This is a genomic window from uncultured Dokdonia sp. (assembly GCF_937910895.1).
In the GTDB taxonomy this organism is placed as follows: domain Bacteria; phylum Bacteroidota; class Bacteroidia; order Flavobacteriales; family Flavobacteriaceae; genus Dokdonia.
In genome coordinates this window covers 1-57,671 of the sequence record NZ_CALEMI010000031.1, presented here as the reverse complement: position 1 = coordinate 57,671, position 57,671 = coordinate 1, and the positions used below count along the sequence as shown (strand labels likewise).

Sequence of the window (57,671 nt, the reverse complement as noted above, 5' to 3'; positions counted from 1 at the left end):
CTTCTTGTGCCGAAGTAGTGAGTGCAAACAAGCTTATCACGAGTATTACTGCACATCGCATATTTTTAAGAATCATAATTTTATGAATTTAAACCTTAGACTATAAATTTAAATCAAAGTTCAGGCGACTTATTTTTTTTAAGAATACTTTATGATTTGAAGCAATTTCGTTTATCCTCCTATTTTAATGGAGAACGTACTTCCATCTCCTTTTTTTCTTCCTCCGCCATTATAACGCTCCATCATTTCTTTTGCTTTCTCTTCAGAGATTTTATCATATTCTTCCTGATTGACCTTCTTCCCTTTTGTCGGAATCTCTAAAGAAACTCCATCCTTAGGGTTGATCACAACTTGGGTACACATCATAGACACCTTTCCATCATTCACTTCTAATATAAGTCCTGGTAATCCCCAAAATTCATCTGGACCGTGTTGTATAGGAATATCTAGCGTATACCAAGCTGTTGTCACTTTTGTTATTTTTTCTACCTCTTCTCCTTCTTCTCCATTTACGCTTTGAAAAGATCGTTCTTCTGTCTCTTCTGTAAGTGTCGCTTTAAAGCAGGTATATTGCCCTATATTTTTAGTTTCCTTCTCTAACTTCCATTCGGGTTTTTTAAGCGTATCTTCTACAAGAAACTGTTTACCCATGAGGTCACTTTGTTGTGTATATGACTGTTTTTTGATGTTTTGATATAAAACATCGCTGCTACCACTCACAATAATGCTAATCCCACTGCTTGATGGTGCTTGTGGCTTATCGAGTGATGCTTCTTCTTTCCAAATAGCTTCGGCTTCATTAAAAGACAACGTATATTCTTTTTGGAATTGCTTTCGTAATTGCTCTTGAATGCTTTTTTGCATTTCGTCGTTCATACCAGAGGTGCTATCCATTTTTATGTCTACATGACGTTGAGTTTGGTATGTAGCTACCCCTTGGATGCTTTGTGAGTTCGCTTTCGCGAAAGCGAATACTAAAATAAATAAAATGATATTTTTCATAATCTGGTAAAGTTATATAATTTTTTAATGCTTTGTTTTTTCTTCTTTTTCTTCTGTCTCCTTCACCATAATCATTTCTTTTTCCTTGAGTTTTTTGACAAGCAATTGTATGGCGTCACTCTCACTTATAGAAATAGAGAGTTTGTTCAGTTTTTCTTTTAATTCACTCAAATCAAGATCTTTTATTCCTTCAATTGTTTCTTTTTCGTCATCGCTATCTATAGAAAACGCATACGAGATAGACATATTTTTTGAAGGATCATCGGTTTTTATCACGATTTCTTTGTGTAATTTTTGACCTTCATACTTCTCATCTATAGCCTCGAGTAATTTCTTTAAGGTATCAATATCATTTTTACTTAGTGCTTCTTTTTCTTGTAATGATGTACTCAAATTCTCAGAAAGGTCCAAAATCAATTCTTTTACTTCTTGAATTTGTTTGCGCTCTTTAGGGCTTATGTTAATAATGGTTTCTTTTTCTGTAACGGTTTGTGCAAAGGTTGTTGCAGTAATACATAAAGTTACGATCATGGTTATTAGAGTTTTCATACTGTTTTGTTTTTAGGTTTTATTATTAAATGTGATTTTTGTTCTATAATGTAAAATGTGCTTCTATATCCTGAATAAGGTTTTCATCATATCCTGTCCATTTTTTTATCATTTTGCCTTCTTGATTAAAGAGCACATAGGTGGGTGTCCCAGCCACTCTATATTTTGTAAATGCATCACTATTTCTTCCTTTTTCATTCCAAAGGCTTGTCCAGTTCACCTTGTTTTCTTTGCTGGTTTTGATCCAATCGTCTTTATCATTTTCTACATTAAGAGTTACAATCGTTAATGTTGTTGACTTCTGGTTAGCAAGCTTTTTTATTTCTGGCAATGCTTTTTTACACCACCCACAATGTGGTGATGAAAATTCTAACAGCACGTATTTTTTACTGTCAAAATGATCTGAAAATTGAACTATCTGTCCTTCTTGATTTTCAGCTTCAAAATCATATAAGAAATCATTTTTTGCGAGCGGTTCATTATTTAGAAAAGTTTCAATGACGTGTACATATTCTGTCTCTTTATATGTTGGTTGTAATTGTTGTAACTGAGAAGTGATAAATGCTTTTGATAGATTATTCTTAGTGCTGGCAAGCACTTTTAGTCCATAATAGGTGTTGATGTTTTCTTCTATGAATTCTTTTTTAATTGCTAGAATCTCATTGTCAATAGTTTCAAAAACACCATTCTTCCCCCAATACACGGTTTGCAAACTATCATTCCACATATTTGCTTGACGCTTTGCTATCATCTTCTGAATCTCCTCATCATAGCTGTCATTTAAAGCCGTTGTTTTTTGTGCTAATTCCGTTTTAAGCGCTTGATGTGGTGATCCTAAAATTTGTAAGTTGTCTGGAAAATCTTTTTTATCGCCCTGTATGTTTATCTTTTCATTAGCGATAAATAAAGAGGTGATACTCGTATTATGGTCGTCTTCTTTAATTAAGATGTTTAAGGAAGTAGGTGTATTAGATAGGTATCCAGAAAACACAAATGCTCTATTTTTAATTTGTGTGGTTGCAATTTCTTTTGAGCTTACACCGTCTATTAAGGTTACAACTGCGTTTTCTGTGAATCCATCTAATTGTGCTGTAATCTCAAACACCTGCTTTTCTTCTTCACAAGAAACATTTAATAAGAGTAGACTAAAAAGGAATAGGATGGAATACATGGATTTCATAAGAGTATGTTTGTGCTGTAGAAAGGCTTTTTGAATAATTAACCTTCTCATGGTTTGTTTTGTGGTTATACATTTTCAACACTACAAATTTGCATATCTTGAATCTGTATTTACGTTAACCAACGTTAACGTGTGTTAACCGATTTTTTTACAAGGGTTGAACCACCTACTTTTGAAGTATGCAAGAAAGAAATTACAAAACCATCCTATACTTTATAAGCGCTGTGATACTCATTACGCTTGCCATACAAGTATATTGGAATTACAAAAACTATCAAGTTGGCAAACAACAGCTTGTGAACGATGTACAAACTAGTTTGGACAATGCAGTAAGTATTTATTATGAAAATAAAGCAGCTCAAAATACATTAGGTTTTTTTGGTAATGGGACAGATCCTGAAGACTTTTTTAAATCTAATCGCTTTAAAAGTTTCACAGAACGTACTTCAAAAGGTACTCAAGGGAATCTAGCATCTATCATTATTACAGACTCTATAGTATCTGGAGATTATCTCACCATAGAAGGCGCTACTTCTCAAGAAATAGATTCTATCATACAACATTCTTCGAAGTCTTTAACTTCATACCAAAGAGAGCGGTACAGAAAAGATTCTCTTCAACCTGAGAGTTCACTTACCATAAAAAATACCAATGGAAAAAATATTGACACCCTCATAAAAAGACTACATAATAAACAACAAAATGATACTGTATATAGATTTGGAATTCCTATTGTAGGAGATTCTTTACGCACAAATGCACTTCAGGATTTAACCACTAGAATTGTACTCTCTTTTAGTGATGACACTGTAGATATTCCCGCTATAGATTCTTTATTTTCTAATGAACTCTCTAGAAAAAATATCCGTAGCGAGTATAATATCTCTTATCAAGACACTATACATAACAATAAAGTTGAGTTGTTGACAAATGAGGTTGTTGTAACCTCTAGTTCTCTCTTGCTCCCTAAAGAAAGTATTTTAAAAGCGGGTGTTCAAAATATTGCAGGTGTTGTTTTAAAACGAAATCTTCTAGGCATCATCCTCTCCATTTTTTTACTAGGTGCGGTGATTGGTAGTTTGCTCTACTTACTCCACATCATACAACAACAAAAACAGCTTGCCGAAATTAAGAATGATTTTATCAGTAATATGACACATGAGTTTAAAACGCCTATTGCCACTATAGGTGTTGCCATGGAAAGCATCCAACATTTTAATGATACAAATGATATGGAGAAAACAAAAAAATATGTAGAAATGTCATCGCAACAAGTGACTAAGCTCAACGAGATGGTAGAGAAACTTCTAGAAACGGCCACTATAAATAGTGAAGCATTAGCACTCAACAAACAAGAAACAAACATGGTTGCACTTCTGGAAACCATCCATCAAAAATATGTAGCTACACATACAGAAAAGAACCTTCTTTTTAAACCAAAAGAAGAAAATATTTGGATTTCTATAGATGCGTTTCATATAGAAAACGCATTGGATAATGTAGTAGATAATGCTATAAAATATGGTGGAGATACTATAAAAATAGCTATCCAGAAGTTAAAATCTGGCGTGGAAATTATGATTTCAGATTCAGGAAATACCCTTACAAAAATGCAAGTAGCTCAGATTTTTGAGAAATTTTATCGTGTTCCCAAAGGAAATACGCATGATGTAAAAGGTTTTGGCATAGGACTTTATTATACCAAAGTCATTATAGAAAAACATGAAGGTAGTATTGTTGTAGAGACGAATCCAACCCAATTTAAAATTCTTTTGCCTTATGTCTAAAATAAAATTAGTGCTTGCCGAAGATGAACCTGCGTTAGGTCAAATCGTAAAAGAAAGTCTAGAAACGCGTGATTTTGATGTTACTTTATGTATTGATGGGCAACAAGCACTTCAAACGTATATAGATGATCAGCCAGCCATTATCGTGCTAGATGTGATGATGCCCAAAATGGACGGCTTTACAGTTGCCAAAGAAATACGCAAATTGGATGATACAGTTCCTATTATATTTCTCACTGCAAAATCTCAAACGGCAGATGTAGTCGAAGGATTTAGTATTGGTGGGAATGATTATTTAAAGAAACCATTTAGCATTGAAGAATTAATTGTTCGTATCAATAATTTACTCAATAGAAGTCTGGAACAGAAAAATGCAGACACTTTAAAAATAGGAGAATATATTTTTGAATTTCCAAAACAGGTATTACGCTTTCGCGAAAGCGAACAAAACCTTACGCATCGTGAAGCACATCTGTTGTTCCATCTGTATAAAAACAAAAACCAAGTCCTCGACCGCTCCCTCATCCTCAAAAAATTATGGGGTGATGATGATTTTTTTAATGGTCGTTCTATGGATGTCTTTATCACGAAACTACGTAAAAAACTCAAAGAAGATCCCGCAATCTCTATCGTTAATGTAAGAGGATATGGATACAAACTGATCTGCTAATCCCATAAAAGAGGTGGTTGTTCTCACAAAAAATAAAACTTTTTCTGTTTATTAGTGAAATGCTGTTTTGTAAAGTCTGAAAGACACATACAAAATAGGTGGTTGAACTAATCCCGCTGAAAGCGGGATCTATGGTTCAATACTTCAACCCTTGGGTCAATTTTTAGTATCCAGAGCTTGCTCTGGGCTTAATACCTTTTATTTTTTTTAGAACTTTCCGTTTATCAACCTTTCTTTAACAGAAGATCCATGGATGTTTTTATTACGAAATCTGGCTTAGAAATATGAATCCTAAGATCCCGCTGAAAAAAGCGGGATTAGTTCAACTAGCCGTTTTGAACGCGTTACTTCGCAACTTTTAAAACGGCGTTTCATTAAAAAAACTAAAAGAAGATCCTACTATCTCTATCGTTAATGTAAGAGGATATGGATATAAATTGATCCGCTAATACGAAGGATAATACCCGTTATACGCTTTCACGAAAGTGATATATTATTGATTTTTTCGAAGTATGGACACCCGTACTTTAAAACGGCTAGATTTTTGTACTTTGCCTTTCCTATGAAAGTTTTAATCTTTTTCCTTTTTGTATGTTATCAGAGTACAACACTGGCACAATCGTATAGTGTTACAAAACTAAAAGAGAGTCCCTTAAAAGCAGACACTTTTATAGGGGCTGATAATTTTCAGAATCTCTATTATACGTCTAGAAATACCCTTTATAAAAAAGGTAGCAAAGAAGTTATTGAATTTGCGGCACTTAACCTTGGAGAAATCACAAGTGTTGATCTCATTAACCCTCTCAAACTCATTGTTTTTTATCGAGAATCAAATACTGTTGTTGTTCTTGACAATACCTTAGCGGAGATTAGACGCATTAATTTTAGTACTATAGAAAATTTTAGAAATGTGAGTCAAGCAACTAATGCGGGTGATAGACGTTTATGGATTTTTAATACAGATATACAACGGCTAGAATTGTTTGATTATAATCAAAATAAGGTAATTACTGAGTTTCCGCCTACATTATTGCCTGCGCTAGAACTCACCAGTAATTTTAATGTGTCTTGGGTAAAAACAAAAAATACTATAGATTCTTACACGGTATATGGAAGTTTAATAAATTCGTATCCTACTGAAGAACAAATACATAATATTACAGAATACAAAGATCACATCTTTGTCATCTCAGATGAAAAACTACATTATAAAGAAAAGAACACAAAAGAATTTACACCTATTGAAATTCCAGAAATTAAGGTAAAACAGTTTTCGATCAAGGCTGAAATCCTTTATATTTACGACAGTCAATTTTTGACCTCATACAGACTCAATCTATCAAAAGAATAATCTAATGCACATCGCAATCGCCGGTAATATAGGAGCAGGAAAAACAACGCTTACAAGACTTCTTGCCAAACATTATAAATGGACTCCGCAATTTGAGGATGTTGTAGACAATCCATATCTGGATGATTTTTACAATGAGATGGAACGTTGGTCGTTTAATTTACAGGTGTATTTTTTGAATAGTCGGTTCCGTCAGCTATTAGAAATTCGCAATAGCAAGAAGAGTATTATACAAGATCGCACGATTTACGAAGATGCTTTTATTTTTGCTCCTAACTTACATGCGATGGGTCTTTTGACAAATCGTGATTACCATAACTATCGTTCACTTTTTGATCTTATGGAAAGTGTGGTAGATGCGCCAGATTTAATGATCTATTTACGTAGTTCTATTCCTAATCTTGTATCACAAATCCATAAGCGAGGACGTGATTATGAAAACTCTATAAGTATAGATTACTTAAGTAGACTTAACGAGCGTTATGAAGCTTGGATTCACGATTACAACAAAGGAAATCTCCTTATTATAGATGTAGACAATATTAATTTTGTAGATAATCCAGAAGACTTAGGAGAAATTATCAATAAGATTGATGCCCAACTACACGGATTGTTTTAGGATATAATTTCTATTTAGGTGTGCGTTTCTTACTGTAACTTAAACGTATCTACTATTTAATAAGTCCTAGTTTTCTAGCATGATCTTCTGCAAATACACTTTTTTCGACTAGTACAGCGGGTGTTGTTTCATACTTCTGTAAAACCGCTTTAACCCTAAGCACCTTCTTTTCATATTTTACACTTCGGAGATACACCGCAAGTATTTGATCTGGATATTCTTTTGCTACCTCCAAGTAAATATCAACATCATGCTCTCCACTGTCTCCAATAAGAATGAATTTGAGATCAGGATATGCATTCAAAATAGCGCGAACTTCTTTCTGTTTGTGTGGTTTTTCAGGTACGGGTGTTTTTTCAAAAGGCGTTCTAAAATCACGTAATAAAATAGGTCCTTTAGGAAAGTTTTGATCTTGAATAAAAAATTTCAAATATCGATACAAATTCCACGGACTATTACTCACATAAAATATAGGATTTGCTGCTTTTCCAGAGGCACCAAGATGTAATTTTTGGTATAATTCTGGCGCTCCTTTAAGGGGAACTCTACTACTTACATTCTTGAAAATTGTATTGATGATAAGGCGCCACTTTAATAGAGAAGCGACTCCAGTATGCAATATGGTATCGTCAATATCACTGATCACACCGTATTCCGCAGTATTAGACGGAATAAGCATTTGACAATAAAAAACATTACTCCCAACAACTTCAACGTCTTTTTGAACATCATCAAAACTAATGGTAATTTGTAACCAACCTTCTTCATTAATATGCTGATCTAGACCTGAGACTTCTTGGTCTACTATAAAATACCCTTCGGCATCTGTGGTTGTATAAAAAACTTGATTATTGGGAAGTGTCACACGAAGTTTTGTATGCCTTAACTCATCACTTTTAAATTGTTTATATGCATTTTTAAAAGCAGCTAAAAATCCTGTCTTTTCCAAGTTTACACCTTCATCCTCTATTGCTCGACCTATGACATATAAATGTGTCGCTGTTCCGTAAGATTGATAGCCATCTATTTGTATAGGATCTATTGATTTTGAAAAAAACATACCTTCTTTATTTTTTTAAATATACGCTTTCGCGAAAGCGTATACTTCTCTTTTTACATTTTTAAGTAACCTAAAGGGTTCCAATCTTATGAATTTATTCATGTACATCAGAAAAAAGGGAAGCTGAAACTGATTAATTTAAAAACACTAAAAATTAATTTATTAGCGATACACTCTGCTTTGCTTGTGTTTTTTGACGATACAAAATAACTCTTTGTCGATGTTTTTAAAAGAAATGTTAATATAATGTAGGTTGATTTCTAAGAATTAAGTAGTTTTGCAGGCTCATAAAAACCCCAAATTATTATGAAATTTTTTAAGTTATCCCTATTTATTTATCTGTTATGCACAATTCTTTCTTGTTCTACAGATGCAATTGTCACAAACGAAGAAGATCCTATAGTAGCTACTGTCGATACGGAAGATGCTGATCTCCTAGGTACTTGGACTGGAATTGATGTATCTTATTCTGGATCTATGACTAGTATTACCAATGGAATCGCTACCGTTCAAAATATTGAAGGAGCTAATTTTGATGGAGAGTATACAATTACTTTTGAAGCAAATCCAAATGTAATTACCAGAGAAGGTTTATATTCAATAAATGAAGAAATAACTGAATCCAACGGAGACGTCGTTTCTACATCTATTATTGATAATTTAAATTTAATAAACTCTTTAACAAATTGGAACCTTGTAGAGGATGAATTAACAATGGATTCAGGTGGTAAAATAAAGACTGCTACCATTGTAGAACTTACAAGCACTAGTCTTGTCCTTAGCATTGATGAAAGTACGAGTACGACAATTAATGGAGTATCTGAGACATTACTTAAGAACTCAACGTTTACTTTTGTTAGATAAAAAATAATAAAAGAGTAAACCCTAGAGCGCGAACTCTGGACACTAAAAATCGATATAAGGGTTGAGGTATTAAACCATGGATCCCGATTTTCAGCGGGATTAGTTTAACTAGCTATTTTGTATGCGTCTTTCAGACTTTACAAAACAGCGTTTCATTAATAAAATAAAGCTAACTGTTGGTCATGGTCGGAAGAAATTTCGACCATTTTTCATGTTTTAAATATACGCTTTCGCGAAAGCGCATACGTCTCTTTTACATTTTTAATCGATATAAAGAATGCTAGTTTTGTGGTAATTGCTTTCTATACCAACAAATAACGCCTGACTATTAATAATCAGGCGTTATTTGGATATATGAAATACATGCTATCTAAAAGCAAAATTCAATTTATGCTTCTATATCTTTAATTTCTTTGACTTCTCCTCTTGATGGATAGTCATTTTTCATAATATAGTCTATCCCATCTAACAGGTCACTACATTGAGGTCTAGCGAAAGGCATAGATTGTATGGAAGAGAAGAAGAGTGTTCCATCTGGTTTTATAAGGAAAAGTCCTGGTTCTGTAAAGTAATTAGGTTCTTTATCAGAAATCCCTTCTGATATAAATAAACCATATTGTTGAGCTTTCTTTAATGAAAGGTTATATCCTAACGGTAGTGATGTAATATCCCATTTTTCTCCCGTTTTTATAGCTCGCTCTTTACTGTCTGTACTAACTGCGATTACATGGATACCGCGGTCTATAAACTTATCTAAATTATTTGTTAGTTCTTCTAATTGTTGTTTACACACAGGACAGTGTAAACCTCTGTAGAAAACAACAAGTACAAAGTTTTCTGGTGTTTGTTCGCTTAATACCCAATTAGCGCCATTAATCAATGGAATTTCTAACGATGGTACTTTTGTTTTTGGTAAAATCATAGTTTTATTTTTGTTTTCTTAAAACTACTACCTATCCTCCACTTATTGTGTCAAAAGATTTATAAGCTTTGTTAAAAAATGTAAAAACGATCATATTTAAACTGAAAGAGCTCGCATATAGCGAGCTCTTTTATAATTATAATACAATTAATTAATTGAATCTTTAATTTTTCATGGTGTTTTTATAAGCCTCTACTTGTGCTCTTACCTCAGCTTCGGTTCCTTTAAATGTTTTAACTTCTTCTGTACGTTCTCCATTATCATCTACAGTAGTAATAACTTCACCTACAAACTGACCATTCTCTTCACGTATTTCAACACGTACTTCTTTTTGCACTTCACGAGTTTCCTTGATTTTCCCATCTTGCATAATAGCTACGGTTGTACCATCCTCTGTAGTAATAGCAAGACCTTCTTCTGTATGACCTCCAAGGATTGGAGCGATGACAAGACCAATTAAACACGTAAGCTTAATAAGAATGTTCATAGATGGCCCTGATGTATCTTTAAATGGATCTCCTACCGTATCTCCAGTTACTGCTGCTTTATGTGCATCAGAACCCTTATACGTCATCTCACCATTAATCTCTACACCTGCTTCAAAAGATTTTTTTGCATTATCCCAAGCACCTCCAGCATTATTCTGGAAGATGGCCCAAAGCACACCACTTACAGTAACTCCAGCCATATAACCTCCTAACATTTCAGCAATGGCTAAACTATCCATACCAAAAAGTAATGGTACAAAAGCAATAATTAATGGGAAACCAATAGTTAATAATCCAGGTAATACCATTTCTTTTAAAGAAGCTTCTGTTGAAATCGCCACACATTTATCATATTCTGGCTTTCCAGTACCTTCCATGATGCCAGGAATATCTCTGAACTGGCGACGCACTTCTTGTACCATTTCCATGGCTGCTTTTCCAACAGCATTCATCGCTAATGCAGAAAACACGACAGGTACCATTCCTCCTACAAAAAGCATTGCAAGAACTGGCGCTTTAAATATATTAATTCCGTCTATTCCTGTAAAGGTGACATACGCGGCAAATAAGGCTAAAGACGTTAATGCTGCCGAAGCAATCGCAAATCCTTTTCCTGTTGCTGCTGTTGTATTTCCTACAGAATCTAAGATGTCTGTACGCTCACGTACGATAGGCTCTTGCTCACTCATTTCAGCAATTCCACCCGCATTATCAGATATAGGTCCAAAAGCATCAATAGCTAACTGCATAGCAGTTGTTGCCATCATTGCAGAAGCAGCCAGTGCTACTCCATAAAAACCTGCAAATGCATACGATGCCCAAATAGCACCTGCAAATAACAATACAGAAGGGAATGTAGAGATCATCCCTGTGGCAAGACCTGCAATAATATTGGTTCCTGCTCCTGTACTTGATTGTTGTACAATTTTCAAAATTGGTTTTTTACCTAACCCTGTATAATATTCTGTCACCGAAGAAATCACCGCTCCTACCACCAATCCTACTAGTGTTGCATAAAACACACGCATAGAAGAAATCTCTTGTAATCCTTCTCCGAAGAATTCCATTTGCATCGTTTCTGGAAGCATCCAAGTACACAATCCAAAACAAGCCACAGCGACTAAGATAATAGACGTCCAGTTTCCTTTATTAAGAGCCCCCATGACTTGAGACTCTTTTGCATCATTACTGCTTATTTTTACAAGCATAGTTCCTATAATAGAAATAATAATTCCTACACCTGCAATTGCCATAGGTAATAAGATCGGTCCGATACCTCCAAAGGCATCTGCAACATCTCCACCCATATCTTTAATCACATAATTACCGAGTACCATCGCCGCAAGTACGGTAGCTACATACGATCCAAATAAATCGGCTCCCATTCCTGCTACATCTCCTACGTTATCTCCTACGTTATCTGCAATCGTTGCTGGATTACGAGGATCATCCTCTGGAATCCCTGCTTCTACTTTCCCTACAAGATCTGCTCCTACATCGGCGGCTTTTGTATAAATACCACCTCCTACACGTGCAAAAAGTGCAATAGATTCCGCTCCCAAAGAGAAACCTGCAAGGGTCTCAAGAACGATCGTCATATCCATCGTATTAGTCCATACTCCACCCATAAAGAAGTGAAAGAAAAAGATAAAGAACAATGTAAGTCCTAAAACAGCAAGACCTGCAACACCAAGTCCCATTACAGTACCTCCACCAAAGGAGATTTTAAGTGCGTTTGGTAAACTTGTACGAGCTGCTTGTGTGGTTCTTACATTGGTTTTTGTGGCTATTTTCATTCCTACATTTCCAGCAAAAGCAGAAAATATAGCTCCAAAAATAAATGCAATTACGATAAGCCAATGTGTAGTAGGTACTACAAACGAAACAATCGCCAATAAAACACTAACAATTACCACAAATATCGTAAGCAACTTATATTCTGCACTTAAGAAAGCTAAAGCCCCTTCGTAAATGTGATCTGAAATTTCTTTCATCTTACCATCTCCCGCATCTTGTTTTAGTACCCAAGAGCGCTTTACTCCCATATAAATTAGCCCTAATATCGCCATTGCAATAGGCATATAAATCATCATTGATTCCATATAATATTCTTTTTGGTTTAATTATTTTTTAAGCGTGGCTAATGTAGGAAATCAGAGCGAACAAAAAAAGCCTCAATCCAAAGGATTGTGGCTTATGGCTAATTCTTTTAAAAAGTGTCGTTTAGTAGATACTTACTTCGCTGCGTGGCACGTCACTATCTTGGTAACGTTCTATACATTTTACAACAATTTCTTTTGCTTCCTGTACATCTCCCCATCCACCTACATCAACTTTTTTCTCTTCAAGATCTTTATATACTTGGAAGAAATGTTCTATTTCTTTTATTAAATGCGGATTTAACTCAGAAAGATCATTTACGTTATTTGCTATAGGATCGCTAATTGGAACACATATCACTTTCTCATCTGGACCTTTCTCATCTGCCATGTGAAAAACGCCTATTGGCTTTACTTCAATAACACATCCTGGAAACGTAGGCTCTGTCACCAACACCAGTACATCTAGAGGATCTCCATCTAGTGCTAATGTTTCTGGTATAAAACCATAATCTGCAGGATACATCATCGATGAAAAAATCATACGATCATAACGTATCTTCTTCAATTCAAAATCATACTCGTACTTGTTACGACTTCCTTTTGGGATTTCGATAAGTACATCAAACGTCTTTATTTTATCTGTTGTCATATTCATTTACCGCAAAAGCGGGTATTTTAAAAGGCACTATTCTTGTCTTATTTTTTAGTGATCCTAGAGATCTAAAACCAGATTTGCCTAATTAATTCTACACTTTCGTACTTCAACGAGTTCAATCTAAACTTCGCTTTCGCGAAAGCGTACCCAGAAATTTAAAAAAAGTATCTAAATTATTGAAAACCAATTAGATAAATATCCTTTAACTATAAATTATTCGTTTTCGGGGTGCAAAAGTACGCTGAAATAGCGGTTTAGACAAAGAATCCTATGTTAAGTTTGAGTTAGGAATGAATGTGAGATCAAATATTTTAAAAGCACATAAATTTCGCGCGCTATAAGTATTGGAAAAGCTCGATTTTTTAAGAAGCTTAATTAGCTATAAATCTAATTAAATCCCAAGTTTACGATGATGTGCTTCCATCCACACTTGCGCCTCTTCTAAGGTGTCAAAAATGAGCAACGGCATCTTTGAAAACTTCTCTTCAAAAAGAACGGTTTTCTTTACATCAGGATTGGGCGCTACAATTGCAAATGCAGTCACATCTGGATAGTAAGGACATTGCATGTAGGAGATAGGATTTATGGTAAAGCTTGACGTGCGGTCAAAGATATACCCGTATTGCTTATCCCCATAATGCTTCCGATAGGTCTTATGTAACAGCACCACTCGATCAATATCCAAAGATTCTCCTTGGTGGACACTACATACCACATAGGTATCATACAAATCTATCGTAGCAAAATCAAGTTTAATCTGTTGAACCAAAGTACTCATCGTAAACATCTATCTAGTACAAATTAATAAAAAATATGGGATTCCTCCAATTAACATTTATAAGGTTACTACGTATTAGATTTCATTAGAAATAGAACCCAAATGATCCTGTAACTCCAAAAGTACGCGCATCAGGAAGATCGTTATAATTACCCCTAAAGTTAACATCAATACGAAATACCTTAAATATATTACCCACTCCAAAGCTATACTCAAAGTAAGGCTCTAATGTTGGTGCAATATCGGCAGGGGTTAATGTTGAAATAGGCACATCGTTTTGAATAAATTTAAGATTCTCAAAGGCTGGTCTGTTCAGATCAATATTTTCTTGAGAAATATTACCAACAATGCCTCGAATACCAACAATTTCTCTAAGATTTAATTTCTTTAAAAACGGAATACGAGAGAATAAACGACCTCCAAAATTATGTTCTAATTGCACAGAAGCATACTCATCTGTCACAAATTCGTAGAAATTAAGCTGACTATAGGTATTAAAGATAGAAAATAGCGATTGATTTCCAGGTACAGGACTTAATAATGCTAATGGAACTTCGCCAAAGGTTTTCCCTACTTCTGTAGAAACGCTAAGCTGCCCAAAGCCTCCTACACGTATCGCTTTTCTAAAAGAAAATTGTAACCTATCATACTCAAAATCACTATTTAATGTGCCTTCAAGACCTCTTGTATAACTTAAAAAGAAACTTGGAAACCATTCATTAACCACGCGTCGTTCTACACCAAAACCAGAGGTTTTTTTACCTGGTTCCCAAATGGTTGTAAAGACAACTTCTGTTTGCGTAAGATCTCCTTTGGTTGTTGTTTCTGAATCGTCTGTAAAATATTCAAGATTAAATGTATCTGATGCCGATTCAAGACTTCGCAAAGAAAAATCTGTACGGAATTGTAGATTTCGAATCGGTTCTATCTCTACCGCAAAATTCACCAATTGGATGGATGTTAACTTATCGTTGGCTGCAGTATTCACTAGCGAAGAGGAAGCTAAATTCCTTCCCAGCACATCTCTAGATGTGGTAAGACTCGCTCCTATTTGCTCCACATCCTGCCGATATCCTCCAGAAAAAATCAACCTACTTTTCTTATCGATCAGCCATTTTGCTGAGGCGCCAAATTTGAATTTCTGATCTTTAAACCCGTAAGCTAAAAATCCTTCTGCTCTCCATAAATCATTTTGTCCAAAATAGGTTCTTGCTCCTGTACGGACACGTAATCCTTCTACTTCATTAAATCCAAATGTAGAGAAGATAGGACCATAGTCAAGATTAAGACTCGGGAACTCCCAATATCCTGAAGCTAGCACAGAACCTAAGTTATAAAGATTTCTAAACTTTTTTACGGTCTTAAGCGTATCTAGCATTTTATACACTCCCTTTTCATCAGCACTTAATTCTTCTTTCCTGTTTTCTTTCCAGAAGTCATCATCTCTATTGTAGACGTCTTTGTCATAATAGTACACTTCTTTTTCATAAAACTCTTTGTCTTTTTCCTGATTAAAGACATAGTTATCATACAGGGTGGTTCGCTTCCCGTAAAGTCCTCTAGATTCTTCTTTTTTTCTAAAAGCAAAATCTGATAAGAAGTAATCTCTTTTTAGCAAGAAGGTGGTGTCGTTTACAATATCAAATTCTTGCTCTAGATAAATTTCCTTTACCCAATTAATGTTTGCACTCTTAGAGAGTTGCATATTAATTTCTTTAATCGCCCAAGTAGAATCGTTTACCCAAAAATCTCCTTTAAAGGTAAGTTCATTTGTACGGCGAGGGTAGTAAATAATATTATAACACCATTTATTATCTATGTACGTACTGTCTGCAAGTACATAGTTGTAGGTTTGAATTCCAGTACGGCTTATAGGACTTGTAAATGTTTTGTCAAAAAACTTTAGGTAATTTTGATATACATCATAATCGTTGTATAAGTCTTTTACAAAACCGATGATGGTTTGATTTTCATTAAAACCACTATTCTTATTCCCTAGTAAATCTTCTTTTTCTTTATTGGTTTCATTATTCCCATAGACTTTAGAGACAGCTTCATTCACAAAAATAGGCAGATACGTTTTTCCTGTTACTCTAGAAGTATCTGTCTGTTCAAAAATAAACTCCATGCCTTTGAAGAGTTTACTATTGATTAAAGCACTATCTATCGTATTGAGATCAAATTCAATTTTCTCGTACTTGTCATACTCATATTGCCTAAATTGACTAAGTCCATTTTGTTTTTTACGAGCCCATATTTTACGTAGGATATCAATGGCTGGATTATTCTTCTTAGACGTTTTTCCAGAGTAAATAAATACTTCGTCCATAGTAGCTGCTTCTTCTGCAAGTACTATTTTCATATCATAGTTGACACGAGACGTAAGTGTGATTTCTTTTTCTGCAAAACCTAGAAAAGAAATACGAATCTTCTCCCAGGTTTCTTTTGATTCTAAATAAAAACGTCCATTTTCATTGGTAATAGTACCTTCATTAGATCCTACATAGACAACATTTGCAAACGGAACAGGATTATCTTGTTCATCAAATACAACACCACTTACTTTGGTCTGAGAGACCATAACAAATGGAAAAAATAATACGAGTATTAGTATTCTATAAATATTCATATATAAAATGAAAGAGCTTCATTAATCATTACTAATGAAGCTCTATTATGGTTACGTTAACGTACGTTTTATCTGTATAGTACTTTTTTAACAGCTTTTATGACATCTTCGCTATTAGGCAACCATTCTGCAAATAAAACGGGCGAATACGGTGCTGGTGTATCTGCTGTATTTATTTTTATGATGGGCGCATCTAAATAATCAAAAATTTGTGATTGTACTTGGTACGTAATTTCTGTTGATACATTTCCAAAAGGCCATGCTTCTTCAAGAATTACCAGACGATTTGTTTTCTTTACAGAATCCATAATCGCTTTATGATCCATAGGGCGTACTGTGCGTAAATCTATAATCTCACAAGAAATTCCATCTTTTGCAAGCTCGTCTGCTGCTTTATAAGCTTCTTTTATAATTTTTCCAAAAGAAACGATGGTTACATCTGTACCTTCTCTTTTAATCTCTGCAACACCAATAGGCAATATATATTCTCCATCTGGCACTTCTCCCTTATCGCCATACATTTGCTCTGACTCCATAAAGATCACAGGATCATTATCTCTAATCGCTGCTTTTAAAAGTCCTTTTGCATCATACGGATTAGAAGGCACAATGACTTTAAGTCCAGGCGTGTTTGCAAACCAGTTTTCAAAAGCTTGTGAGTGCGTTGCTCCTAACTGTCCTGCAGAAGCTGTCGGACCTCTAAAAACAATAGGACAAGGAAATTGCCCTCCAGACATCTGTCTGATCTTTGCCGCATTATTAATAATCTGATCAATACCCACCAAAGAGAAGTTAAATGTCATATACTCTATAATAGGTCGGCATCCCGTCATCGTGCTTCCTACACCTATACCTCCAAAGCCAAGCTCTGCAATAGGAGTATCTATAACACGGTCAGGACCAAACTCGTCCAGCATTCCTTTTGATGCTTTATAAGCTCCGTTATATTCGGCGACTTCTTCGCCCATTAAATATACAGCCTCATCCCGACGCATCTCCTCGCTCATCGCCTCGCATATCGCTTCTCTAAATTGGATTGTTCTCATGAAATAATCACCTTTATTTTTAGGGTAACAAAAGTAAGCATTTATGATTGCTCTTTAAATTGCTTTTTTATAAAATTTTACTATGCGCGCATAGTAAAATTAAGTTTTTTAACGTACTTTTGTTACGAAAACGAAATAGTAGTCCTATCACACTAAAACTATTTTCAAAAACAATGTGATACTCTTTTATTTCCTTTAACAGCTATTATAAAACGCAAAAATACCTAAATAATAAATACTAAATTGTTATGAAAATATTAGTGTGTATAAGTCACGTACCTGATACTACTTCTAAAATTAATTTTACCGACAACGATACGCAGTTTGACACCAATGGTGTTCAATTTGTCATTAACCCAAATGATGAGTTTGGGCTTACGCGTGCGATGTGGTTTAAAGAAAAACAAGGAGCTACGGTAGATGTAGTAAATGTAGGAGGTCCTGAAACAGAGCCTACCTTACGTAAAGCACTTGCAATAGGTGCAGACACCGCCATTCGTGTGAATACGCAGGCAAAAGATGGTCTACAAGTCGCTAAAGAACTTGCTGCCGTTGTTGAAAATGGAGGATATGATCTCGTTATTGCGGGACGTGAGTCTATAGATTACAATGGAGGGATGGTACCAGGAATGCTAGCGGGTCTTACAGGAGCAAATTTTGTAAATACCTGTATTAGTCTAGAAGTAGATGGTACAAATGCAACGGCAATACGGGAGATTGATGGTGGTAAAGAAACGGTGGCTACTAGTCTTCCTCTTATTATTGGAGGTCAGAAAGGTCTTGTAGAAGAGAGTGATCTTCGTATTCCTAATATGAGAGGAATTATGATGGCTCGTAAAAAACCACTTACGGTGGTGGAACCTATTGGAGTTTCAGCAGATACGACTACAGTGTCTTTTGAAAAACCAGCTCCTAAAGGTGCAGTAAAGCTTGTCGATACTGTAGACGAATTAATTGATTTACTTCACAACGAAGCAAAAGCAATATAACTAATTTTTCAGGAGATATACGCTTTCGCGAAAGCGTACTCAATATTAATAAAATCTAAGATTGCTATTGAAAGTCCGAGCTTATCATAAAGAGCAATCTACTTAAATCTTACAAAATATGTCAGTTTTAGTATATACAGAATCAGAAAACGGAACGTTTAAAAAAACGGCTTTTGAGGTTGCCAGTTATGCAAAAGGAATTGCAGATATGATGGGTACTACCGTGACTGCTATTGCCATACATGGAGGTGATGCAGTTACTTTAGGAGCTTACGGAGTAGACAAAGTATTAAACGTAAGTGACACGCAACTTGAAGCTTTTAATGCTGCGGCCTATGCAAAAGCCATTGTACAAGCTGCTAAAGCAGAGTCTTCACAAGTAATCGTGGTAAGTCAATCAGCAGATGCAAAATATATTGCACCACTTCTTGCCACACAACTGGAAGCTGGATATGCGTCAAATGTAGTGGCACTTCCAGAAAGTACAGCTCCTTTTAAAGTAAAGCGTACCGCATTTACAAACAAAGCATTTAATTTTTCAGAAATCGCTACTGAGGTGAAAATCGTAGGACTTGGAAAAAACGCGTATGGTCTTAAAGAAGCCAATGGCGCTGCAGTTGCAGAAGATTTTGCTCCCACCTTTGATGATGCCGATTTTGGTGTAAAAGTACAGTCTGTCGATAAAGCTACAGACAAAGTTTCTATTGCCGATGCAGAAATTGTTGTTTCAGCGGGTCGTGGTATGAAAGGACCAGAAAACTGGGGAATGATAGAAGAAATGGCAGAAATTCTTGGGGCGGCTACAGCTTGTTCTAAACCAGTATCTGACTTAGGATGGAGACCCCACGGAGAACACGTAGGACAAACAGGAAAACCTGTAGCATCCAATCTCTACATCGCTATCGGAATCTCTGGAGCGATACAGCATCTTGCAGGGATTAACTCTTCAAAAATAAAAGTAGTAATCAACAATGATCCTGAAGCACCGTTCTTTAAAGCAGCCGATTATGGGATTGTAGGTGATGCTTTTGATATCGTACCAGAGCTTAATGAAAAATTAAGAGCGTTTAAAGCAGCTAATAGTTAATTAATTTTAATAATAAACATATAAAATAGGTGAGAATCGTACAATTCTCACCTATTTTTTTTTTAAATATGTATGGGTGTATATGTCCATTATATAGAAATTAATGTATCTATGGTAAAAAACACAAACTCACTCCTATATAAACTTCAAAACTCGATTTACTTTTATTACTTTTACCAACTATGAGTTTAGTACGTTTAAACATAAAAGGGATTTCCTATAGCCAAACGCAAAATGGAGCCTATGCCCTTATCTTGAGCGAAGTAGATGGAGATCGCAAATTACCTATTGTCATAGGTGCTTTTGAAGCACAATCTATTGCCATTGCTTTAGAAAAAGAGATCCGACCACCGCGTCCACTTACCCATGATCTTTTTAAGAATTTTGCAGACCGTTTTGATATCGTTATAAAGCAAGTTATTATTCATAAGCTTGTTGATGGTGTTTTTTATTCTAGTATTATATGTGAGCGTGATAAAATAGAAGAGATTATTGATGCTCGCACTAGTGATGCTATTTCCTTAGCATTACGCTTTCAAGCGCCTATATTTACGTATAAAAACATCTTAGATAAAGCGGGTATTTATTTGAAAGGAAATACAGATCCAGAAGAGTTTACCGATGAAGATGAGATCTTGATGGATGAAATTGTTGTTGAAGAAGAAGAGTTACTTTCTAGTGAAAACGATTATCAAAGAATGTCTTTAAAGGAATTAAACACTCAACTTGAACAAGCCGTAAACAATGAGGACTATGAGCTTGCTGCAAAAATAAGAGACGAAATTTCCAAACGTAATTAAAATTTACCTATGCGTACTTTTATTCTAGCAGTAGCTTTTGTGTTTTCTACATGTTCCCTTTGGAGTCAAACTGAAGAAAAAACATGGTCTTTTCAACAAATCACAGATGCTACAGGTATAGATCTTTTTACAATTGATACTACCAAAGATTCGCTATCTCTTAATGCAGGAAGATTTTCATATAGCCTTTCGGCGAAAGATAACGTATATGCTTCTGGAGATTACATAAAACAAAACGACCTTCTTGTCTTTTTTTATAATACGCCCAAAGACACCATAAGACGTTATAGAATAGAAACCCTTACCGACTCGACTCTTGCCTTTTCTGAACAAGGAATTACCTATCGTTTTAACCGTAAAACAGCACCTCAAGTTTTAGCCGCAGCAACTACCGGAGTGATTCCTTCTCAAGGATTCTCAGTAAATAGTTTACTTAGAGGAATTTTAGGAATGTTCTCATTATTACTCATTGCATTTCTTTTTAGTAATAACAGAAAAGCTATTAAATGGAAAACCGTAGGAATAGGACTTGCTATTCAACTTATTATAGCCATAGGTGTTCTTAAAGTTCCGTTTATTGAAAAAATCTTTGATTTTATAGCTAGCATATTTGTGAGCATTTTAGAGTTTACCCTCGCTGGGAGCGATTTTTTATTTAAAGGACTTGTAAGTGATATGAATACCTTTGGGTATATTTTTGCTTTTCAAGTGCTCCCTACCATTATCTTTTTCTCGGCACTTACCTCTGTGTTATATTATTTTGGGATTATCCAGAAAGTAGTAAAAGCGTTCGGGTGGTTACTTTCAAAAGCTCTAGGAATTTCAGGTGCTGAGAGTTTAAGCGTTGCTGGAAATATATTTTTAGGACAAACGGAAGCTCCTCTTTTGATAAAGGCGTATTTAGAAAAAATGAATAAGTCTGAAATTCTTCTCGTTATGATTGGAGGGATGGCAACGGTCGCTGGTGCCGTTCTGGCTGCTTATATAGGCTTTCTAGGCGGAGATGACCCCTTATTACGATTAATATTTGCAAAGCATCTACTAGCAGCTTCTGTCATGGCTGCTCCTGGTGCGATTGTAATTTCAAAAATCTTATACCCACAAACAGAACCCATTAATACTGACGTAAAAGTCTCTTCAGACAAAATAGGATCTAATATTTTAGATGCGATTGCAAACGGAACAACAGAGGGTCTAAAACTAGCTGTAAACGTAGGTGCCATGCTCCTCGTTTTTGTGGCATTTATTGCTATGTTGAATGGAGGATTAGGGCTAGTCGCAAGTTTTGATGGAATAAGGATAGATTCTATTAACCTGAATTGGCATTTCACATCTCTTAACGAGATAATAGCAAACAGCACTTCTTACGATGGATTATCATTAGAATTCTTACTTGGATATCTTTTTGCACCTCTTATGTGGCTTATTGGGGTTGCCGAAGAAGACGTTATGATGATGGGGCAATTGTTAGGTATTAAACTTGCCGCGAGTGAGTTTGTAGGATACATCCAATTAGCCGATTTAAAAAATACATCAAACGCTGTTCATTTAAATTATGAGAAGTCAATTATCATGGCAACCTATATGTTATGTGGATTTGCAAATTTTGCCTCTATAGGGATTCAAATTGGAGGTATCGGTTCTCTGGCACCTGGACAACGTAAAAATCTTTCTAAATTTGGAATCAAAGCTTTGATTGGAGGATCTATAGCCTCTCTAATTTCGGCTACGATTGCTGGGATGATTATTGGATAAAAAAGTCGTATGTAATTTGTTATTGGGTTCTCTGTTACTTGATTCCGTGTAATTTGCTATTTTTAAAATTTTCAGAAACTGTTCTACTTTGTTTTTTTTTCATTAGGTATAGGACTTTTCATACTAATACTATTCGTTAGCAATCTTCAGAAACTTTTATTTTGAGAACTATACACTTTCACGAAAGTGAAATTTATGCAGAACTTAAGCTTTCGCGAAAGCGTAAAAAGCAGACTACCTCTTAAATATATTACGTAGTTGATAGAAGAAACGTTCTATCAAGCGTAAATCTTCGGTTATAATTTCTGCGACACCTCTCATTTCTTGCTGGAATTCGATTTCCTTATCAAAGGTGGTGACTAAGGTGTCAGGCAACGATACGTCTATAGAATACATTCCATCTTCGTCAGTAATGACAGACATTTTGGTGATTTTACCTTCAAGAGTTCCAAACTCAGTATCTGGATAATTCTCTAAGCGGATAATTACTGATTGTCCTACTTTTATTTTTCCTGAGTTTTGAGCAGGTGTTTTCAGTTTTGCAATATAGTTTGATCCATTTTCGGGAATTACAGTAAAAACAATATCTCCAGCAGTAACGGTTTGATTTTCGCTCCAGAAATTTAAAAAAGAAACTTTTCCATCTAGCGTTGATGTTAATGCGTAGGTTAGCTCCCAATCTTTAATACTTTTTTTAAGCTGATTCAGGGATTGTATGACTCCTATAAGTAAAGTTTTCTCTTCTCTTATACCACTTATTTCTGTGCCTCTAGAAGTACTCTGTGCGCCACTTATCCCTTCTCTTAATTGAGATATAGTAGCATCTATGTTTTTGAAATTACGTTCTATTTGAGAAAATTCTATTCGTCTTCTTTCTATTTCTGAAGTAGAAATTACGCCATTAGCATACAGTTCTTCATAACGTTGTTTTTCTTTCTTAGCTAGCTCTAGTTCGGCTTCGTTGAGCTTACGTTGTGATTCTGTAAATTTTAATCGTCTGTTTTGTTCTGAAATAGAAATACGATCTGCAACCGCTTGATTGGAGAATGGTTGATATTCTTTATTGAGTTGATATAGTATATAGTTATTTACAAAAAGTGCATAATCAGATTCTATATTCCCTAAAGACATCAAGGGCATCTTTTCATAAGGAAAGTAAAAGGTATCATCTTGCAACGACAGTGTATCTAGTGTAGCTTTAAGTTGATAAATGTGTTCGTAGTTTGCTGTATTTTCTATAACCGCGAGTGTTTGGTCTTTGGTTACCTTTTGATTATCGTCTACTAGTATAGCAGAAAACCGACCTGTGCTTCTGGCTCTTTCCTTTTGAGGTGGTATTTCTGTTGTCACAATGGCTTCAGAAGCTATCACATCTGGGTACTTTAAAAACCAAGAGATGGCAAGTAACATCACTATTAACGCTAAAAAAAGTGCGCTTCCCCATCGTATCATCCAATTGGGAGCTTCTGTTAAGATTTCTTGAACCTCTTCACTACGTAATTCTATGTCATCTATCTGATCTGGCATATCCCCTCTTCTTTTTTATGATCCTAATTCTAATTGATTTTTTACTAAATTATAATAGAACCCTTTTTTACGGGTTAAAGTTTGATGAGTCCCTACCTCTACAATCTTTCCTTGATCTAGTACAACAATTTGATCTGCATTTTTAACCGTACTTAATCTATGCGCAATCACAACGGCTGTTCTATTTTTGAAAAACTCATCGAGTTTTTCCATAATTACTTTTTCATTATTGGCATCTAAGGCACTCGTTGCTTCATCAAAGAATAAAAAATGTGGATCTTTATATACCGCTCTGGCTATAAATAATCGTTGTTTTTGTCCTGTACTCAATCCTACACCCTCCATTCCTATTTTGGTATTATAAGATAAAGGTAAGGATTCAATATATTCTTTAATATTTGCGACTTCTACTGCATGTGCTAGCTTTTTCTTATCTACATAATCATCGCCTACAGCAATATTATTTGCAATGGTATCATTAAAAACATATCCTTCCTGCATCACTACCCCGCAAGACGCTCTCCAAGAGTATTGTGAGATATTCTTCAAATCGGCACTTCCAATTTTTATGATTCCTTCATTAGGTTCATAAAACTTGAGAAGAATTTTCATCAAGGTCGTTTTACCACTACCACTCACCCCTACAATGGCAGTCACCTTATTTGCAGGTATGTGTAAACTTAGGTCGTGAAGTACCTTCACATCAGAACCAATGTATCTAAATGAGATATCCTTAATATCAAAATCTGAGTCTTTTGGAATGTCAGTTATTTTTGTATCATCGCCTCCTTCTTCATCTTCTTTATTATGAATCTCTCCAAGACGATCTAAGGAAATACGAGCATCTTGTAATTCTCTTATAAAACTTATTAATTGTGAGATAGGAGAGTTAAGCTGTCCTACGATATACGTTACCGCAAACATTTCTCCAAGCAGAAGGTCTCCATTAATGACCAGCGTAGCGGATAAGATGGTAATTAAAATGTTTTTTAGTTCATTGATAAAGCCAGATCCTACACTTTGGTATTGCTCTAACGCTAGACTTTCGATAGAGATTTTAAAAAGACGTGCTTGCATAAACTCCCAAGACCATCTTTTTTGTTTTTCAGCATTGTGAAGCTTGATTTCCTGCATTCCGTTAATAAGTTCAATCACCTTACTTTGTTCCTGACTTACTTGAGAAAAACGCTTATAATCAAGATCTGCTCTCTTTTTAAGGAAGATCACAATCCAGAAGAAATAGAGGACACTTCCTAATAAAAATATTCCGAAAATCTGAAAACTATAATATGCCAGTACAAAACCAAAAACAACAAGATTTACCATCGAGAACAACACATTAAGTGATGATGTTGTCAAAATACGCTCTATACGTCTGTGATCATTGATACGTTGCAAAATATCTCCCGTCATACGTACATCAAAAAATGATATAGGAAGATTCATCAGTTTGATAAAGAAATCTGAAATCAAAGAGATATTAATACGGGTACTCAAGTGTAGTAAAATCCAACTTCTAATGACTTCTACACCTGTTCTTCCCATAAACAAAGCGATTTGCGCAATTAATATCAGGTAGATAAAATTGATATCACCTGTCTTAATCCCTACATCAACAACACTTTGTGTTAAGAATGGAAAAACGACTTGTAGTAAACTACCCGCCAGTAACCCAATAATTAATTGGACAATAAATTTCTTATATCTATATACATATTTGAAGATGAAGGCAAAACCAAAATTCTTTTTCTCATCATCAAAATTCTCCTCATAAAACTTAGGCGTTGTTTCTAGTAAAAGTGCAATTCCTTCTTCGGTGGTTTCGGTGGCGTTATTACCAATCCAAAATTTAAGAAGTTCTTCTTTTGAGTATTTTAAAATCCCGTGCGCAGGATCTGAAATATAAAAAACACCTCTTGAGATTTTATAAAGTACTACATAATGATTTTTATTCCAATGAAGTATACAAGGTAAGGGTACTTCCTCTTGTAGCTGATCTAACGTGATCTTTACACCTAAGCTTCTAAAACCTAGCTTTTCGGCAGCGTTACTAATTCCTAGTAGACTACTACCAGACCTTGTGGTTTCACTGAGACTTCTTAATAGCTGAATAGGGATAGGCTTCTTATAATGTTTAGCAATTATTTTGAGACACGTAGGTCCGCAATCTTTACTATCTGCTTGTTTATAAAAAGGAAACTTCTTCAAAATATATATGGCTATTTTTAACTACTATTACTTCTTTTTATTCTTAAATGTTCTGATTCCCCAAGCTACTTTATAATGTCTATACAAAAGATCATAGACCACCATTTCATGAAGCCTATTTTTTGATCTAAACATTCTATTCATAAGCATGTGAGCATAACTTCCTAAATAATTGTCTATCTGTTCACTACTAGCTGATTTCTTAATTAAATCAATCGTAGGTTTACATTGCTCACTTTTATACGCCAACAATTCCAAAAGAGGTTGATACTCTGGTTTATCCTCTACTTTAAAGTCTATAAAGAAAGTTATTTTTTCTCGTTTTGCACGAAATTTTTCATCTAATTGTTTCTTTAAAAACTTGTTCATGCCAAATTCAAGTCCAAAACCCGTTTTTAAGCGTTCCATAAAGGCCAATTTCTCATCTTCGGAGTACCCAAAATCTGCTAACAAGGCATCCAATGCTCTTATTGCAAAGAGCCATCTCAGTTCTTCTCCTTCTTCTCCATCTACCATATCTAAAAAGTTCACAATCATATCACTCTCATGATAAAATAACTGTTCTGCAATTTCTATATGCTCTTCCCCATATCGTTCGATCTCTCGATTATAGGTGTCAATCTGTATTTTCCATATTAAGTCCGCTTTCGCGAAAGCATGTAATCTCGCATACACCGTTTTCATAATCGTTCCAATAGCATCTGGCTCTTTGTAATGAAAACGCACTCTAATATGATGCTTAGGGTCTGCATATCGTATAAAAAACCACTGATCTATACTTCCGTTTCCAGAAAGCTCTTCTGCGATAGGCTTGATGGCTTCTGCAAGAACAATATCAGATGTTTTTGTTCCCGTGTATATCTTATAATACACCCACGAATCTCCTGGTATAAATGTGCGTTGTGTATTAGACATCTGATTGTTCTTTTAAAAGATTTTCATTATAAAAAGATAGAATTACTTGGTTTGTGTACGTAGCATTTCCATCAGAAACAACAGATTGATCCCCATGTAAAAACTCTTTAAGTATAAATCGTGTTCGTTTTTTTACTGTTGAGAGCAACATTTGCACACTTGTCATATTCTTTAAGTTGATTAACAACTCATTATCACTGTCTTTCAGAAGTACCAACGGAGGTAACTGCTTTTCTTTTATGAATAGTTCCAAATTCTTCTGAAAATTACCCATATTTTTCTGGGAATTTTGAAGTGCCTCTATATCAGCCTTTAAAATATTCCAAGTTTTGGATGCCAAAATAACACCTTTGTACACGACTCTAGGGAGGAACGGGAAGTCTTCTTCATAAGGACCCCAATTAAAACCAATACCACCTCGTTTATTTTGGCTTTGCATATTTGCTAAGAACTGATAAATAGGCAATGCTCCACTAGAATAATTATGAGCATTACTCAAGTGAGGGATTACTTCTTTATTGTGTTTTTTTGAGCGTAAAATGACCCTATCTCTTTTTGCAGAAACCATTAAATCATCTATAGGCAGCTGTGCTTCTGTGCTTAAAACTGACTTAGCTAAATATGGAATCTCATACCCTCTTAAAGCGGGTCTCATTAAGATATTCCCTACTCTTGACTCAGGAAGGTGGACAATTTCTGCTAGTATTTTATTTGGATTGCAACGTTCTTCTATTGCAACGATTTCTTTTACATAGGTATGAATTTCTGGGTCACTATGACAAAATCTTCCTAATAAATTTGCCGCACTTGATCCTCCTGCATTAGACATGATAATCTGCTCTTCCCTATCAATAGTGATGACTTCAACCATGGTTGATAGGGTATCTGGAAGATCGTTCCAATTTTCTTCAAATTTTTCAAAATCTTCATCCTCAAGCGTCATTATTTGCTCATTTTCACGTATACAATGCAACAGCTTTTTATGTAAAATAGCATGTATGCTATTCATTTTTAAATCTCTGGTCGTGATTTTTGAAGATCTCCCAGGCAGCATAATATCATCTACCAACTCGCTTACATCTCCTGAGTCTTTATTTTGAAGAAACCCAACGCCAAGTTCTACATCTAGCGCTTGTGACAAAGGCACTTCTCTGTCTTCATATCGTTCTTGAAGTGCACTTTTAAATTGAGACAATAAAGTTTCACTAGGAGCTTGTGAAATCTTATTGAGTAGTCGCATAGCACGACGTACTTTATATATTAATTGTTTATCTAATACATTTTTTTGAGGATGCAACGACATATCTGTTTGAAATAAATACTTCAATTCAAAACCTGTATCCAGTGTTTCTAATAAGGTACTTATAGCAATGTAATCTGTAGAGGGATTACCAATTTTTGTATCTAGCTTTTTTATTTTTTCTTGAGCTTCTTCTAATATTTCTACGAGCTCACCTGTTCCTTTTAATTTTTTTAATACAGGAATAATCTGATCAGTAAACTCAGGACCAGACACAGAAGGCTCTAATTCACTCACTAACAACTGACTGCCAACTAACTCTTCAATAAAACCTGAAGCTACTTCTAAGGTAATCTCATCATCTACTAAACATGCTGATAAGGTAGCTAGTGTAGCTCCTGTAGCTGCGGTGTCTAAAACTTTTTGTAGATAATCAGAATGCTGTACGCCTACAATATGATGCATCCTTCTACTATTCTCATAGTGATACTCTACATATCGTAATTGCTCACCCGCTTTATAAATACTGGTGTTTGGATAAAAACGAAGCTGTTCTCTAATTTTTTCATCCTTTACAATATCTTGAGATAATGCTACAAGATAATTCATATCCAATCGGGTATGCCTTTTGTTTTTTGTAGTTTCTTTAAGAACAATAGCTGTATGATCTTCAAAAGTACCTACATCTGTTCCTGCAAATAAACCAAAAGGGGTACACCGAGATGACATTCTACTCAAGTATTTAAGTATAGAATAGGTCATACGCTCACTATCGTCAGGAGTTGTATTGCCTTCTAACCACTTTTCAAAAGCAGTATATAGGGATGGTGATGCCAGAAAAAGTGCTTCTTTAATATGCGGTTCTTCACACGCTCTTTTAAGTGTTTCCTGCGTCAAAACAGAATCTTGAGTAAGCTCCAAAAAAAAAGTAAGAGGAAGTAAAGGTGTTCTTAAAACGTATTTGGGGAAATGGGTGTATTGCATTCTGTAATGCGCTATTATTTATGTTAATTTCGTTTTTCAAAAAGTTAACAACCAATATACTAGAATATATCGATCTATTCTAATTGTTTTTCTAATTAAACGTTCATAATTTACAATTTGACATCATCTATTTCATTTTTGTATGTGTGTGTTTTGCTTTCGCGAAAGCAAAAAAACAAATTACCCAATCATTAAACATTGATTCCATTTTGTTTGTTCTGGATGGAGGTACGATAAAATAGCGAGTCCTATACCAGCAACTCCTTCCAGAAGGCTGTTTTCTTTCTCGTACGTAGGCGTGTCTCCACCCCTCCACTTCTTATATCCCGCAGGTCCATCCTTATGATGATCTATGGTCAGCCCGTAATCTATCCAATAATCTGCCGCTTCTTTAAATATTGTTTTAGAAGTCTCTTTATACATATAATCAAAGATATGCATGACTCCAAAAGCGCCATGGCATAACCCTGCATCTACAATTCGAGTTTCTTCTATGTCTCTACGAGTTGCCGCATATTCTAGAAGTTGTATTGCCGTTTTTTTTACCTCTTCGTTTTGCACCACTTTACTTGCATGCCATAAGGATACTGCAACACCCAAATCTCCATAACACCAAGCAAGCCTATTGCTCTGGCTTTCTTGATTGTCTTTGGTAATCCAGTCTGGAAAAAAAGAAGCATCTGCTTGTTCTTTTTTATGACTAAGCAAATGATTTATAGATTGGTTTAAGAGAGGTAATGTCTTTTCAGAAAAAGCAGCGTGAGCTGACAGTCTAGATAGAAAGTTGATGATGCTTGACAACCCATGAGAAAGACTTAAGTTACATCCTTTGAGTCCTTCTTCTCTTATAAGGTTAGATTCCCAATAGACTCCATGGTCACTCTTTTTTGATGTTTTTTTCAAAAGTGAAACTATTTCTACAAGGATACTATCGTACTTACTCTTGAGTTCTGGTGAGTTTGTGTTTTCATATCTTTTTAAGAAATAATAGCCTATTCCAATGACACCGTGTAAAAAGTCATAAAAATTTTCATTTTGATTGAGTGTTGTAACATGGCGTAAATACTCGTCTAGTATTCCCAAAAGGGCATCGGTATCTACCTCTATAAATTCTAATTCATTAAGAAGTTCTATAGTCCATGCGGCTCCAGCAATCCCACCACAAAACGTGTGAAAATTGTATCCTTCATTAATACTACCAACAATAGATGCTATGATTTCGCTTCCAACATCTTCACTTGTTTCATTAGGATTATACGCATTGTAATAAAAGTGATAAAGAGCAAGACCAGCACTTCCAGAGAGCACTCCTATATCTGTACTATCCAAATCTCCGTTATTTATGAGTTCTTGATTAATTTCTTCTAGCTTATTTTTTAATTTTTGCTCACGCATAGGATCTACAAATTTTTAAAAGGAAATATACATATAAAAAAGCTATCTGATAGTACAAGATAGCTTTAAATATATTAAACAGAAGTGTTTACTAGAAGCACTGCATTCCTGGAGGTGGGCATGTCCCTAGGGCACCATCAGTAATTCCACCGCCTCCGCCTCCACCACAGAAACAGCTACCTCCACCTTCAACTTTGTTTAAGTCAAAATTGCTAATTACTTCTTTGTCTAATGTTAATTCTTTCAATACTTTTTTCATGATAATTTGTATTAGTTAATATAGACCTACTCTATTTAAGGTTTTCGGTTTTCCCTTCAATTTATTTAGTTACGTTATTTTGATTTTAACTAAAAGTAACCTATAAATCAGATAATTACAATATAAAGCACCTCATATCAGATAAAATAAGGTGCTAAAAACATTCATTAATAGTGACGCTTTAGTTCTATATAGATAATAGATATATAATGAAAAAGGTCATCTACATAAATAGATGACCTTCATCATTACAAATTATATCTTTAAATACAATTTTATAGTATTAATAGCATTGAACTCCTGGAGGAGGACAGCTATTTAAAGCTCCTACTGTTGGACAACAATGTGTCCCAGCTCCTTCAACTTTACTTAAATCTAGATTACTAATTACTTCTTTGTTTAACGTTAATTCTTTCAATGACTTTTTCATGATCGTATTTGGTTTAATAAAGACCTACTCTATTTAAAGGTTTTCGGTTTTCCCTTATGTTTAGAATTAAACACATTATTGTTTTAATTCTGGATTGAAAATACTTAACTAACAACCATTTAAAAAATAGTACTACCCTATTTTCTTTAAAATAGGGCATAAAAAAACCGTCTAATTAACAGTAGACGGTTTTCTATAAGTACAGTATACCTTGTTAAAGGGTATATGTATATTTTAGTAGCAATAAACTCCTGGAGGAGGACAGCTATTTAAAGCTCCATCTGTTGGGCAACAAACTGAGTGTCCCCCTTCAATTTTGCTTAATTCTAGGTTACTAATTACTTCTTTCTTTAACGTTAATTCTTTCAATGACTTTTTCATAATCGTATTTGGTTTAATAAAGACCTACTCTATTTAAAGGTTTTCGGTTTTCCCTTATATTAGAATTAAACACATTATTATTTTAATTCTAACTTGAAAATACCTAACTAACAGTTATTTACAAAATAGTATTACCCTATATTCTTTAAAATAGGGTATAAAAAAACGCTATCAAAAATTGATAACGTTAGGTATTTAGCGCACTACATTCTATGGAATATCCATTGTAGGACCACAAGACATATCTGAAAATCCATCTTCACCTCCGTGACAATGACTCGTAGGAATACAATCTCCTCCATGAATATGGTTCATCTTGTTTACTTGTATTCTAGCAATCGTAAGTTTATTAAGGCTTATTGCTTTCTTCAGTTGTTTTTTCATGTAAACACTTTTTAAAAAAAATTAATACTATTTATAGGCCAAAAACTATATAAATATTGATTTTTGGCAATCCCTAAATGTAATTGCATTCCTTGTAGAAACATAATACACAACCCCTAAATTGTTTAAAATAGGGTTCTATAATTTTAGATAAATAACTGATAATCTACACACTTAAATTTCTTCTATACGCTTTATATAATACGATGGATTAATCCCTGTTTTGGACTTAAAGTGCTTTGCAAACGAGTAATCACTTTTATAACCTAGCTCTGTAGCAATAGACTTTATAGAAAAAGATCGGAACTTCTTATCACTTTTGATACGGTTGACCGCATAATCTATACGGAGGTTATTAATATAATCGTTATAGGTAACTCCTTTGTGTGTGTTTATGATTTTAGATAAATAAGTCGCATTTGTTTTTACTTTTTTTGCCATAGATCGCAAGCTACAATCTGTATTTAAAAAGAACTCTTGCCGTTCCAGGCGTTTAAGACCTTTAAGAATCTCTGTTACTTTTTGATCATCAATAATAACTTCACGAGTTGGTTCTTTATGTTTTGATTGTTCTTCTGAAGATTTTTCAAGTTGGTTTATTTTTTTTAGAAGTTTGTCAAAGGATTCCTTATTGCTTTGCTGCTTTTTTTTATATCTATATAATATAAAAACACAAACTCCTGAGACTGCTACAAAAAGGATAAAAAAGTAAATAGCAGTTCTCTTTTCCTTTGCTTTTTGGTCTTCAAGCGTTTCTATTTGTTTCCCTAAAATACTGGTATCTTTTTCATAAATAGTATTGACAACTTCATCTTTGCGTTCTTGGTATTTCTTATACAACTCTCCGTATTTACGATACCAGTCTGAAGAGTTCTTATCATCACCCAACTCTCCATACGAAAAAGCCATTAACTCATAAGCATCTACCAAACGTGTATAATTTTTACGTTCATCAGTATCCGTAATATCTGTGATTTGTTGTAATTGATTGATTGCCTTTTCATATTCTTTTTGAGCAGCATAACAACTTGCTAGATAATAATTGATATTAATACTAAAAGTTTTACTTTTTATAGTACTCTCTTTAAAAATTCGATCTGCGGTTTTTAAATATTGTATTGACTGCTCATAATCTTGTTTATAAAAATAAACAGCGCCTTTTTTTGTATACAAATCTATCAGCCCATCCTTATATCCTAACGTATTACTTATAGAAAGTCCTTGATCTACGTATTTTAAAACAGTATCATAGTGTTGTAAATCTAAATGCACTTCTGAGACTATCGTCAACAAATTAACATGATCACGTTGATTATTATATTCTGTGTAAGGTATAATAGCAAGTGCCTTATTACACGCTTCTAGCGCTTGATCAAATTGCTTCATTCTACGTCTAATGATGGCAATATTTGGATGTATAATAACAGCTCTATGATCAACATCTCCTTGCTTTTGAGTAATCTCTAATACTTTATAATAAGCATCCAAAGCTTCTTGGTTATGCCAAGCGATCAATTCTGAATTACCTAATAAGGTGTATATTCTAATAAGCTTTTGAGTATCCTTGGCTGATTCAGCATAAGCAATCCCTTTTTTTAAGTAATAAGTGCATAGCTCATAATTGTCTTGTGCTAAGAATACACGACCTAGTTCTATATAAAATGCTGCTTTTTCTATATCAGTACCTGACCTTCTAAGCAACTCTTGTTCGTAGACTTTATGATCTTTGACAGCAGTCTCTACAATTTCATGAATAAGCTCTGTATTGGTTTTCTTTTTTAAATTAGATATGCCTGACCCTTGTGCAAACGCAGTATATCCTGAGCTCAATACTAAAACAATAAGTGTACATAAGCTACCTAGATAGCTTTTATGTATCAGGGGGAAGTTGATCATAAAACTTTTAAGTCGGTTGAGAGACCTAAAAATAAGGATTCCTTTTAAGATATTCCTCTGAAACAAAGGGAATAACTAATTTTATTTGAGGAATATATGCTTTCGCGAAAGCGTATATTACATATCATCAAGTAAAGCACCTAAAAAATAAATAATATCCGAATGCTCATACATGTTTGGATACTCATATCCATTTACGAATAGTGTTGGCGTATAATTAATATTATTTTTTTGGCAATACGCATGTTGGTTTTTATACACGCTTTCAATACTTGTTGGATCGTAATGAGATGTGTGTTTTTCATTCCAGATAGTCTCATCTTTTACAGAAAACCATGAAGACATTGCGTTTAAAAAAGGAGCTTCGCCTTTGTTGAAATATATAGCTAATAAATTTTTAAAAAAAGTATTTGTTTCTTCACTGCTCAATGAAGCTTCTGATCTTTTTATGATAAGATCTATCCTTATGTCTTTATCATACGTATCTAAGATATTCTCAATTGCTTTAAACATCGTTTCACAAGGGCCACAATAAGGGCTTATAATTGCTGTCAAAACGAGACGTGCATTTTTGTCGCCTAGCTGTATTTCGCTAGTATACTCATCAATAGGTGGATTTGCGAACAATGTATTTTTAAATAATTTATAATTACGAACCAACCTGTTAGTTATCACCTGTGATTCTGTTAACTTTTTTTTAGTAGTTAGTAAATTCTTTAAGAAATACCATCCTATACAAGAGACTAAAGCACTTATGAATAGAAAAGGAATAAGTGATAGAGAAATTTGAAAAATAGATATTGAAAAATGGATATATAACAGCTCTATTATTAAAATACTACTAATTGTCAAACATAAGGGACACCAGTTTTTACTAATAAATTTTTGATGGTAAATCGAGTATAAAATAACTGGAATAGTAGAAAACCCTATTATATAAAAGAAAGAAAAGAGCTCTTGAGTATTGCCTGTTAAAATTATTAATAGAGAACTTATTAATTGAAATGAGAAAAAAACAAAACATACATCACTTAGCTTTATTCCTTTAAAAGATGTCTTATTTACAACTTTTTGGCAACTCCTTGTACTACCTGTTTCACAAAACTTATTTAATATTTGATTATCAATTGAAAATAGGTCTTTCAAAATAAGCATGGAAGCTAGTAAGCCTAAAATAGGTAATATAAAAAAAGGAAGAAATTTAAGGTCCGTAATTGTAGTGGATAGTACAATGTAAAATGAACATAATAGAAGTATCGATAAAGGAATTTTAAGATCAAATCCCTTATTAGAATTACGTTCTTTTAAAATAGGCTGATCTAATAAAAGAATAAACCCTGTCCATCTAACTTTTAAATTATTTAATGTTAATGTTTCCTTTTGAGTTTCATCAATAATAACAAACGAGTTTTCTTTTTTTTTAATTAAAAAGGGATGCTCTTCTCCATTAGCTTTTTTAAGAACAGATACAAAACAATCTGGAAGCAACATTATTTGTTCAAAAGATAATTTGAATATTTTATTAGGAACTTTAAAAAAAGTAAGTGTTTCTACAACAGACAAAAGCGATGGGAAATGAGGATTAGATTGGACTTGAAATGAAAACTCCTTTTCATCATAGTGGATATCTTCATTTTTAAGATAATCGTATATATATTTTAATGCTAAGCTCATAGGTATCTTTTTAAAAAAGCTGAAAACCAAATTCTATAGTACAAAACTAGAGCAAGCATGTACCTCGCTCTAGTTGAATAGCCTATTAACAATGCTCTAATTTAGCCCCTTCCTCACAATAATGTTCATGATCTGGCACACAAACACTACAACTAGAAGGATGGGCAATCCAGCAACACCTTGCAGTTCCGTGCATCGTAGCTCTTCCTCCAGAGAGTGATTTTAACTCTTCTCTGCTTAGTTCGTTTTGAACATTTTTAAAACTTATTTTCATAATAAAATAATTAATTAAATAGTACCTACTCTATGAAATGCTTTTCGGTTTCCGCATAAAATTTCGTTGAATGAACCGTCTATTATATCCGTAGTTTTGATAATGACGATCAATCCAAAGTTTATTCTTTTTTTATGCTCACACAAAAATATAAGATCGAAATTCAGTGAATTTGAAGTCGAAATTCAGTGAATTTGAAGAAGGATAAACCGTTCATTTTAAAAAAATTAAACTCTTAATGAATATGGAGTTTTACATGTAGAAGAAAAACGAACTTTGATAAAAGGAATGAATTTGCTTAAATTTAAATTGATTACTTTCAGTAAAATTCTATTTATAATGAACTCCTCCTTAAAAGTTATAAAAAGACAACTTACTATCCTGTGTTTTTTTTGTTTAACGACCATTACTGTAGCCCAAGAGAAAAATAGTTTTGTAATTCCAGACTCATTAGCAGATAAAACGTATGAATATCTATTTGGCCGTTTACGTAAAAATTATAAAGACACCCTCTCCTCTCTCATATACCTGAATAGTGCACTTACAAAAGCAACCATTGAAAATAATAAACAAATAAAGGCAATATCATATAATACCCTTTCTGCTTTTGAGAAAGATAAAGGGAAAAAACTTAAACTTATAGAGAGTGCAATTTTAGAAGGAGAAGGTATTGAAGATGTTGAACTTATTCCTGTTTATCTTAATATAGGATATGTATACAGTAATTATTATGAGTATGAAAAAGCGTTAACCTACTATATAAAAGCACTACAATTTTCTGAAAAATTTGATATTGAGGTGTATACATATATTTTGTATACTAATATTGCCAAAGTAAAAGAGAGTATAGGTAAACACGATGAAGCATTAGCTCTTTATAAAAAATCTTTAAATTATGGTAATAAAAAACACCCTAATGACACTATCAAAAAAATTATAAATATTATAAACGTTTCCGAATCACTTCGTAATAACAAAAAATATGATTCTGCCTCTTATTATTACAATTCGATAATAAAAATAGCGTATCAAAAATTTCCTAATTACGGTAAAATTCTAACTATTAACGAAGGAATTAATACCTTCTTTAAAAAAGAATATGTCGAATCTGAAAGACTTTTAATAAACGGGTCATCTACATTAGAAATATATCCAGAAAATCAATCCTACTATATCTTGTCACAAATATATCTTGGAAAGATACAACAGCTCCAATATGACGATATTGAAAAAGCAAAATCCTACTATTTAAAAGTAGATTCTATCCTTGACAAAACACAGCTTATCATACCAGAAGCTAGTATTGGTTACGATTTCCTTAAAACATATTATAAAAACAAAGAAGATTTTAAAAACCAACTTGACATTACTAATAAGTATTTAAAATTAAAAACAATCATTTCCTCAAGAAATTTAAAAACAACAGATTTGTTATTTGCAGATTTTGATAAACCACAATTATTAAAAAACAAACAAGAGTTAATAGATAAACTAGAAAATAAAACCAGCCTAACCACTGCGTATGCTAGTCTATTTATTTTTGTGCTAATACTCATATTTATTATTCAATACATCAGATATAAAAAACAAATAAAAATATACAATTCAATCATAAAAAACCTTAACAATGAAGCAGCTATAGATACAGCTCGCTCAAAAAAAACAATTCCATCTACACCTATTCAAAAACTAAATATTGATGAGGAAGTTATTGACTATGTATTAAAAAAATTAAAGAATTTTGAATCAAAGAATGAGTTTTTAAAAACAGAGATTAACGTGCATTTATTAGCAAAAAAATGTAACACAAACACAAAATACCTCTCTAAAATCATTAACACCCACAAGGGTAAGTCATTCATTAACTATATAAATGACCTTAGAATTATTTATATTTTAAAAGAATTAAAAGAAAACCCAAAACTAGAACGATATACGATAAAAAGTATTAGTGAAGAAGCTGGTTTTAACACCGCCGAATCCTTCGCCACTGCTTTTAAAAAGAAAACAGGTATAAGACCTTCTTTTTATTTGAAGAAACTAAAAAATGACCCTACTATTGATCAACAGTCTTAAAATTTAAAAAAATTGGATACAAATAACTACTATAGTAGTATATAATTCGCATTAACCATAAATAAACTAAAAGTGAAATCATTATGAAAAAATCAAAAAGAAAACTAAGTCTAAACAAACTTGTCATATCAAAATTAAATAGCTCAACTCTTATCAATGGAGGGGCTCATAAAATTGATATACCAGCTAACACTAATTCTGACCGTAATGACTGCCCAACAGGGACACTTACTTGCGAAACCTATTACTTTAGCTGTAAGTCTTGTCTTTCTTGTGATACCAATTTCCACACTGAAAATAATTGCTAATAGTAATTAATTACTCTACAATAACAAAAACATATTTGTATGCAGAAAGAGTTCGCTTTCGCGAAAGCGTATCAAGCATATATTAAAAAGGCGGGCTAATCCTAGCCCGCCAAACAAATTAAAAACTTTAATTTTTTTTAAAGCTTTATAATAGAAAGATATTATTTGGATTTAAATATCCTCTATATAAGGTACATCTGTGTAACAAGAGGTACCATTCCAAGCACATCTTGGGTCAGCAAGACACTGATACCTTTGGGTATGAAAACTACAAGAATTAGGTCTTACTCCAGAAAACCCTCCATTAATTTCTTTTTGCTCTGCGCTACTTAAAGCTTTTCCAAGGTTTAACATTTTGTTTTTCATAAATTAAATTTTATAGATTATTATTTGTGAACATTTTAAGACACTCACAGCTATGTCTCATTAAAAAATTTAATCAAATAAATCTGGTTAACCACCAAACGATAGCATCAAACTTAAATGTTAGATTTAAACACCGTTTATTCTTATAATATGTAAGTGTTGAACAAGTCAAATATGAAAGATTTTTTCAACAAGGAAAAGGAAAGGTATTCGAGATTCTAAGAATTCAAAGTCGTAATTCTAAGAATTGAAAAAAGAAGATAAAAATATAACTGACTTACTGTTAGTGCATTATAACGCCTTTGTAACATCTTCTAGAAATAGTGTACATATATACTTTACTTATTGTGAAAACACTAACAGACTCTATTAAATAAATTACTTATTTTTCAAAAAACACTAATTAATGATTTATTTATTGACGCAGAGGTCACTTTACTTGTACATATTTTTTATAGTGTTTATCTCGCAAAATATCTTTGCTCAAGAAAAAAAATTTGTAATTCCAGATTCTTTAAAAGATAAAAGCTATCAATTTTTATTTGATAAAGCTCAACAAAATCTAAAGGATACGATCACTGCAAGAGTCTATCTACATACATTTTTAGCTAAAGCTATCCATGAAAATAATAGCCTAAGAAAAATAAATGGACATACTTTTCTTTCATATCTAAGCGATGATAAAGACAAGAAACTATATCACGTTAAAAAAGCACTCCTAGAAGAAAAAAATGTAGAAGAAAAAGAAATGTATTCTACATATACCTATGCAGGTACCGTTTATGATGGCTTTTTTGATTATGAGTTGGCACTCAAAAATTATATCAAAGCATTAAAAATAGCCGAAAAGTATAACGATAAGAACGAGGAATATATTCTATTTAACAATATTGCTAAAATAAAAGAGAGTATAGGAAAACATGAAGAGGCATTAACTTTATACAAAAAATGTTTTGCTTATGAAGTCCTGAAAAATGATACCATTGGACAAATAAGCACTACACTGAGCCTTGCAAGGTCTATGCGCTATAATAAGAAACACGATTCTGCAACGTATTATTACAATACTATTATAGACAGAGCAAATAGAGACCGCCCTCTTTATGGAGATATTATAACTATAAATGAAGGGATTAACCTTTTCTATAAAAACAATTATCCCGACTCAGAAAAACTAATAAAAAAAGGATCTTCACAAATAGATATTACTATTGAGAGTCAAGGATATTATATCCTAGCCCAATTATATCTAGGAAAAATACAGATAGCAGCATACAGCAATAATGAAACAGCAAAAAAATACTTCATAAAGGTTGATTCATTAGTATCTGAACAAAATGCTATTATACCTAGTACAATAGATGCCTATGAATTTCTTATTAATTATTATGAAGAAAAAGGAGATTTAAAAAAACAACTCGATATTATTAATAAGTTATATCAAATCAGAACAACCATTTCTAGTCGAAAAATAAACACTATTGATATGCTTTACTCTGATTTTGATACTCCTCAACTGCTAAAAAGTAAAGAAAATATTATCAAAAAACTGGAACTTGAAACAACAACGCTTACTACAAGATCTATTTATTTGATCATCTTTATATTATTCCTAATCATATTATTCTTACTACAATTTAGTAACTATAAAAAACAAAAAAATCGATTCAATAAAATTGTTTTAGAACTGGATAACCAGAGCGCAAAAATAATTTCAAAGCCTAATTCGTCAATTAAAGAAAAGACATTACTAGATGGTGTGGATGAAGCTACTATTACTGGAGTAATAAATAAATTAAATCAATTTGAAGGAAAAAAAGGATTTCTGCAAAAAGATATTACACTAACAATTTTGGCAAAAAAGTGTGCTACTAACACAAAATATCTTCCCAAAATTATTAGTGCTTATAAAGGTAAGTCCTTTGTAAATTATATAAATCATCTTAGAATTGATTACATTTTGAAAGAGTTAAAAGAGAATGCTCAGTTAAAAAAATACACCATCAAAACCATAAGTGAAGAAGCAGGTTTTAATACGCCAGAATCATTTGCAAGGGCATTTAAAAATAAAACGGGAATTAGACCCTCTTACTATATTAGAAGTCTTGAGAAAGTAGAAAAAATTAAGTCGTAATTCTAAGAATTTCGACTATTACATAACATACATTTACTATTCCAAGGCTTATAATACTTAGATTTATCAAAATTAATTTAATACAAGATATTATGAAAAAATCAAAAAAAGCCCTTGAACTCAATAAGCTAGTAATTTCAAAATTAGTAACAAATCCCGCCTATATCATGGGAGGTACAGATAATAGCTGCAATACTTGTGAAACGCTTAAATCTAAAAATCCATTTGATGGACAGCAATGTCCAGGACTATCCTCTAATTGTTTTACACATGATAAAAACTGCCCTAGTGCTGGTAATCAGGAAGGATGTTAATATATCTTTTTAAACTACAAGAGCAGATATCAATTTAATATCAAAATCCTAGTTAACAACTCTATAATAACTACAGACACCTTCCGTTGTAAAACTCGGAAGGTGTTTTTACTTTAGAGCACTTTTTGAAAGAGTTATTTTTTGCTTTCACGCCAGTGAAATTTATAGTAAACTACTCAAGTATGAAAGCAAAAACATAGAGAGCTCATTAAAGTAAAAGAGCTTATATTAGAATTATAATTGAGATTTCCACATAACGTGGGAATGAAAAATAGTTGCATACGCAGAAAATTATCATGAAGCAATACCACGACCTTATAAAACACGTACTCGAAAACGGAAATGAAAAAGGAGACCGTACAGGCACAGGAACCAAGAGTGTTTTTGGGTATCAAATGCGCTTTGACCTCGCTGAAGGCTTCCCAATGGTCACCACAAAAAAACTTCACTTAAAATCAATCATTCACGAACTCCTCTGGTTCCTTAATGGAGATACCAATATAAAATACCTGCAAGAAAATGGCGTACGTATCTGGAATGATTGGGCAGATGAAAATGGTGATTTAGGACCCGTATATGGTCACCAATGGCGCAGTTGGAATGGTGAAGAAATCGATCAAATCGCAGAGATTATTGAGACCCTCAAAACCAATCCAAACAGCAGACGTATGCTTGTAAGTGCCTGGAATCCGGGAGTACTTCCTGATACCTCAAAATCATTTTCTGAAAATGTAGCCAATGGGAAAGCAGCACTACCACCATGCCACGCCTTTTTTCAGTTTTATGTAGCCGATGGAAAACTGAGTTGCCAACTCTATCAACGCTCTGCCGATATCTTTTTAGGCGTTCCTTTTAATATCGCTAGTTATGCCCTACTTACGATGATGATGGCACAAGTGTGTGGGTATGAAGCAGGAGATTTTATACACACCTTTGGTGATGCTCATATTTACAGTAATCACTTTGAGCAAGTGGAGCTACAATTGTCTAGAGAATTGCGTACTTTGCCCACTTTAAAAATAAATCCTGAGGTAAAAGACATTTTTGGCTTCAAATTTGATGACTTCACTCTGGAAAACTACAATCCGCATCCACATATTAAGGGAGCGGTCGCAGTATAAGAAAATAATAAACTAAAAAGCAACCCAAAAAATGAAGAAAGTAACCCTAATTCTTTTTCTATTAGCAAGTGCTGTTTCCTTTGCACAAGAAGGTGTATCTATGAAACGTACCACCACACTTACTATTAATGAAGTACCACCTACATGGCCAGGATGCGATGGCTCTATCAATCAAAAGAATAATTGCTTCAGACAAAAATTAGCAAATCACGTGATACGCGGTTTTAAATTTCCAGCAGGACATAAAAGCGGAACTCGTGTAGTGGTAGATATGGTTATAAACACAGAAGGACGCCCAGAAATTAAAAGTATGGAAGGTGGCTCTAAAGATTTACAAGCAGAGATCAAACGTAAAATTATGTCTATGCCCGATGTAAAACCTGGACACTCTGGAGGAACGCCAGAAGTACGTAAATACAAACTTCCGTTTACATTTTAAAAATACTATGTATTTGTTGCCTCTTTCTTTTTTTCAACAAATACCCTCTTTAAAAAATATCAGTCAATATGAGTTCGCTTTCGCGAAAGCGTATAACTTATAAAAGTGACCCATAGTAAGGTCACTTTTATTTTTTGACTTAAATGATCATATTCATACTCCAAAAGACTTTTAACGATGTCTTAACGTGTGTCCGCTTTCGCGAAAGCGTATAAAATTAGTAACTTTGAGAGTGACCCATATACGGTCACTCTTTTGCTATGATCACAACTCAAACACTACTCGATTTCTTTAAAGAAACGCGAGCCCATACAGAAACCATTTGTGCTCCACTACAAACGGAAGATTATGTCGTACAACCCATTGTAGACGTATCACCTCCTAAATGGCACTTAGGACATACCACTTGGTTTTTTGAAGAATTTATACTAAAACATCACAAATCTGGATACACTCTTTTTAGTGATGACTTTGCTTTTGTATTTAATAGTTATTATGAAAGTATCGGAAAACGTGTCGTTCGCACAGACCGAGGAAATCTCTCAAGACCTACCGTTGCACAAGTATATGCCTACCGTAACTATGTAACAGAAGCCTTAGTAGAACTTCTCGAAGTAGGGATCAATGAAGAAATTACAAAACTGCTCACTATTGGAATCCATCACGAAAAACAACATCAAGAACTCCTACTTACCGATATTAAATACATATTAGGAAATAATCCTTTAATGCCTACGTATGATAACGCATTCTCAGAAGGCACTATAGAATCTCAGTCTCAAGAATGGATCACGATTACAGAAGGTGTTTATGAGATAGGATATCAAGGCACTGATTTTTGTTACGATAATGAACTAGGAAGACACAAAGTCTATCTCCACGATTTTCAAATCTCCAATAAATTAGTCACCAATGAAGAGTTTATTGCTTTTATAGAAGCTGGCGGCTATCAAGAAACTTTAATGTGGCATGCTGAAGGTTGGGATTGGGTACAAACACAAAAAATTACAGCACCTTTATATTGGCATCGCATCAATAATGAATGGCATCACTATACCTTTAAAGGATTGCAAAAAATAGACCCTAAAGCACCTTTATCTCATATCTCCTATTATGAAGCTTTTGCTTTTGCACAATGGAAAGAAATGAGACTCCCCACGGAGTTTGAATGGGAAGCAGCACAAGCGCATTTTAATTGGGGACAACGTTGGGAATGGACAGAAAGTGCCTATCTCCCGTATCCTGGATATACAAAAGCGCCTGGTGCACTAGGAGAATACAATGGCAAATTTATGGTCAATCAGAAAGTACTACGAGGAGGATCTGTAACCACATCAAACAATCACACACGCGCTACGTATCGCAATTTCTTTCAGACAGGAGTGCGCTGGCAATTTACAGGACTACGTCTTGTCAAATAACTGAAAGATTCAATTACTAATTACGACCACTATTACATGACTACAAAAACAACACAATATATCTCTACATTTGAAAAAGATGTTACAAAAGGACTCTCTTCATTTCCTAAATCATTGTCATCAAAATACTTTTATGACAAAAAAGGAGATAAGCTTTTTCAGGATATTATGGCAATGCCTACCTACTATCTCACCGATAGCGAATACGAGATTATCGCTTCTCAAAAAGAAGATATCAGCGTTGCGTTTCAAGCAAAAAGCGGATTTGATCTTATCGAATTAGGCGCCGGAGACGGAAAAAAAACCAAAGTATTATTAAAATACCTCTCTGAAAAAGGAATTGACTATTCATACCTCCCTATTGATATCAGTCAAAATGTATTAGACGGCTTAAAAGAAAGTGTCCAACAAGAGATTCCTAACATAGATATTAAACCTCAACAGGGTACTTATTTTGAAGTTTTAGATGATCTCGCCTCTTACAAGGCTCGCAAAAAAGTAATCCTATTTTTAGGTTCCAACATAGGGAATTTATTACATCCTCAAGCTATTGACTTTTTAGCACATATTCAAGAAGGGATGAATACGGACGACTTACTTTTTATGGGATTTGATCAAAAGAAAAATCCACAAACTATTCTGGACGCCTATAACGATAAAGAAGGAATTACCGCTGCTTTTAACAAAAATGTATTACACAGAATTAATAATGAGTTGAATGCCAATTTTGATGTAGATCAATTTTTACATTGGGAAGTATATGATCCAGAAACGGGGACTGCAAAAAGCTATTTAGTAAGCAAAAAAGAACAACTCGTAAAGATTGACAAATTACAACTAGAGGTTCCTTTTAATGCATGGGAAACTATTCATACAGAAATTAGCCAAAAATACGATGACAACATTGTGAGCTGGCTAGCAAGTGAATCAGGATTACAGATAGTAAATCAATTTACTGATAGTAAAGGATATTATAAAAACTATATTTTTAAAAAGAAATAGTACGCTTTCGCGAAATGGTTCTCTGAGCCTTTCGAAATAGCAGAAAAAAAGTACACGCTTTACAATAAATCTAAAAATACTAATCGCGATAGGCAGCTAAAATCCCTACCTCCGCAGAAATAAATAAATACTATGAAAGCTATTTGGAATGATACTGTAATTGCAGAAAGTACGGACACTGTAGTGATAGAAGGAAATCATTATTTCCCACACGAAAGCATCAAAAAAGAATTTTATAAACCAAGTGAGACGCATTCTGTTTGCCCTTGGAAAGGAAAAGCACATTACTATACATTAGACGTAAACGGAAAGCAAAATGCAGATGCTGCTTGGTTTTATCCTGAAGTGAGCGAGCTCGCCAAAGGGATTAAAAATCGTGTTGCCTTTTGGAAAGGGGTTGATGTAGTAGCGTCATAAAGCACTGTCCGTTAGAGCGCAGTCGAGAACTATTTCGGTTTGTATAACCTTTAACTACAGCTTAATAAAGGTATAACGTTTTGTATAAAATATGTTTTAACGCATTTTTACACCTTGTTTTGTGACTTTTCTCTAATTATATTTTCTGAGGTAATTTTGTTTTAATTTCTATATTACGTTTGTCTAACAAACTCCAATTCAAGACACTATCTTTTTGAAGTGAGTCTAGCCTTTTGAATTTGTTCATAGGCGATTCATCCGTAATTCTCATTATTTGATGTCCATATTTTTCAATACGGTCATTATAAGAAACTAAATGACCATAAATATAACGCTTCGATACCTTTTTGAAAATGGATTTCAGACCCGTATTTTTTGTATGTAAATTAACTGATAAATCATACATGAAATTTTCAATCCAGTCAATTTCTAAGGTAAGGGTTCCTTCTTTGATATCTCTTTCCGCTTTTAGATAATATGATGTGTCAGCGTACTCCCTTTTACGTTCTTTAATTATTTTCCATTTCATAATGGATTTTTAATTTATAGTATGAATTAATTGGATTCAATCTCTATATCATATCTGCGCATTATTCTTTAGTTATTGCACATAACGTGTTTGTGTATAATTAGTTGCTTGTTTTATGCACTAAAATTAGCAAATAATTCACAGATAGAAAGTCCGCGAGGGCTTTCGTAAATTGGCTAAAACCAAGCAATTAATTATACACGGTGTGTGTGCCCAGCATGGGCATCTTTTATTTATCGAAAGATAAATAATTCATTTAGAGGGTACAAGTCCCTTATGGGCAGGGGTACTCCTTCGGCTATCGCTCAGGACAGGCTCTTTGAACCATTAGTAAGCTGCAAGGTTGCTATTCGTGAGGATAGGACTGAAGAGGGCAGAGCGTTAAAAAAATGTCTTGTAGACATTTTTAGCGTATGAGCCAGCAGGCGGGAGGGCAAATACAAAACTCGGTACTTGACTCTTCGACTTCGCTATTAGTTTAGCTTTCTATATTTACAAGAAGTTTAATCATATTAAATTTCTGAATAACCAGAAGGAAAAGGTGAACTATTTCGACTCTTAGACATTATGGTCTATGCTGAGCATCAGTCCTTTCCCTTCTTAGGTTTTGGTACCATTTAGAATGTTAAGCTTGTAGGCTTATTAATAGCGTTAGTACACAGACCTATTGGTTATTCAGGTTTTTAATAGCTAATCCAAAGTTATGAAAAATTTAGTTTTAGGTATTGACATTTCAAAAGACACACTAGATTATTGTATTTTGAATAGTCAAAGTATTCAGGTAGAATCAAGAGGGATCATTGATAATACCAAGAAAAGCATTGATCAATGGCTTAAGAAATTTGATGAACATGCCATATTTGCCTTAGAACACACAGGGCATTATGGTGCAATTTTGATAGATTGTCTAAGTAGAAATAATTTTCAGTTCTATGTTATTAATCCTTTAGAACTCAAAAAATCTCTTGGAATTCAACGTGGCAAAACTGACACTAAGGATGCTTACCGCATTGCAGAGTATAGCATTACTAACAAGCATAAGCTGGCTCCTTACCAGTTGCCATCAAAAAAATTGAGTACGCTTAAAGCGCTCGTTACAGCTAGAGAACGTTATGTGAAAATATCTGTTCAAATTCAAAACAGTTTGAAAGCTAATGAAATACTTAACAAGTCGGTTGATGTAAAAATGCTGATCAGGGAAGAAAGCAAACAATATAAATCCATTGAGAAAAGTATCAAAAACATTGAAGCCCAGATGCAGGAATTGATCAATCAAGACGAGAACCTAAAGGACAGCTACAAGAAGATCACAAAGGTAATTGGTGTGGGCCCAGTAATTGCTATAAAATGCATCGTTGAGACAGAGAACTTCATTAAGTTTAGCAACGCTAGAAAATTCAGCTGTCACTGCGGCCTTGCTCCTTTTCCTTACCAATCGGGAAGTAGTGTAAAGGGAAGAACCAAAACTCATTATTTAAGGGATAAATCATTGAAGGCAATGCTGACAAAAGGAGCTATCAGTGCCATACAACACGACCCCCAGATCAAGGCCTATTACAAAAGAAAAATTGAAGAGGGAAAACATCACATGAATGTAAAGAATGCTGTTGCCAACAAAATTGTGCTAAGGATTTTTGCCGTTGCAAAAAGAGAAGAACCTTTTGTGAAATTAGCTGCTTAAAAATTTGTTTTTATCTTAGAATGCTCAGGGTAAACCAAGCAGGAACTGTATACGAGGCTGTAAGATTGGATAAGTAAGCACATCATTGCAACGTCCGAAACACTTTTTTAAGTGAATACCGAAACAGTAGATTTGGCAGGGATCGAGAGAAAGAAGATGTTCTTACCTGGGGAGGTCTCCAAAGTTACGCGTAACTATATGGAGAAGTCAGCAGAAGTCATAGTACTCACAGGAAATGAGTTGCAGTAAAACTGCATAGGTCTCACAAGTGAGGAAGGACTGAAAGTAATCCTTTCTGAAATGCCGAATGGAGCATTTGTTTTCGTTATTGGGTGATCGATTCCCTAGAAAATGTGTAGCCATTTGATAAATTAGGAAATAGTTTCGATTGGTGTAAAGAGCGATTGAAAAGATGGATTGCTAACCGCCGTATACGAGACCCGTATGTACGGTGGTGTGAGACCTGCCTGCCGGCAGGCAGGGGCGCACTCCGTTCCTAATTAGGGGCGGAGCCGTCTACTCGATTGTACACTGGCTTTTTTTCATTCAGTTTGTCAATCAGCGTTGGCGTGAAAGCTCTTTTAAATTTGCGAGGCACGAGCAAACTTTAAATGTGCTTGAACTTGCGTTGGTTTTATTCTAAATATTTTTTCAATATGGTTTCTTTCTGTATTGGAATTTCAGCTATTTGTTTTTCAAATTCCGTAATTTCTTTCTCTAACTTTTCTATTTCAATATCCACTTTTTCCTGTTCTGTCATTGTAGGAAGTGGGATTTTAATTCCTTCGATTCTATCTATTGAAGCTCTTTTTGTTCTTGAAAACCCAATTTGTTGTCCTTCTTTGTCTAAACAATATGCAATATATCTAGCTTTCGCAATTGGTTGTTTAATTCTTAAATAACCACAATGGTCGGTTGGGTAAAATGGTTTATTCGCAGGAATTACATTTACCATCCAATCACCATCTATTCCCCAAACTACCGAAGAAGTTGAAAAATCGGTTAAAAATTCTTTATCTATAAATCCAAAAGGTTGAAAAACATTAGCACTATAAACGGGATATTTACCTTGATTACTTATTTCACTTTTTAAAACTCTTTTTCCAATTTTAGTTTCAAAAATATCTGTGTCACTTAATCGTACAGACTTAGTCGATTTATTAAGCAAAGTTTCTAAAGAATTATTAATGTGTTCTTTATGCCTTAGTATTTTATTTTGCAAATCTTGCTCTTGCTTTTCTAAAACCTCAATTTCATCAACTATTTTTTGTTGAATATTTAACGGTGGAAGTGGTATTTTAAAATTAAGTAAATCTGTTTTAGATAAATTAAATTGAACACTTCCAAAACCTAAGTTTCTAAGTTGAGTTCTGCTAATTTCAGATTTTAAAATACTATTTAGATAGCTAGGGATAATTTTATCAAGTTTGAAATTAATAAACTTACCAACCCTTTGGTTCAAAAGAAAAGTAGTTTTGCTTGTGTTTTTAAAAATAGTGGGAATTGCAAGTAGATTTAAATCACTATTCATATCAGTCATTGCAATAACAATATCTCCGTCTTTTAAAATGAAATCTTTGTACTTTTCTGAAAAGTTATCAGGTAAAAAAGTTTTTTTATAATCTAAATCTAATACTCCTTTTAGTCTAATATTTGCTTGTCTAAAATTCAAAACGTTTGAACTTTCAACATAATCAGCACTTTTGAAAGCAAAACCATTTTGAAGATTAACAAATTCTTTGAGTGGGAACACATTCCACTTAGTCTGAAGTTTTACTTTTTTTTTTACCGTAAGCGAAATATTTTGTTCAAAATCTGCTCGGTCAAATGTTAGCATATCAATTAAGTTTTGATAGCTCACACTTTTTTGAAGCGTTTCGGGAATTTCTAAATCGAACTTACTTTCTGTAAATGCTCTATAAATATAGGTGCTAGCTTTATTTTCGTTAGTGAAACTTTTCATATCATAAAGCCGTGTGCATTCATCAATGGTTTTGCTACGCTTTATTGGGTGCATACCTTCATTTCCTCTGCGATTACTAAAATCATAACCTAGAAACTGTTTTTCTTTTGCTTTTTGTCCTGTTTTAACTAAAACAACTTTTTGATTATATGTTAGAATAAAATAAAGTAATTTGTCTTTTTCTATTTCTAGTATTTTACTCCATCTATTTTCTTCGCTCTTGGCTTTTATCTTTTTGTTGTACTCATTATATATTTCGTGTTGCTTTATAGCTTCATTCGGTTTTTTGTTCAATAAAGTTTTATAGTCTTGAAAAGAAATGTTTTCCCAAACGTGAGATACATATTTATCTATTGGTTTTTCAATACCGTTTATGGTAATGTCTTTAAGATTAGTAAAGAATGTAGCTAAAGATTTTTCTACTTGTTCAGCAATTGTATCTTCTCTACGTTTTAAAAATAAAGTAACTGTATTTGTGCCAGTTGCCATAAAAGTACCAGAGCCTAGTTCTGTAATGGCTATAATATCAAAAGCTTTTAAAATAATCTCTCTTGCTTGTGAATACAAACCCGAATTACTTAAAATAGAACTTGGTAATATTATAGCTGCAATTCCGTCTGTTTTTAGTAATTGTTTAGTTCGTTCAATAAACAAACATTCTATTTCAGAACTTCTATCGCTTAGGCTGTCAAACAATTTAAAATCTTGATTAGCAGAAGCGTTTTTCAAATCACCTTTAAAAGAACTTACAGAATATGGCGGATTAGAAACAATAAACGAAAATTGAGGTTTTTCTGCATTTTTCTTTAAAAGCCCTCTGTAACTTTTGGAATGTTTAAAACTATCCAAACCATCTCCGTGAATAACTTGTGCTAAACCATCTCCGTAAAAATAACAACCAACTTTTGCAACTTTTACTAAACGATAATCTTTTTCTATACCATACACATATTTACTTGCCCAGTCGTATTTGTTAATTCTCCAAGCATTTACGTTTGTTTCGGCATCATCAGTTTCTAACTTTGAGGTATCAATGTCATTTTCAATAACACGTTGGTATTCTTCCATTACTTCGGTTAAGAAGTGACCACTACCAACACTATAATCAATTACAGCAGGAAGTTCTGGAATTGATTGGTTTAACTGTTTCTTTATGTATTGAGAAATAGGTAATGAGCGAACTATGAAACGTGTAATTGGTGGTGGCGTAAAAAACTGACCAGCTTCTTGTTTTAAACCAGTTGTTAAAAGACGTTCAAAGAAATCACTTAAATGTTGTTGTTTTCTAGGATAACGAATTTGAAACTTTTGAAGTAATTGAACTACTTCTTTTAATACTTTTTGATTATCCTCAAAAGTTTCTTCATCAAAAACATCTTTTATATCGTAAACCTTATTGAATAATAAAATATGTTTCTTTTTTTCTTCTAATTCTTTTTGAGTTTTATAACTAAACATATCATCCGAAATTCCTCTAACTTCTTTTTTCAAAAAGTCATACATCCCAGATTTGTATAGGTTTATAAGTCTGATTTGAAAATCAACTGCATTGTCTTTATGTTCTTTCCATTGAAAATCAAGTTCCTTGTCATCCCTCTTTTTTTCATCAAATATTTTAGCGAGAAAAAGATTAAAAATCTTATTAAATGCGTTTGGTTTGTCTGAAACAGAATGCTTTCTAAGAATAGATAAAAATTCGTGAAATATTTTTTTGCTATCTTCTTCGTTTAACGGTTTTAAATCCTTTTTGGTTAGTTTCTTACTTTCAAACAAATAAGGTTTTACCCAATCGTCAAATATTCCGTTGGTATTCGTTACTTTATTCCATCTATCATAAACATCTTCTACATTTCCAGCTTGTCTGTAATGTTCCTCAATTTTTATGATTTCATTTTTAAATTGAATTTTATTTTTGTCCAGTTTAGAAGCATATAGCATCAAAATATCAGCAGACTTGTCTTGTTGAAAATAGGTCATTAACTGACCGCCATTTGTTTCGGTTTTTTTAAACTCTTTTTCAAATTCTTTTCCCCAAGTCTTACATTCTATCATTAAATAGGCAGAGCCATCTTTACGAGTAACAAGAATATCTAGCCAACCACCGCTTGCTCCGTGTCCGACTGTGTATTTTTTTTCTAAGATTATATTTTCTGGTTTATAACCTTTTTCTAGTAATCTGTCTATACATTCTAAAACAACCCAATTTTCAGTTTGTGAAAAATTTTGAGTTGTTGTTCTTCCTCCAATTATTTTACTTCCGAAATCAAATTGTTGTTTTTCAAAATCAATTTCAATAGAATATCCGTTATAGTTTTTATGAAAAATTCCAGAAGTATTTTCTTTAGGTATAAATCCTAATACTTGTATGAGTTTTTTTGTATCCATCTCGATTAGAATTTTAATTTTCCTTGTTTTGCGTTTATTGCTTTGATATAAGTTGATTGGTCTTCTGCAACTTTAAAAATTTTATCAGAACATTTATATTCAAAAGCTTCTTTTGCAAATTTGTCTGCAAAATACAAGTCTTTAACTTGGTTGTAATCTAGTTCAAATAATTGGGCGAGTAATTTTAATTTGCCAACTGGAAACTTTTTATGGTCATTCTCAATTTTACTAACAGCAGGTGTATTAATTTTGACTTTCGCTCCGAATTCAGTCTGACTCCAGCCTTTTTCTTCTCGGTGAGTTTTTATGTAGTTTCCGAAACTTGCCATTAGTTTATTATACTTTTTATTGTTTTACCCAATTTTGGCAAAGTTATATATTCCTCAGTCTGTAAACAATTTTTTTGACATATAAAAATCATCTTTATAAAACTTATTATCAGCGTTGGGGTAAGGCAAGCTCTTTTTATTTTTTGAGGCACGAAAAAAATGAAATGTGCTTGACTGTGCGGCTGGATTCAGCTTGTGTACAACGTGTTTGGCTATGATTTCGGCGTGGATAAATCCGCAGGATTTGTCCGCATAGAAATCAGGTTTGTTAAAGTAATAAATTTTTCAAGATAGTTCATAAGCCACGCTGAATTATAGCCGTTGTTGAACTAAACCTCCCAAGGTCGGTAGCTTTTACAAAGTTATCCAAATAAACCTTACTTTAAGTATTCATTATTAAAATCACTATTATGAAAAAAGTAGTACCCTCATTGAACGTGCCTGTATTGAAGTATCTGGATTTAATAGCTCCTATTACAAACTTAAACGTCATTATGAACTAGCAGGCAAAAGCGATAGTACAGTTATAAACTACGGTCGTTGTTTGGCTCATATGGCATTACACTTTAAGTGTTGTCCTAGCGAATTAGATACTGAACAAGTACTTGACTATCCCCACGATGTTAAAAACAAACATAAAACCCCATCAGAGAGTTTCTTTAAACATACTGTTTATGGTCTTAGGTCGCTTTATAAGCTTTTGGGTATTGTAGACAAGCATATTAGTCTTCCTCAAATAGAACGTTCTAAAAAATTACCTGTTGTACTTTCTCAAGAGGCGATAAAACGTTTTCTCTCTACCCCTAAACTTCTCAAACACCGTTTGATTATTGGCTTGCTCTATGGTTGTGGATTACGACGGTTTGAACTCTTGAATATTGATATTCAGGATATTGATTTGTACAGAAAGATGCTTCACATCCGTCAAGGTAAAGATCGTAAAGATCGGTATGTTCCATTAGGTGTATTATTATGCAAGGGGCTTAAGATATACTTAGGAGTGGAGCAACCTAAGCGCTGGCTTTTTTATCGTAAAGATGGACAGGGAAATTTACTTCCTTATTCAGAGAGTGGCGTTCAATGGGTTATAAAGACGACAAGAAAACTTAGTAGTATCAATAAGGCAATCACTACCCATAGCCTTCGTCATAGTTATGCTACCCATTTATTGGAACAAGGCTTGGATATTGTTTCCCTTAAAGAGTTATTAGGTCACGCAGCTATCGAGACGACTATGATTTATCTTCATGTGAGTCAGTTGGGCAAAGAGAAGGCTTTTTCTCCATTAGATAGGATTTATGGTATAGATACACTCTCTTGAAGGCTAGGTATGATCTGGGTTTGCTATTAAGAGATCATTACCCTTACATAAACAAAGGATTCAATGCTTGGCAGTCTCGCACCCTTTTTGCGTTGAGTAGATGCAGGACAGCTGCGATGGGAGGACACATTGATCGATGTAATGACCTTACTTGTGGCAAATTACATTTGAGTTATAACTCTTGTCGTAACAGGCATTGTCCTAAATGTCAGGGGCATAAACGAGAGCAATGGATACAAGCTAGAGAATCAGATCTATTGCCTGTGGGGTATTATCATTTGGTCTTTACCTTACCTAGTGAGCTTCATCCTTTGGCTTTAAAGAAACCCAAGTTGGTGTACACTACTTTATTTAAGACTGCTTGGTCTGTGATTAAGAGTTTTGGAGCTAACCCAAGTTTTTTGGGAGCTACTCCTGGCATGATTGCTATACTGCATACTTGGGGTCAAAATCTAAGTTTACATCCCCATTTGCATTGTATTATAGCTTGTGGAGGAGTAGATACAGAAGGGAAGTGGAAAAATGCTAGAGGTAAGAACAATTTTTGTTTCCTGTCAAAGAACTTAGCAAGGTGTTTAGAGCCAGGTATGTGGCTACTCTGAGAAAGCAGGATATTAAAGATACATCTCTTTTTGACTCTTTGTTTTCTAAAGATTGGGTGGTGTATGCAAAGAAACCTTTTGGTAGTGCAAGTTCGGTGGTAGAATACTTGGGTAGATATACTCATAAAGTAGCTATTTCTAACCATCGCATTGTAAGAGTAGCAGAATCTCAAGTGTCTTTTAAGACTAAGAATTACAAAAAGGATGGTAAGCAAGAAATACTCACCCTAGAGGCCAATGAGTTTATTCGTCGTTTTGCCATGCATATCTTACCCAAAGGATTTGTACGCATACGACATTATGGATTTTTGAGTAGTACAGGCAAAGCAAAATATCTATGCTCCTTGAAAGATCAACTAGGTAAAGTGATGCTAAAAAAGAAAAAAGAATCCCTTCATTTAGTTTGCCCATCTTGTAAGAAAGGAAGGCTAGTTACGCTTTGTACTTTTGATAATAGAGGCCCTCCCAAACGATGGATAGAACAACTAGCCAAACAAAACAATGTACAAAAAACAAAACAAGCGTAAAAGACGTAAAGGGTAATCTATGTCCAAATTTCAGCAAACTAAAAACAAGTATATTAAAATGCTCTAAAGACCATCTAACAAACAGAACAGAGGAGCTAAAAGCACCTCATCGTATCGCATATCTTCCTAAAATAGGTGTCTACTCACCTATAAAATCACACCATATATCTCACGCAAAACCCATAGTAGCTGCATACGGTTTAGTCAACACTATCTTCAGACTTTGTGCTACGCACAGTCCGAAGACTTAGTTATTAGCAATAGTTATTTTCTCGGTATTTGATAATTCAGTAAGTCGTAGTAATATGCCCTCATTTCACTAGAACACTGGATTAATGAATACCTTGCGATGTTAGACGAATATTTTTCTATATTATTTTCAACAATTAGGTCGGAATTCAAATGTGAACTAAAAGCCAAAACGAATGTAATTCTCTTTTCAAAAAGGGATTTGAATTCATCTAATGTTAAATTGTCAATATTATGTTTTTTCTCAATTAAGCTATTGTATATTTTTTCGAGCAGAGGCTTTTTCTTTGTTCCTAAAGTTTCTCTTAAACGTCTTGCTGAAATTGTAATTTGATTTGTCAATTCACGTATTTTAGATTGAAATCCATATTTTACGTGAATTAAATAAATGTTATTGTTATCGTAATATAATATATCACATAATTCCAGTCCGTCTGCAATTATGGTGTCAATTACTATATAATTCTGCTTACTATTATACAATAAATTATAATCTCCTTCTCTGCGTATTAAATTCTTATCCCAAGGTTCCGATAATATATTCTTTGGTGCTTTGTAAGTTCTTAATACGTGTGATGTGTTGGTTTTTAAATCTTCTACAAATGTATCTTGAAGTCTATACCATTTTGTGTCTACTAGAAAAATTGGTGTTCCATCGTATGGAAATTCTGTTGAAATATGAAATAAAAATCCTGAGCCTATTGAATGTTTACCATCTTGATAACAAGTTACATAAACACTCCTAACGAAATTCATAAAATTGAATCGGTCGTTAACTCCAAAACGTTCTACTGCTCGTGTTAAAACTGCGTCATAGATTTCATTTCTATCGTAAACTATTTTAAAAACCGTATACCCATTGTTTTCAGTTTTTTCTTTTAGTCTAAATTCGTCAGCCTCATAGAATTTTTCAATGTTATTTGGATTACAAAAGTCGTGTTGAAAAGATTTGTGAGCGTTTGATATCCTTCGTCCAAGATTCTCGGTATCATTGAATAAATGAGTGATTAATTCTTGATGAAGAATATTATCAGTTAAATTTCTGTCTGTAATTTCCTTGTACGAATCTAGATAATCTGAAGGTGCAAGTTCAGATATTACAACTAGTTCCTTTATGACTTGATGTAGTTCATCAAAATCTACATTTTTTTTAATCTTGAAAGCTTTACTAACATAAATCTGAATTCTGTCGTTGTCCTTATTTTTAAGAAAGCTAAAATGTAAATCAGTAGTTTCTTGGCTTAATTTTAAGTGTATTTCTTGAGTTACCTTTCCAAATTTTATGTAATCGATAATTTTATAATTATCTCTAAATTGTTCACTTAAACCAGCTCTAGAACCAGTTATTCCTCTTGATTTTATTGATGCAATCTCGTCAAATTCGGGTTGCATAATTCTAGAGTAAATGTTTAAACCAAAAGATTTATCTATGAACGGAAGAACTATTTGAAATGCGTTGCCACCTATTATGCAAAAGATGTCGAATTCGGTTTCTACAAATAGAACAAGAGATAATTTTTGTTGAATAAAGCCCTCATTTTTTGTCAATTCTGTCGGTAGAAATTCTTTCCAATCCGAAACGGTTTCGTCCGAGTCGTAAAGATAGAGGAAGTATGTAATTTCTTCTTTGGTGATTTGTTTTAAAGTAGCAGAGTTGAAAGTTCCTTTGATACCTAATTTTGAAAATGAAGTATTGATTATTTTTTCAATAATTAGTTCACAAGTCGGCAACTTTTTTAAAAGTCGATGTGTTTTATCAATCCTATATATTTTAGGATTTTGTGTCATCTACGGTTTGTTTTCATAATTATTGCTAACGTCTCGGCTATGATTAGTACGGGAATAAAAGTGCACTTTTGTTTCCGTTTAAGCGATTAGCCGAATCTTTTTGTTTGTTTTTATTTTTCTATTTAAAAGCCAAATCCAAAAGATTTGGCGGACTTTCTAAATATACACAGACCTTAGCTTAAAGCCCAAAACCCGTATTAATTATAGGCATTGTTATAGCCAGTCTTTATTTTTCAGCACAAACACGTTTTCTGCTATTTCGTTCAGATAGTCATATCCCCAGTATGAAGCTTTGCCGTATTTTTCTCTATCAGATTTTTTATAATCTCCAACAATTTTATAACCCTTCATTAGATTCCATTCCGGATTATTTGCACCATATGAACCAATCAAAATTAAAGGTTCAATACTGGATTTTGTAAAATCAATATTTCCGATTATACCACTTGAGTATTCACTAATAGTTTTAATATGCGCATGTCCCTGTTTTAGAATTTTTGAGTTCATCAAATCCACCTCCTTGGGAATCTCATTTCCATTCCAGTCTAAAAGTCCAATAACGATTTCCCGAGTCAGTTTTAAATCCGATGGAGGCACATCAATAACAACCCCAACTGCATATGATTTGTTAGATAGTTTCGTAACCCAATAATCTCCCGAGCTTATTTTTTTATTAGATTTTGGAACGAATGGATAGGTCATTTTTAGATTGGCTATAACGGCAGTCTGTCTCAAAACTGCCAATATTTTTCTAAATATAAGTTTTTCTAAGCTGCTCTAGGAATGAATTTGAATTCTG

Annotated in this window: 48 protein-coding genes and 1 pseudogene (1 of these 49 running past the window's edge); 22 read left to right on the top strand and 27 right to left on the bottom strand. The window is 33.6% G+C overall.

What is annotated here, in order from left to right; translation table 11 throughout:
- The 4 genes from Q0505_RS03530 to Q0505_RS03515 all read right to left on the bottom strand — a co-directional run.
- Positions 1 to 76, bottom strand: partial view of a GLPGLI family protein gene (locus tag Q0505_RS03530; protein WP_299208875.1) — the 5' portion only. The gene continues 833 nt to the left of window position 1, outside the view; 76 of the gene's 909 nt are visible here — the first part of the coding sequence; its start codon is at positions 74 to 76; its stop codon lies off the left edge, out of view.
- 95 nt (positions 77 to 171) lie between these two features.
- Complete coding sequence (locus Q0505_RS03525) at positions 172 to 1,002, bottom strand: GLPGLI family protein (RefSeq protein WP_299208873.1); 831 nt, start codon at positions 1,000 to 1,002, stop codon at positions 172 to 174.
- A gap of 24 nt (positions 1,003 to 1,026) precedes the next feature.
- On the bottom strand, positions 1,027 to 1,551 hold the full coding sequence (locus tag Q0505_RS03520; protein WP_299208871.1) for a hypothetical protein: 525 nt from the start codon (positions 1,549 to 1,551) through the stop codon (positions 1,027 to 1,029).
- A 43-nt stretch (positions 1,552 to 1,594) separates the two neighbouring features.
- Positions 1,595 to 2,731: a TlpA disulfide reductase family protein gene (locus Q0505_RS03515; RefSeq protein ID WP_299208869.1), complete on the bottom strand. Its 1,137-nt coding sequence runs from the start codon at positions 2,729 to 2,731 to the stop codon at positions 1,595 to 1,597.
- A 179-nt stretch (positions 2,732 to 2,910) separates the two neighbouring features.
- On the opposite strand from Q0505_RS03515, the gene Q0505_RS03510 reads away from it, so the two are divergent.
- The 4 genes from Q0505_RS03510 to Q0505_RS03495 all read left to right on the top strand — a co-directional run bounded on the left by Q0505_RS03510 (position 2,911) and on the right by Q0505_RS03495 (position 7,158).
- Positions 2,911 to 4,518 carry an ATP-binding protein gene (locus Q0505_RS03510; protein WP_299208867.1) on the top strand — a complete coding sequence of 536 codons (1,608 nt, stop codon included), beginning with the start codon at positions 2,911 to 2,913 and terminating at the stop codon, positions 4,516 to 4,518.
- Positions 4,511 to 5,188, top strand: coding sequence for a response regulator transcription factor (locus Q0505_RS03505; protein WP_299208865.1), 678 nt, complete (start codon positions 4,511 to 4,513; stop codon positions 5,186 to 5,188). The genes Q0505_RS03510 and Q0505_RS03505 overlap by 8 nt, the downstream gene beginning before the upstream one ends.
- A 562-nt stretch (positions 5,189 to 5,750) precedes the next feature.
- A complete protein-coding gene (locus Q0505_RS03500) occupies positions 5,751 to 6,539 on the top strand; it encodes a hypothetical protein (protein ID WP_299208863.1) in 789 nt (262 codons plus the stop codon).
- Between the two features lie 4 nt (positions 6,540 to 6,543).
- Positions 6,544 to 7,158 carry a deoxynucleoside kinase gene (locus Q0505_RS03495; protein ID WP_299208861.1) on the top strand — a complete coding sequence of 205 codons (615 nt, stop codon included), beginning with the start codon at positions 6,544 to 6,546 and terminating at the stop codon, positions 7,156 to 7,158.
- A 52-nt stretch (positions 7,159 to 7,210) separates the two neighbouring features.
- On the opposite strand, the gene Q0505_RS03490 is transcribed toward Q0505_RS03495, so the two are convergent.
- A complete protein-coding gene (locus Q0505_RS03490) occupies positions 7,211 to 8,218 on the bottom strand; it encodes a phosphatase domain-containing protein (protein ID WP_299208858.1) in 1,008 nt (335 codons plus the stop codon).
- 306 nt (positions 8,219 to 8,524) lie between these two features.
- Between Q0505_RS03490 and Q0505_RS03485 the strand changes: the two genes are divergently transcribed.
- Positions 8,525 to 9,082, top strand: a complete 558-nt coding sequence (locus Q0505_RS03485) for a hypothetical protein (protein ID WP_299208856.1) — start codon at positions 8,525 to 8,527, stop codon at positions 9,080 to 9,082.
- A gap of 388 nt (positions 9,083 to 9,470) precedes the next feature.
- Here Q0505_RS03485 and Q0505_RS03480 read toward each other — a convergent pair whose 3' ends face one another.
- The 6 genes from Q0505_RS03480 to Q0505_RS03455 form a co-directional block, all read right to left on the bottom strand.
- Positions 9,471 to 10,004, bottom strand: coding sequence for a peroxiredoxin-like family protein (locus Q0505_RS03480; RefSeq protein ID WP_299208853.1), 534 nt, complete (start codon positions 10,002 to 10,004; stop codon positions 9,471 to 9,473).
- Between the two features lie 163 nt (positions 10,005 to 10,167).
- Positions 10,168 to 12,594, bottom strand: a complete 2,427-nt coding sequence (locus tag Q0505_RS03475; RefSeq protein ID WP_299208850.1) for a sodium-translocating pyrophosphatase — start codon at positions 12,592 to 12,594, stop codon at positions 10,168 to 10,170.
- 121 nt (positions 12,595 to 12,715) lie between these two features.
- On the bottom strand, positions 12,716 to 13,243 hold the full coding sequence (locus tag Q0505_RS03470; RefSeq protein ID WP_299208847.1) for an inorganic diphosphatase: 528 nt from the start codon (positions 13,241 to 13,243) through the stop codon (positions 12,716 to 12,718).
- Between the two features lie 397 nt (positions 13,244 to 13,640).
- Entirely contained in the window at positions 13,641 to 14,027 is a 387-nt protein-coding gene (locus Q0505_RS03465; RefSeq protein ID WP_299208845.1) for a hypothetical protein, read from the bottom strand.
- An 85-nt stretch (positions 14,028 to 14,112) separates the two neighbouring features.
- The gene (locus Q0505_RS03460; protein ID WP_299208843.1) at positions 14,113 to 16,656 is read right to left on the bottom strand and encodes a DUF5686 and carboxypeptidase-like regulatory domain-containing protein; all 2,544 of its coding nucleotides are present in this window, start codon (positions 16,654 to 16,656) and stop codon (positions 14,113 to 14,115) included.
- A 68-nt stretch (positions 16,657 to 16,724) separates the two neighbouring features.
- Positions 16,725 to 17,702, bottom strand: a complete 978-nt coding sequence (locus Q0505_RS03455) for a pyruvate dehydrogenase complex E1 component subunit beta (protein WP_299208840.1) — start codon at positions 17,700 to 17,702, stop codon at positions 16,725 to 16,727.
- A 248-nt stretch (positions 17,703 to 17,950) separates the two neighbouring features.
- Between Q0505_RS03455 and Q0505_RS03450 the strand changes: the two genes are divergently transcribed.
- The 4 genes from Q0505_RS03450 (at position 17,951) to Q0505_RS03435 (ending at position 22,333) form a co-directional block, all read left to right on the top strand.
- Complete coding sequence (locus Q0505_RS03450) at positions 17,951 to 18,691, top strand: electron transfer flavoprotein subunit beta/FixA family protein (protein WP_299208837.1); 741 nt, start codon at positions 17,951 to 17,953, stop codon at positions 18,689 to 18,691.
- 118 nt (positions 18,692 to 18,809) lie between these two features.
- Positions 18,810 to 19,778 (top strand): electron transfer flavoprotein subunit alpha/FixB family protein, encoded by a 969-nt coding sequence (locus tag Q0505_RS03445; protein ID WP_299208834.1) that lies wholly within the window; start codon positions 18,810 to 18,812, stop codon positions 19,776 to 19,778.
- Positions 19,779 to 19,960: 182 nt separating this feature from the next.
- On the top strand, positions 19,961 to 20,578 hold the full coding sequence (locus Q0505_RS03440; RefSeq protein WP_299208831.1) for a bifunctional nuclease family protein: 618 nt from the start codon (positions 19,961 to 19,963) through the stop codon (positions 20,576 to 20,578).
- 9 nt (positions 20,579 to 20,587) lie between these two features.
- Positions 20,588 to 22,333: a nucleoside transporter C-terminal domain-containing protein gene (locus Q0505_RS03435; protein WP_299208828.1), complete on the top strand. Its 1,746-nt coding sequence runs from the start codon at positions 20,588 to 20,590 to the stop codon at positions 22,331 to 22,333.
- A 234-nt stretch (positions 22,334 to 22,567) separates the two neighbouring features.
- Here Q0505_RS03435 and Q0505_RS03430 read toward each other — a convergent pair whose 3' ends face one another.
- The 10 genes from Q0505_RS03430 to Q0505_RS03385 form a co-directional block, all read right to left on the bottom strand.
- Positions 22,568 to 23,860 carry an HlyD family efflux transporter periplasmic adaptor subunit gene (locus Q0505_RS03430; protein WP_299208824.1) on the bottom strand — a complete coding sequence of 431 codons (1,293 nt, stop codon included), beginning with the start codon at positions 23,858 to 23,860 and terminating at the stop codon, positions 22,568 to 22,570.
- Positions 23,861 to 23,875: 15 nt separating this feature from the next.
- Positions 23,876 to 26,068, bottom strand: a complete 2,193-nt coding sequence (locus tag Q0505_RS03425; protein WP_299208821.1) for a peptidase domain-containing ABC transporter — start codon at positions 26,066 to 26,068, stop codon at positions 23,876 to 23,878.
- A gap of 27 nt (positions 26,069 to 26,095) precedes the next feature.
- Positions 26,096 to 26,983, bottom strand: coding sequence for a thiopeptide-type bacteriocin biosynthesis protein (locus Q0505_RS03420; protein WP_299208818.1), 888 nt, complete (start codon positions 26,981 to 26,983; stop codon positions 26,096 to 26,098).
- Positions 26,976 to 29,120 carry a lantibiotic dehydratase family protein gene (locus tag Q0505_RS03415; RefSeq protein ID WP_299208816.1) on the bottom strand — a complete coding sequence of 715 codons (2,145 nt, stop codon included), beginning with the start codon at positions 29,118 to 29,120 and terminating at the stop codon, positions 26,976 to 26,978. The genes Q0505_RS03420 and Q0505_RS03415 overlap by 8 nt, the downstream gene beginning before the upstream one ends.
- Before the next feature lie 267 nt (positions 29,121 to 29,387).
- Positions 29,388 to 30,602 (bottom strand): lanthionine synthetase C family protein, encoded by a 1,215-nt coding sequence (locus Q0505_RS03410; protein WP_299208813.1) that lies wholly within the window; start codon positions 30,600 to 30,602, stop codon positions 29,388 to 29,390.
- A gap of 91 nt (positions 30,603 to 30,693) precedes the next feature.
- Complete coding sequence (locus Q0505_RS03405) at positions 30,694 to 30,861, bottom strand: hypothetical protein (protein ID WP_299208811.1); 168 nt, start codon at positions 30,859 to 30,861, stop codon at positions 30,694 to 30,696.
- Between the two features lie 1,021 nt (positions 30,862 to 31,882).
- The gene (locus Q0505_RS03400) at positions 31,883 to 32,056 is read right to left on the bottom strand and encodes a class I lanthipeptide (RefSeq protein WP_299208808.1); all 174 of its coding nucleotides are present in this window, start codon (positions 32,054 to 32,056) and stop codon (positions 31,883 to 31,885) included.
- A 174-nt stretch (positions 32,057 to 32,230) separates the two neighbouring features.
- Positions 32,231 to 33,952 (bottom strand): tetratricopeptide repeat protein, encoded by a 1,722-nt coding sequence (locus Q0505_RS03395; protein WP_299208805.1) that lies wholly within the window; start codon positions 33,950 to 33,952, stop codon positions 32,231 to 32,233.
- Positions 33,953 to 34,069: 117 nt separating this feature from the next.
- The gene (locus Q0505_RS03390) at positions 34,070 to 35,626 is read right to left on the bottom strand and encodes a vitamin K epoxide reductase family protein (protein ID WP_299208802.1); all 1,557 of its coding nucleotides are present in this window, start codon (positions 35,624 to 35,626) and stop codon (positions 34,070 to 34,072) included.
- Between the two features lie 85 nt (positions 35,627 to 35,711).
- The gene (locus Q0505_RS03385; RefSeq protein ID WP_299208798.1) at positions 35,712 to 35,900 is read right to left on the bottom strand and encodes a hypothetical protein; all 189 of its coding nucleotides are present in this window, start codon (positions 35,898 to 35,900) and stop codon (positions 35,712 to 35,714) included.
- Positions 35,901 to 36,239: 339 nt separating this feature from the next.
- Between Q0505_RS03385 and Q0505_RS03380 the strand changes: the two genes are divergently transcribed.
- Together Q0505_RS03380 and Q0505_RS21400 are read left to right on the top strand one after the other, a co-directional pair.
- Entirely contained in the window at positions 36,240 to 37,976 is a 1,737-nt protein-coding gene (locus Q0505_RS03380) for an AraC family transcriptional regulator (protein ID WP_299208795.1), read from the top strand.
- A gap of 83 nt (positions 37,977 to 38,059) precedes the next feature.
- Positions 38,060 to 38,284, top strand: a complete 225-nt coding sequence (locus tag Q0505_RS21400; protein ID WP_366519365.1) for a class I lanthipeptide — start codon at positions 38,060 to 38,062, stop codon at positions 38,282 to 38,284.
- A gap of 171 nt (positions 38,285 to 38,455) precedes the next feature.
- Here Q0505_RS21400 and Q0505_RS03375 read toward each other — a convergent pair whose 3' ends face one another.
- Positions 38,456 to 38,650 (bottom strand): hypothetical protein, encoded by a 195-nt coding sequence (locus Q0505_RS03375; RefSeq protein WP_299208792.1) that lies wholly within the window; start codon positions 38,648 to 38,650, stop codon positions 38,456 to 38,458.
- 406 nt (positions 38,651 to 39,056) lie between these two features.
- Here Q0505_RS03375 and Q0505_RS03370 point away from each other — a divergent pair, with 406 nt between their 5' ends.
- From Q0505_RS03370 to Q0505_RS03340, 7 genes are all read left to right on the top strand, one after another.
- Positions 39,057 to 40,784 carry a helix-turn-helix domain-containing protein gene (locus Q0505_RS03370; protein WP_299208789.1) on the top strand — a complete coding sequence of 576 codons (1,728 nt, stop codon included), beginning with the start codon at positions 39,057 to 39,059 and terminating at the stop codon, positions 40,782 to 40,784.
- A gap of 92 nt (positions 40,785 to 40,876) precedes the next feature.
- Positions 40,877 to 41,098 (top strand): hypothetical protein, encoded by a 222-nt coding sequence (locus Q0505_RS03365; RefSeq protein WP_299208787.1) that lies wholly within the window; start codon positions 40,877 to 40,879, stop codon positions 41,096 to 41,098.
- Positions 41,099 to 41,394: 296 nt separating this feature from the next.
- The gene (locus tag Q0505_RS03360; protein ID WP_299208784.1) at positions 41,395 to 42,219 is read left to right on the top strand and encodes a thymidylate synthase; all 825 of its coding nucleotides are present in this window, start codon (positions 41,395 to 41,397) and stop codon (positions 42,217 to 42,219) included.
- Between the two features lie 31 nt (positions 42,220 to 42,250).
- Entirely contained in the window at positions 42,251 to 42,658 is a 408-nt protein-coding gene (locus Q0505_RS03355; RefSeq protein WP_299208781.1) for an energy transducer TonB, read from the top strand.
- A gap of 260 nt (positions 42,659 to 42,918) precedes the next feature.
- A complete protein-coding gene (gene egtB / locus Q0505_RS03350; RefSeq protein WP_299208778.1) occupies positions 42,919 to 44,079 on the top strand; it encodes an ergothioneine biosynthesis protein EgtB in 1,161 nt (386 codons plus the stop codon).
- A 36-nt stretch (positions 44,080 to 44,115) separates the two neighbouring features.
- On the top strand, positions 44,116 to 45,081 hold the full coding sequence (locus Q0505_RS03345) for an L-histidine N(alpha)-methyltransferase (protein WP_299208775.1): 966 nt from the start codon (positions 44,116 to 44,118) through the stop codon (positions 45,079 to 45,081).
- Between the two features lie 132 nt (positions 45,082 to 45,213).
- Positions 45,214 to 45,498: a DUF427 domain-containing protein gene (locus Q0505_RS03340; RefSeq protein WP_299208772.1), complete on the top strand. Its 285-nt coding sequence runs from the start codon at positions 45,214 to 45,216 to the stop codon at positions 45,496 to 45,498.
- 136 nt (positions 45,499 to 45,634) lie between these two features.
- On the opposite strand, the gene Q0505_RS03335 is transcribed toward Q0505_RS03340, so the two are convergent.
- Positions 45,635 to 46,027 (bottom strand): hypothetical protein, encoded by a 393-nt coding sequence (locus tag Q0505_RS03335; RefSeq protein WP_299208769.1) that lies wholly within the window; start codon positions 46,025 to 46,027, stop codon positions 45,635 to 45,637.
- 703 nt (positions 46,028 to 46,730) lie between these two features.
- Here Q0505_RS03335 and Q0505_RS03330 point away from each other — a divergent pair.
- Together Q0505_RS03330 and Q0505_RS03325 are read left to right on the top strand one after the other, a co-directional pair.
- Positions 46,731 to 47,708 (top strand): IS110 family transposase, encoded by a 978-nt coding sequence (locus Q0505_RS03330; protein WP_299208766.1) that lies wholly within the window; start codon positions 46,731 to 46,733, stop codon positions 47,706 to 47,708.
- Between the two features lie 111 nt (positions 47,709 to 47,819).
- Positions 47,820 to 47,957, top strand: coding sequence for a hypothetical protein (locus tag Q0505_RS03325; RefSeq protein ID WP_299208764.1), 138 nt, complete (start codon positions 47,820 to 47,822; stop codon positions 47,955 to 47,957).
- Between the two features lie 385 nt (positions 47,958 to 48,342).
- On the opposite strand, the gene Q0505_RS03320 is transcribed toward Q0505_RS03325, so the two are convergent.
- Positions 48,343 to 52,056 carry a restriction endonuclease subunit S gene (locus tag Q0505_RS03320; RefSeq protein ID WP_299208761.1) on the bottom strand — a complete coding sequence of 1,238 codons (3,714 nt, stop codon included), beginning with the start codon at positions 52,054 to 52,056 and terminating at the stop codon, positions 48,343 to 48,345.
- Between the two features lie 5 nt (positions 52,057 to 52,061).
- A complete protein-coding gene (locus Q0505_RS03315) occupies positions 52,062 to 52,385 on the bottom strand; it encodes a helix-turn-helix transcriptional regulator (RefSeq protein ID WP_085766299.1) in 324 nt (107 codons plus the stop codon).
- 553 nt (positions 52,386 to 52,938) lie between these two features.
- Here Q0505_RS03315 and Q0505_RS03310 point away from each other — a divergent pair.
- Together Q0505_RS03310 and Q0505_RS21395 are read left to right on the top strand one after the other, a co-directional pair.
- Complete coding sequence (locus Q0505_RS03310) at positions 52,939 to 53,706, top strand: tyrosine-type recombinase/integrase (protein WP_299208757.1); 768 nt, start codon at positions 52,939 to 52,941, stop codon at positions 53,704 to 53,706.
- Positions 53,703 to 54,835, top strand: a pseudogene (locus Q0505_RS21395) (IS91 family transposase). Before Q0505_RS03310 ends, Q0505_RS21395 begins: the two are co-directional and overlap by 4 nt.
- A 264-nt stretch (positions 54,836 to 55,099) precedes the next feature.
- Here the strand turns inward: Q0505_RS21395 and Q0505_RS03295 are convergent.
- Together Q0505_RS03295 and Q0505_RS03290 are read right to left on the bottom strand one after the other, a co-directional pair.
- Entirely contained in the window at positions 55,100 to 56,872 is a 1,773-nt protein-coding gene (locus Q0505_RS03295; RefSeq protein WP_299208751.1) for a DUF6119 family protein, read from the bottom strand.
- Positions 56,873 to 57,085: 213 nt separating this feature from the next.
- Complete coding sequence (locus tag Q0505_RS03290) at positions 57,086 to 57,607, bottom strand: hypothetical protein (RefSeq protein WP_299208748.1); 522 nt, start codon at positions 57,605 to 57,607, stop codon at positions 57,086 to 57,088.
- Between the last annotated feature and the right edge of the window lie 64 nt (positions 57,608 to 57,671).

Bases quoted from the DNA above. Each gene is read 5' to 3' on its own strand.
- Q0505_RS03525 (WP_299208873.1), bottom strand. From the start codon at position 1,002: ATGAAAAATATCATTTTATTTATTTTAGTATTCGCTTTCGCGAAAGCG.
- Q0505_RS03520 (WP_299208871.1), bottom strand. From the start codon at position 1,551: ATGAAAACTCTAATAACCATGATCGTAACTTTATGTATTACTGCAACA.
- Q0505_RS03515 (WP_299208869.1), bottom strand. From the start codon at position 2,731: ATGAAATCCATGTATTCCATCCTATTCCTTTTTAGTCTACTCTTATTA.
- Q0505_RS03510 (WP_299208867.1), top strand. From the start codon at position 2,911: ATGCAAGAAAGAAATTACAAAACCATCCTATACTTTATAAGCGCTGTG.
- Q0505_RS03505 (WP_299208865.1), top strand. From the start codon at position 4,511: ATGTCTAAAATAAAATTAGTGCTTGCCGAAGATGAACCTGCGTTAGGT.
- Q0505_RS03500 (WP_299208863.1), top strand. From the start codon at position 5,751: ATGAAAGTTTTAATCTTTTTCCTTTTTGTATGTTATCAGAGTACAACA.
- Q0505_RS03495 (WP_299208861.1), top strand. From the start codon at position 6,544: ATGCACATCGCAATCGCCGGTAATATAGGAGCAGGAAAAACAACGCTT.
- Q0505_RS03490 (WP_299208858.1), bottom strand. From the start codon at position 8,218: ATGTTTTTTTCAAAATCAATAGATCCTATACAAATAGATGGCTATCAA.
- Q0505_RS03485 (WP_299208856.1), top strand. From the start codon at position 8,525: ATGAAATTTTTTAAGTTATCCCTATTTATTTATCTGTTATGCACAATT.
- Q0505_RS03480 (WP_299208853.1), bottom strand. From the start codon at position 10,004: ATGATTTTACCAAAAACAAAAGTACCATCGTTAGAAATTCCATTGATT.
- Q0505_RS03475 (WP_299208850.1), bottom strand. From the start codon at position 12,594: ATGGAATCAATGATGATTTATATGCCTATTGCAATGGCGATATTAGGG.
- Q0505_RS03470 (WP_299208847.1), bottom strand. From the start codon at position 13,243: ATGACAACAGATAAAATAAAGACGTTTGATGTACTTATCGAAATCCCA.
- Q0505_RS03465 (WP_299208845.1), bottom strand. From the start codon at position 14,027: ATGAGTACTTTGGTTCAACAGATTAAACTTGATTTTGCTACGATAGAT.
- Q0505_RS03460 (WP_299208843.1), bottom strand. From the start codon at position 16,656: ATGAATATTTATAGAATACTAATACTCGTATTATTTTTTCCATTTGTT.
- Q0505_RS03455 (WP_299208840.1), bottom strand. From the start codon at position 17,702: ATGAGAACAATCCAATTTAGAGAAGCGATATGCGAGGCGATGAGCGAG.
- Q0505_RS03450 (WP_299208837.1), top strand. From the start codon at position 17,951: ATGAAAATATTAGTGTGTATAAGTCACGTACCTGATACTACTTCTAAA.
- Q0505_RS03445 (WP_299208834.1), top strand. From the start codon at position 18,810: ATGTCAGTTTTAGTATATACAGAATCAGAAAACGGAACGTTTAAAAAA.
- Q0505_RS03440 (WP_299208831.1), top strand. From the start codon at position 19,961: ATGAGTTTAGTACGTTTAAACATAAAAGGGATTTCCTATAGCCAAACG.
- Q0505_RS03435 (WP_299208828.1), top strand. From the start codon at position 20,588: ATGCGTACTTTTATTCTAGCAGTAGCTTTTGTGTTTTCTACATGTTCC.
- Q0505_RS03430 (WP_299208824.1), bottom strand. From the start codon at position 23,860: ATGCCAGATCAGATAGATGACATAGAATTACGTAGTGAAGAGGTTCAA.
- Q0505_RS03420 (WP_299208818.1), bottom strand. From the start codon at position 26,983: ATGTCTAATACACAACGCACATTTATACCAGGAGATTCGTGGGTGTAT.
- Q0505_RS03410 (WP_299208813.1), bottom strand. From the start codon at position 30,602: ATGCGTGAGCAAAAATTAAAAAATAAGCTAGAAGAAATTAATCAAGAA.
- Q0505_RS03405 (WP_299208811.1), bottom strand. From the start codon at position 30,861: ATGAAAAAAGTATTGAAAGAATTAACATTAGACAAAGAAGTAATTAGC.
- Q0505_RS03400 (WP_299208808.1), bottom strand. From the start codon at position 32,056: ATGAAAAAACAACTGAAGAAAGCAATAAGCCTTAATAAACTTACGATT.
- Q0505_RS03395 (WP_299208805.1), bottom strand. From the start codon at position 33,952: ATGATCAACTTCCCCCTGATACATAAAAGCTATCTAGGTAGCTTATGT.
- Q0505_RS03390 (WP_299208802.1), bottom strand. From the start codon at position 35,626: ATGAGCTTAGCATTAAAATATATATACGATTATCTTAAAAATGAAGAT.
- Q0505_RS03385 (WP_299208798.1), bottom strand. From the start codon at position 35,900: ATGAAAATAAGTTTTAAAAATGTTCAAAACGAACTAAGCAGAGAAGAG.
- Q0505_RS03380 (WP_299208795.1), top strand. From the start codon at position 36,240: ATGAACTCCTCCTTAAAAGTTATAAAAAGACAACTTACTATCCTGTGT.
- Q0505_RS21400 (WP_366519365.1), top strand. From the start codon at position 38,060: ATGAAAAAATCAAAAAGAAAACTAAGTCTAAACAAACTTGTCATATCA.
- Q0505_RS03375 (WP_299208792.1), bottom strand. From the start codon at position 38,650: ATGAAAAACAAAATGTTAAACCTTGGAAAAGCTTTAAGTAGCGCAGAG.
- Q0505_RS03370 (WP_299208789.1), top strand. From the start codon at position 39,057: ATGATTTATTTATTGACGCAGAGGTCACTTTACTTGTACATATTTTTT.
- Q0505_RS03365 (WP_299208787.1), top strand. From the start codon at position 40,877: ATGAAAAAATCAAAAAAAGCCCTTGAACTCAATAAGCTAGTAATTTCA.
- Q0505_RS03360 (WP_299208784.1), top strand. From the start codon at position 41,395: ATGAAGCAATACCACGACCTTATAAAACACGTACTCGAAAACGGAAAT.
- Q0505_RS03355 (WP_299208781.1), top strand. From the start codon at position 42,251: ATGAAGAAAGTAACCCTAATTCTTTTTCTATTAGCAAGTGCTGTTTCC.
- egtB (WP_299208778.1), top strand. From the start codon at position 42,919: ATGATCACAACTCAAACACTACTCGATTTCTTTAAAGAAACGCGAGCC.
- Q0505_RS03345 (WP_299208775.1), top strand. From the start codon at position 44,116: ATGACTACAAAAACAACACAATATATCTCTACATTTGAAAAAGATGTT.
- Q0505_RS03340 (WP_299208772.1), top strand. From the start codon at position 45,214: ATGAAAGCTATTTGGAATGATACTGTAATTGCAGAAAGTACGGACACT.
- Q0505_RS03335 (WP_299208769.1), bottom strand. From the start codon at position 46,027: ATGAAATGGAAAATAATTAAAGAACGTAAAAGGGAGTACGCTGACACA.
- Q0505_RS03330 (WP_299208766.1), top strand. From the start codon at position 46,731: ATGAAAAATTTAGTTTTAGGTATTGACATTTCAAAAGACACACTAGAT.
- Q0505_RS03320 (WP_299208761.1), bottom strand. From the start codon at position 52,056: ATGGATACAAAAAAACTCATACAAGTATTAGGATTTATACCTAAAGAA.
- Q0505_RS03315 (WP_085766299.1), bottom strand. From the start codon at position 52,385: ATGGCAAGTTTCGGAAACTACATAAAAACTCACCGAGAAGAAAAAGGC.
- Q0505_RS03310 (WP_299208757.1), top strand. From the start codon at position 52,939: ATGGCATTACACTTTAAGTGTTGTCCTAGCGAATTAGATACTGAACAA.
- Q0505_RS03295 (WP_299208751.1), bottom strand. From the start codon at position 56,872: ATGACACAAAATCCTAAAATATATAGGATTGATAAAACACATCGACTT.